General features: G+C 43.1%; 39 protein-coding genes (1 of these 39 running past the window's edge). 19 read left to right on the plus strand and 20 right to left on the minus strand.

Features of this window, described 5'->3' with window-relative positions:
* Nucleotides 1-221 (plus strand): hypothetical protein (locus G496_RS21470; protein WP_034633088.1); only part of this gene is annotated, 221 nt, incomplete at its 5' end.
* A 105-nt stretch (nucleotides 222-326) separates the two neighbouring features.
* Here G496_RS21470 and G496_RS0111390 read toward each other — a convergent pair.
* A complete protein-coding gene (locus G496_RS0111390; protein WP_027179401.1) occupies nucleotides 327-956 on the minus strand; it encodes a nitroreductase family protein in 630 nt (209 codons plus the stop codon).
* Nucleotides 957-1,289: 333 nt separating this feature from the next.
* On the opposite strand from G496_RS0111390, the gene G496_RS19500 reads away from it, so the two are divergent.
* Both G496_RS19500 and G496_RS0111400 read left to right on the plus strand, forming a co-directional pair.
* A complete protein-coding gene (locus tag G496_RS19500; protein WP_084407553.1) occupies nucleotides 1,290-8,426 on the plus strand; it encodes a transporter substrate-binding domain-containing protein in 7,137 nt (2,378 codons plus the stop codon).
* A gap of 6 nt (nucleotides 8,427-8,432) precedes the next feature.
* The gene (locus tag G496_RS0111400; protein ID WP_027179402.1) at nucleotides 8,433-9,350 is read left to right on the plus strand and encodes a GGDEF domain-containing response regulator; all 918 of its coding nucleotides are present in this window, start codon (nucleotides 8,433-8,435) and stop codon (nucleotides 9,348-9,350) included.
* A gap of 75 nt (nucleotides 9,351-9,425) precedes the next feature.
* Here the strand turns inward: G496_RS0111400 and G496_RS19505 are convergent, their stop codons facing one another.
* The gene (locus tag G496_RS19505; protein ID WP_034633090.1) at nucleotides 9,426-10,070 is read right to left on the minus strand and encodes a queuosine precursor transporter; all 645 of its coding nucleotides are present in this window, start codon (nucleotides 10,068-10,070) and stop codon (nucleotides 9,426-9,428) included.
* 206 nt (nucleotides 10,071-10,276) lie between these two features.
* On the opposite strand from G496_RS19505, the gene queF reads away from it, so the two are divergent.
* The 4 genes from queF (at nucleotide 10,277) to G496_RS0111425 (ending at nucleotide 15,721) form a co-directional block, all read left to right on the plus strand.
* Nucleotides 10,277-10,780, plus strand: a complete 504-nt coding sequence (gene queF, locus G496_RS0111410) for a preQ(1) synthase (protein ID WP_027179403.1) — start codon at nucleotides 10,277-10,279, stop codon at nucleotides 10,778-10,780.
* Between the two features lie 175 nt (nucleotides 10,781-10,955).
* Nucleotides 10,956-11,258, plus strand: coding sequence for a late competence development ComFB family protein (locus G496_RS0111415; protein WP_027179404.1), 303 nt, complete (start codon nucleotides 10,956-10,958; stop codon nucleotides 11,256-11,258).
* An 80-nt stretch (nucleotides 11,259-11,338) separates the two neighbouring features.
* Nucleotides 11,339-12,505, plus strand: coding sequence for an efflux RND transporter periplasmic adaptor subunit (locus G496_RS0111420; protein WP_027179405.1), 1,167 nt, complete (start codon nucleotides 11,339-11,341; stop codon nucleotides 12,503-12,505).
* A gap of 72 nt (nucleotides 12,506-12,577) precedes the next feature.
* Nucleotides 12,578-15,721, plus strand: coding sequence for an efflux RND transporter permease subunit (locus tag G496_RS0111425; protein ID WP_027179406.1), 3,144 nt, complete (start codon nucleotides 12,578-12,580; stop codon nucleotides 15,719-15,721).
* A 104-nt stretch (nucleotides 15,722-15,825) separates the two neighbouring features.
* On the opposite strand, the gene G496_RS20595 is transcribed toward G496_RS0111425, so the two are convergent.
* From G496_RS20595 to G496_RS0111450, 5 genes are all read right to left on the minus strand, one after another.
* On the minus strand, nucleotides 15,826-19,311 hold the full coding sequence (locus tag G496_RS20595; RefSeq protein WP_051294995.1) for an EAL domain-containing protein: 3,486 nt from the start codon (nucleotides 19,309-19,311) through the stop codon (nucleotides 15,826-15,828).
* Nucleotides 19,312-19,434: 123 nt separating this feature from the next.
* The gene (locus G496_RS0111435) at nucleotides 19,435-20,640 is read right to left on the minus strand and encodes a PAS domain-containing sensor histidine kinase (protein ID WP_084407554.1); all 1,206 of its coding nucleotides are present in this window, start codon (nucleotides 20,638-20,640) and stop codon (nucleotides 19,435-19,437) included.
* Between the two features lie 128 nt (nucleotides 20,641-20,768).
* A complete protein-coding gene (locus tag G496_RS0111440) occupies nucleotides 20,769-21,557 on the minus strand; it encodes a hypothetical protein (RefSeq protein WP_245577910.1) in 789 nt (262 codons plus the stop codon).
* Between the two features lie 70 nt (nucleotides 21,558-21,627).
* Nucleotides 21,628-22,113, minus strand: coding sequence for a transcription elongation factor GreA (gene greA, locus G496_RS0111445; protein ID WP_027179409.1), 486 nt, complete (start codon nucleotides 22,111-22,113; stop codon nucleotides 21,628-21,630).
* A 518-nt stretch (nucleotides 22,114-22,631) separates the two neighbouring features.
* On the minus strand, nucleotides 22,632-23,273 hold the full coding sequence (locus tag G496_RS0111450) for an RluA family pseudouridine synthase (RefSeq protein ID WP_027179410.1): 642 nt from the start codon (nucleotides 23,271-23,273) through the stop codon (nucleotides 22,632-22,634).
* Nucleotides 23,274-24,365: 1,092 nt separating this feature from the next.
* Here G496_RS0111450 and G496_RS0111460 point away from each other — a divergent pair.
* From G496_RS0111460 to G496_RS19515, 5 genes are all read left to right on the plus strand, one after another.
* Nucleotides 24,366-25,496: a class II glutamine amidotransferase domain-containing protein gene (locus G496_RS0111460; protein ID WP_027179411.1), complete on the plus strand. Its 1,131-nt coding sequence runs from the start codon at nucleotides 24,366-24,368 to the stop codon at nucleotides 25,494-25,496.
* On the plus strand, nucleotides 25,460-27,094 hold the full coding sequence (locus G496_RS0111465; RefSeq protein ID WP_027179412.1) for a glutamate synthase-related protein: 1,635 nt from the start codon (nucleotides 25,460-25,462) through the stop codon (nucleotides 27,092-27,094). The genes G496_RS0111460 and G496_RS0111465 overlap by 37 nt, the downstream gene beginning before the upstream one ends.
* Nucleotides 27,095-27,134: 40 nt before the next feature.
* A complete protein-coding gene (locus tag G496_RS0111470; protein WP_027179413.1) occupies nucleotides 27,135-29,465 on the plus strand; it encodes an FAD-dependent oxidoreductase in 2,331 nt (776 codons plus the stop codon).
* Nucleotides 29,466-29,883: 418 nt separating this feature from the next.
* On the plus strand, nucleotides 29,884-30,231 hold the full coding sequence (locus G496_RS0111475) for a helix-turn-helix domain-containing protein (protein ID WP_027179414.1): 348 nt from the start codon (nucleotides 29,884-29,886) through the stop codon (nucleotides 30,229-30,231).
* A 68-nt stretch (nucleotides 30,232-30,299) separates the two neighbouring features.
* Entirely contained in the window at nucleotides 30,300-31,490 is a 1,191-nt protein-coding gene (locus G496_RS19515) for a type II toxin-antitoxin system HipA family toxin (RefSeq protein WP_169725752.1), read from the plus strand.
* 165 nt (nucleotides 31,491-31,655) lie between these two features.
* On the opposite strand, the gene G496_RS0111485 is transcribed toward G496_RS19515, so the two are convergent.
* Nucleotides 31,656-31,955: a hypothetical protein gene (locus tag G496_RS0111485; protein WP_027179415.1), complete on the minus strand. Its 300-nt coding sequence runs from the start codon at nucleotides 31,953-31,955 to the stop codon at nucleotides 31,656-31,658.
* Between the two features lie 463 nt (nucleotides 31,956-32,418).
* On the opposite strand from G496_RS0111485, the gene G496_RS0111495 reads away from it, so the two are divergent.
* Nucleotides 32,419-32,781: a NirD/YgiW/YdeI family stress tolerance protein gene (locus G496_RS0111495; protein WP_027179416.1), complete on the plus strand. Its 363-nt coding sequence runs from the start codon at nucleotides 32,419-32,421 to the stop codon at nucleotides 32,779-32,781.
* Between the two features lie 970 nt (nucleotides 32,782-33,751).
* On the opposite strand, the gene G496_RS20600 is transcribed toward G496_RS0111495, so the two are convergent.
* On the minus strand, nucleotides 33,752-37,252 hold the full coding sequence (locus tag G496_RS20600) for an ABC transporter substrate binding protein (protein WP_051294997.1): 3,501 nt from the start codon (nucleotides 37,250-37,252) through the stop codon (nucleotides 33,752-33,754).
* Between the two features lie 447 nt (nucleotides 37,253-37,699).
* Between G496_RS20600 and G496_RS0111505 the strand changes: the two genes are divergently transcribed.
* The 6 genes from G496_RS0111505 to G496_RS0111530 all read left to right on the plus strand — a co-directional run bounded on the left by G496_RS0111505 (nucleotide 37,700) and on the right by G496_RS0111530 (nucleotide 44,915).
* A complete protein-coding gene (locus G496_RS0111505; protein WP_027179417.1) occupies nucleotides 37,700-38,926 on the plus strand; it encodes an L-serine ammonia-lyase in 1,227 nt (408 codons plus the stop codon).
* A 321-nt stretch (nucleotides 38,927-39,247) separates the two neighbouring features.
* Nucleotides 39,248-39,781 carry a cytochrome c3 family protein gene (locus G496_RS0111510; RefSeq protein WP_027179418.1) on the plus strand — a complete coding sequence of 178 codons (534 nt, stop codon included), beginning with the start codon at nucleotides 39,248-39,250 and terminating at the stop codon, nucleotides 39,779-39,781.
* Between the two features lie 18 nt (nucleotides 39,782-39,799).
* Nucleotides 39,800-41,176, plus strand: coding sequence for a multiheme c-type cytochrome (locus G496_RS0111515; RefSeq protein ID WP_156900644.1), 1,377 nt, complete (start codon nucleotides 39,800-39,802; stop codon nucleotides 41,174-41,176).
* Nucleotides 41,177-41,373: 197 nt separating this feature from the next.
* Nucleotides 41,374-42,960: a methyl-accepting chemotaxis protein gene (locus G496_RS19525; protein WP_051294998.1), complete on the plus strand. Its 1,587-nt coding sequence runs from the start codon at nucleotides 41,374-41,376 to the stop codon at nucleotides 42,958-42,960.
* A gap of 210 nt (nucleotides 42,961-43,170) precedes the next feature.
* Nucleotides 43,171-43,743 carry a flavodoxin family protein gene (locus G496_RS0111525; protein ID WP_027179420.1) on the plus strand — a complete coding sequence of 191 codons (573 nt, stop codon included), beginning with the start codon at nucleotides 43,171-43,173 and terminating at the stop codon, nucleotides 43,741-43,743.
* Between the two features lie 62 nt (nucleotides 43,744-43,805).
* Nucleotides 43,806-44,915: a linear amide C-N hydrolase gene (locus tag G496_RS0111530; RefSeq protein WP_034633093.1), complete on the plus strand. Its 1,110-nt coding sequence runs from the start codon at nucleotides 43,806-43,808 to the stop codon at nucleotides 44,913-44,915.
* Nucleotides 44,916-45,114: 199 nt separating this feature from the next.
* On the opposite strand, the gene G496_RS0111535 is transcribed toward G496_RS0111530, so the two are convergent.
* The 11 genes from G496_RS0111535 to G496_RS0111585 form a co-directional block, all read right to left on the minus strand.
* Nucleotides 45,115-45,981, minus strand: coding sequence for a universal stress protein (locus G496_RS0111535; protein WP_027179422.1), 867 nt, complete (start codon nucleotides 45,979-45,981; stop codon nucleotides 45,115-45,117).
* Nucleotides 45,982-46,002: 21 nt separating this feature from the next.
* Nucleotides 46,003-46,800 carry a universal stress protein gene (locus tag G496_RS0111540; protein WP_027179423.1) on the minus strand — a complete coding sequence of 266 codons (798 nt, stop codon included), beginning with the start codon at nucleotides 46,798-46,800 and terminating at the stop codon, nucleotides 46,003-46,005.
* A 38-nt stretch (nucleotides 46,801-46,838) separates the two neighbouring features.
* Nucleotides 46,839-47,228: a response regulator gene (locus G496_RS0111545; protein ID WP_027179424.1), complete on the minus strand. Its 390-nt coding sequence runs from the start codon at nucleotides 47,226-47,228 to the stop codon at nucleotides 46,839-46,841.
* A gap of 17 nt (nucleotides 47,229-47,245) precedes the next feature.
* Nucleotides 47,246-49,837: a PEP/pyruvate-binding domain-containing protein gene (locus tag G496_RS0111550; protein WP_027179425.1), complete on the minus strand. Its 2,592-nt coding sequence runs from the start codon at nucleotides 49,835-49,837 to the stop codon at nucleotides 47,246-47,248.
* A 14-nt stretch (nucleotides 49,838-49,851) separates the two neighbouring features.
* A complete protein-coding gene (locus tag G496_RS0111555; RefSeq protein ID WP_027179426.1) occupies nucleotides 49,852-50,586 on the minus strand; it encodes a TIGR02186 family protein in 735 nt (244 codons plus the stop codon).
* A 2-nt stretch (nucleotides 50,587-50,588) separates the two neighbouring features.
* Complete coding sequence (locus G496_RS0111560) at nucleotides 50,589-51,518, minus strand: sulfite exporter TauE/SafE family protein (RefSeq protein ID WP_027179427.1); 930 nt, start codon at nucleotides 51,516-51,518, stop codon at nucleotides 50,589-50,591.
* Between the two features lie 115 nt (nucleotides 51,519-51,633).
* The gene (locus G496_RS0111565) at nucleotides 51,634-52,065 is read right to left on the minus strand and encodes a universal stress protein (RefSeq protein WP_027179428.1); all 432 of its coding nucleotides are present in this window, start codon (nucleotides 52,063-52,065) and stop codon (nucleotides 51,634-51,636) included.
* 485 nt (nucleotides 52,066-52,550) lie between these two features.
* Nucleotides 52,551-53,909, minus strand: coding sequence for a sigma-54-dependent transcriptional regulator (locus tag G496_RS0111570; protein ID WP_027179429.1), 1,359 nt, complete (start codon nucleotides 53,907-53,909; stop codon nucleotides 52,551-52,553).
* Nucleotides 53,909-55,309, minus strand: coding sequence for a sensor histidine kinase (locus tag G496_RS0111575; RefSeq protein ID WP_027179430.1), 1,401 nt, complete (start codon nucleotides 55,307-55,309; stop codon nucleotides 53,909-53,911). The genes G496_RS0111570 and G496_RS0111575 overlap by 1 nt, the downstream gene beginning before the upstream one ends.
* 141 nt (nucleotides 55,310-55,450) lie before the next feature.
* On the minus strand, nucleotides 55,451-56,362 hold the full coding sequence (locus G496_RS19530; protein ID WP_051294999.1) for a DMT family transporter: 912 nt from the start codon (nucleotides 56,360-56,362) through the stop codon (nucleotides 55,451-55,453).
* Between the two features lie 426 nt (nucleotides 56,363-56,788).
* Nucleotides 56,789-57,671 carry the 3' portion of an arabinose transporter gene (locus G496_RS0111585; RefSeq protein WP_034633095.1) on the minus strand. 320 nt of this gene lie beyond the right edge of the window, so the window shows 883 of its 1,203 coding nt (coding positions 321-1,203); its start codon lies off the right edge, out of view; it ends in the stop codon at nucleotides 56,789-56,791.

Below are 57,671 nucleotides of genomic sequence, written 5' to 3' on the forward strand. Positions count from 1 at the left end.
TTCACGGACATCGCTATGCCAGAATGCGCGGCCTCTCGAAGGCTCAAGAACAAAGTCTCCTCTGCGCAGCCTGCCAAAACATGAAGAAAATAGCGCTTATCCTAAGCGCTAGACGCATATTTTCTGATATTTTTAAAACTATTGCCTTCAAAGAGAGTTCCGTTCACTGTTTTGCTTCGAACTTGGGATTTGATCGACCAAATTTAAATTTTTCAAACTAAATCGAACAGAAATAGGGCGTAATAAAACCCCGCTTTTAAAAAAAACGGGGTTAGTCAGCAATCTGAAACCCTTGAAAGGGTTTCACTTTCAAGGGTTGCGGTTATTTAGAATTTTTTAACGATATCTTCGTAGCTTTTCCGCCATGCTTTCGGGAAGATTTCAATACCCTGTTTCAGGTGTCCGACTGCAATCAACATTGTGAGCCAGTACTGATCGGGAATATTGAATTCTTTTGTTACGCCATCAAGGTCAAATCCATCCATTGGATGAGTCTGGAGGCCTCTGTTGGATGCGCTGTACATAAGTGACATTGCAAAGAGTGCCGCATTTTTGCATGCGAAGGCCTGAATCCTGTCTTCGGTAGTCCCGTAAAGTCCTCCAGTTGTTTCAGTAAACCACTGGTATTTATCTTCGGTCATAATTCCGGACTTGACGTTGTTTTTGAACAGTTTTTCAAGTCCTTCGTTGCCAGCCTGCCATCCTTTACGGTCAGCAAGAACCATTAATACAACTGGGGCATCAGTAATTTTGGGCTGATCCCAGGCCAGTTTTCTGAGACGTGCTTTTTCTTCGTGATCTCTCAAAACAACAAGATTCCACGGCTGGAGATTGAAGCTTGAAGGTGCTTTTGCAGCATCTTCTACAATGGCTTTGAGTTCTTCCTCGCTGACTTCTTTTTCAGGATCAAAGAAGTTCACTGCGCGCCTTTTTTCCAACACTTCCGAGAAGTCCATGTTCTATCTCCTTTATTATGTATTTTTAATTGTTAAAAACACTTAGGTCTATTTTTAGAAAAGCTGTAAGCAGGGGGATTTATATTGGATTCATTACTAGAAAATTTATCAATTGATTTTCAAATGTAATATATCTGCTGATTCTTTAAGTATCATATCAAAAAGCTTTCTGTCAGCTTGAAAATAAATCTAATTGCAGAACGACAATAAATTATAATTTTTGCATGCTATAAAAATATGTACCTCTTATAGAAAATAATGAATATTGAGTTTATCAGGGGCCAGTGATATTTATTGAAAATATAGTACAATTCCAGTTGTCGGGGGACGTTAATGGATTTTAGCAGGCGATTTTATTTTAGTATATTTTTATTGATCTCCCTTTTTATCTTCTCGTCTTTATCCATCTGCTACGCCCAAAATTCCACACAAATACCTCAAAAGCTCAAACTGACCCCGGAGAAAAAGCTCAAACTGACCCAGGAGGAATCTGAATTTTTATCTAAAACCAAGGTGCTGAGATACAGCTCCATATTTAATCTGCCCCCGTATAATTTCTCCAGCGGTGATAAATTAAGCGGCTATACAGTTGATGTCCTCCACAGGGTTGCAGATATTCTCGGGCTGGAATTTAAAGCTCATTTCTATCCTGAAGCTCCTTCATACAACAGTGTTCTTGATTCCGGAAAAGCAGATATTGTAGGCGCTTTGGCAAAAACACCGGCAAGAGCCGGCAAAATGCTGTTCGTTGGACCTTTTGTAAAAATGAGTGGAGCCATAGCATCCAGACATGGCATACCGTATATTCGCAATATCGCTGAGATAAAGGGTCGAACCGTTGCAGTTATGGAAGGCGGTTACGTCGATCAGATTCTTGAAAATGAGTATCCGGGAATAAAAATAATAAAGAGTAAAACGCCACTTGATGTTTTGAAAAAGGTTTACAGTGGTGAAGCTGAATTGAGTCTCGGTCCATATTTTACCTACAAGGCGGTTGTAGAGGCCAATTCACTGCCTTCAATCAATGTATACCGTTTTCAGTCATCGCCATATTTTGATCCAAGACCTATATATCTGGCGGTAAAAAAAGGTAATAATGTTTTAAAATCACTGCTGGAAAAATCGCTTGATTTAATTGGTCCGGCTGAAATTGAAGCGATTAAAAGAAAGTGGACGGCTTTCCCGGAACATGATTCTCCGCGTCCCTTGAATTTGACTGCTACTGAGAAAAAATTTTTAAATTCACATAAAGTTGTTCCTGTTTTCTGTGAAGATGATCTGGAAACATTTTGCTCCTATAATGATGGAAAGTATCAGGGCTTTTCTGTGGATATGCTCGAAAGGGCCGCAGCTAATGTCGGGTTGAATCTGGATTTTAAACCAAAATCAAAGTCCTTTTTAAATCATAAAAATCTTAAAAATGGCGTTCTACTCAATGTTTCTGAAAGCAGCTCAGAAGATAAGGGTCTTTTTTTTACAGAGCCTTTTTCCCGTGAGCCATGGGGAATTTTAACAAATGAGAAAACTTCAGAACTCCTTTCCTTAAAAAATCTGTCAGGGAAAAATGTTGCTGTCCGGGCTAAATATACTGGATTGATAAAGGCTCTTGAAGAGCATTATCCGGATATTAAGATTGTCAAAACCAGTGATTCTGAAAATGCGATTAAGAAACTGATTCAAGGTGATGTTGATTCAGTTATAGGTGTTGAAGCAATTCTTAAATATCTTGATGCCTTGAAACCATATCGCAAACTGGTTTCAACCCCGGTGCTGTGGGATAATTATCTGGGAGCATACAAGCCGGTATTCGGTATAAAAAATCAGCTGTTAAAGTCTATTCTGCAGAAAGGCCTCAACCAGATTTCTGAAGCGGATAAAAACAGTCTGCGGCTGAAGTGGGTATCGCTTGAAACTGCTCCTGCGGGGGGACCGAAGCTTACTGCCATAGAAAAAGATTATATAGCTGATAATCCGGTTGTTAGAATTCTCTGTGAAAAAGACCGGGCTCCAATCAATTTTATCGGCAAAAACGGACCAGCCGGATATTCTGTTGATTATTTTAAACTTCTTGCTGAGAGAGCCGGATTTAAGGTTGAGTTTATAAACAGGACCAAGCAGGATTCAAGTCTTGCAAAAATTAGTAAACATGAAGTTGATGTTGTTGTTAACGCTGTCAGCAACACTTCGTGGGATAAATCAGCATTTTTCAGTTCACCGTATCTTGATCTTGAGCTTGGGCTTGCAGGTTTGAAATCTAACGGTGTTTTTGATCTTGAATTTTTTGAAGGTAAAAAAATCGGAGCCTTGCGTGGTGAACCTCTCACAGGATACATATCTTCACTTTATCCTGATATTGAGATTACCGGGTTCAACAATGTCGGAGACATGCTGGCGGCACTGTCTGCCGGGCGGGTGGATGCCGTTGCCGGATACCGTCCAGTTCTTGATTACCACATAAGAAAAGGTGGATATAATAATCTGCAGGTCCGGGTTATCCGGGATAAGAGGCTTCTTAAAAGCGGAGTTGGCCGTGTAAGGATGGCCATTAGAAAAGACCGGCTTATTTTAAAGAACATTTTGCAGAAATCGGCAGATACCGTAACTGTTCAGGATCTGGATATACTCGGTGTAAAATGGCTGAGCGGTAACCCCGGAGGGCGTGTAGTTAATTCCGGGCAGAAAGTTGTTTTGAACAACAGGGAAAAAAAGTTTCTTGCTGATTCCAAACCTCTTCTATTCAGTGAACGGGCCTGGGAGCCTCTTTCTATCATAGATGAAAACGGTTCCTTTAGTGGTATTGCCGCTGATTACCTGAAACTTATTACTGATCGCACCGGGTTGAGATTTAAATTTGTGCCAAGCCTGTCGTGGACTGACGTTCTGAAAAAATATGATCAGGGCCTGATTGATGTTGTTCCCAACATAAGTTCCGCTGACAATGTCGGCAGAGAAATGCTGCTTTCAGAAGTTTTTCTTGATTTTCCGCTGATTATTGTGGGCAGAGAGAACTCAGCTTATGTGAATGATCTTTCGCAGTTGAACGGCAGGAAGGTCGGAGTAGGCCGGGGGTACGCCGCCTATAATTATCTTAAAAAGAATTTCCCCGGTATTGATCTTATCCAGACAGATACTGTTGATGACGGTCTGATTATGCTTTCCAGCGGAGAGGTGGATGCTTTTGTCGGGCATGCAGCAGTTGTCATAAATAAAATCAGAAAACTCGGAGTTTCAGATTTAAAAATTATAGGTTCCACCAACTACAAATTCATGCACCGTATCGGTGTGGACCCCAGATATTCCGAAGCTGTTTCAATAATCAATAAAGCTCTGTCCTCAATCTCCGAGGAAGATCACCGTAGAATTTATCAGAAGTGGCTCAATCCCTCTGAAAACGATGCCCTTGATTACAGCCTGATATGGGAAATCGGCGGAGTGGCCTTAATTCTGCTGGTTTTCTTCATGGGATGGAACCGCAAGCTTTTTTATCTTAATTCAAAATTGAACAGCGAAATCAAGCGCAGAAGAAAAATGGAGCTGGTCCACAGGTCTCTGCATAAAATCGCCATGGCTGTTATGGACGTAAGCGGTATTGATGAGTTTTATAAAGTTCTCCATTTCTGCATCAATGAATTTATGTATGCCGATAATTTTTTTGTCGTGCGCTGCGAGGATTCAAACGATATTCAATTCGCTTACTGTGTTGATGAGCATAAAGATTTTTCAAGCCACGGTGAGTGCTACCTTGAGCTTTCAAGGTATATAATAGCTAGTGGTGAACCGGCTCTTATTGATCGTGAAAAAATGTGTAGTCTTGTCAGAACAGGACAGGTTGATTGCGGAGAGTCTGATTTTGAAGTCTGGATAGGAGTTCCGCTTATCCGTGAGAATAAGGTGCTCGGAGTCATTTCCGTTCAGAGCTATGACCCCCGCAACGAGCTTGATGCACAGGACCTTGAGTTACTGATATTTGTTTCCAGATATATAATGATCGCACTTGAAAGGATGTCTCTGAGAGATCAGAGCATGAAACAGACTGAAGAGCTTGCCGATCGTGAAGCTAGCTTCAGATCACTTTTTGATTCCTCAGGCGATGGTATTGTTCTGATGGATCTTGATTTTGAAATACTTAATGCCAACCAGTCCGCATTGAAACTATACGGTTGCCATGGTCTGGAAGAATTCAAAACTTATTCGGCAATTGATCTTTCCGCTGAAACTCAGGCTTCTGACATTGCAAGCATTGAGCTTGCAAAAAAATATATGCTGGAAGTGTATACAACCGGATACAGTGAATTCGAATGGGTTTCAAAAAAAGTCGATGGAACCATCTGGTTCGCCAGCATAAGCCTTAACCTTGTGAATTTGAAACAGGGACCGGCTGTTCAGGCTTCCATCCGTGATATTACTGAAACAAGACAGATGCGAAAGGACCTTGAGCGCAGCATTTCCATGATGTCGGCAACTATTGAATCCACTGCTGATGGAATACTCGTACTTGACCCCATGGATCGTCCCAGTGTCTGGAACAGAAGATTTATGGAGCTATGGAATATCTCGGCTGATATCCTTGAATCCGGCAGTCTTGAATATCTGGATGTACTTGCCCGTAAAGTTGAGAATCCGGATACTTTTCTGGCCAAGATTGAAGAATTCAGGGAAAGACCTGATGATGACAGCTTTGATGAAGTTGCCCTGATTGACGGCAGAGTGCTTGAACGTCTCTCCCGCCCGCAGAGGATCGGTACCAATGTCGTCGGCAGGGTCTGGAGTTTTAGGGATGTTACTGCTCAGCGAATGAGTGAATCAGCCCTTCTTGAGTCTCACCGCAGGCTGAATGATATTATTGAATTTCTTCCAGATTCTACTCTGGTTATAGATCGTGAAGGCCGGGTAATGGCCTGGAATAAAGCCATGGAGGAGATTACCGGTATTCCCAAAGGGAAGATGCTCGGAAAAGGAAATTTTGAATATTCCCTACCTTTTTACGGAGAGCGCCGCCCAATTCTTATCGACATGGTCCTTCAGGACTCTATGAATGATAATTCCTATCTTTACGATCACATGGCCAGCAGAGGGGACATCCATTATGCCGAGGTCTATACTCCGAATGCTTTCGGTGGAAAGGGGGCCTATTTATGGGGCGTTGCACGTTCTCTATATAATTCCAACGGTGAGATTGTAGGCAGTATTGAGTGTTTGAGAGATATTACCGAAAGACGCAACACTGAGCTTGATCTTGAAAGAGTCAGCAAGGAAGCCGAAGCCGCAGTGCGGGCCAAGAGTGAGTTCCTTGCTAACATGAGTCATGAAATCAGAACTCCTATGAACAGCATCCTCGGTATCGGATTTCTGCTCGGTAGAACCGGGCTTGATAATAAACAGGGTGACTATCTAGAAAAAATGATGTCCTCGGCCAACAGTCTCCTCAATATTATTGACGATATTCTGGATTTTTCAAAAATTGAAGCTGGCAAAATGCAGGTTGAAAAAATAGAATTCAGGCTGGACAGCGTATTAAGAAATGTAGCTGATATTGTGGCTGTAAAAGCTGAAGAAAAAAATCTGGAATTTATTTTATATGCTGAGCCTGATGTTCCACAGCATATTTTAGGAGACCCTTTGAGAATTGGTCAGATTCTAACCAATCTTACCAATAATGCCATAAAGTTCACCGGAGAAGGGGAAATTGAGATAAGAGTCTCCTTGAATCAGCTCTCAGGACATTTTGCGGAATTGAGGTTTATGGTCAGAGATACGGGTATAGGGCTTAGTGCGGAAGAGGTTGGAAAACTTTTTCAATCCTTCACACAGGCGGATACCTCGACCACTCGCAAATATGGTGGAACAGGGCTTGGCCTTGCTATCTGCAAAACTCTTGTGGAGCTTATGGGTGGAGCCATCGGTGTTGAAAGCCTGCCGGGAATGGGCAGCACTTTCTTTTTTGATGTCGGGTTTGAACTCCCTGAAAATCAGCCTGCTCTATTTATTCCCGGAAAATATAAAGGCTCCAGAGTTGCCGTTGTGGATGACAACCACTCCATTCTTGATTGTCTACGGTCTTTTCTTGAGTCTATGGATTTCAGGGTGGAGACAATGTCTTCCGGGGCTGAACTCAAGCGCAGCCTTGATGAATCTATTGAAACTGATGATCTGTTTAAAATGGTCATTCTCGACTGGAAAGTAGGAGAAGAGCTTGGAGTGGAGCATGCCGCTTTAGTCAGGGAGAAGGACCAGTACAAAGATCTCCCTGTCATACTTATGGCTTCGGCCGGAGGTGATTCCGAGCTGAGAGGCGCCTCGGTTGAGGCTGGAATTGATGTTGTTGTCAATAAGCCCTTAACTCATTCTGCATTATGGACAGTTGTTTCCGGTCTGTTTGACAGAAAAAGGGAAGCTGTCGAGAGAACCGATGGAATTTCTCCTGTAGAATCTATGAAAAGTATTCGTGGAGCCAGAATCCTTCTGGTCGAAGACAGCCACGTTAATCAGATTGTCGCCCTTGATCTGCTTGAAAATGCTGGATTGCGGGTAAGCGTTGTAGATAATGGAATCAAGGCCATTGAAGCCGTAAAAAAGACTGATTTTGATCTAGTGCTTATGGATATCCAGATGCCTGAAATGGACGGACTGACCGCTGTTCGGGAAATCAGGAAGGATGCTAAAAATAAGGACCTTCCGATAATAGCGATGACAGCTCACGCTATGAGCGGGGACCGGGAAAAGAGCCTCGCCGCCGGAATGAACGAGCATCTTACCAAACCTATCAATCCCGGCTTGTTGTATGAAGAGCTGCTTAAATTTATTTCTCCGGGAGAAAGGACTGATGCTCCTGTTTTTGAAGAGCGTGAGAAATCCTCTGATAATATCGAGTTTCCCGAAGTTCCGGGGCTTAATGTTGAAAGCGGCTTGAGCAATGTTGCAGGCAGCAGGCGCGGGTATGCCCGTGTCTTAAAAAGTTTTAAAGAGGATTATTCCGGAGCAGCGGAAGCAATGCGCAGCTGTATTGAAAATGGTGATATGAACAAAGCTGCGGCTCTGGCTCATTCAGCTAAAGGCGTTGCCGGAAATATGGGCGCAGAGTTATTCTTAAAGGCTGCTCAGGATCTTGAAAAAGCAATTAAGTCGGGATCGGATAATATCTATGATTCTCTTGCTGAATATGAAAAAGAATTAAATATCCTGATTAAGGGGCTTCAAAATTTCTCTGATACTGTTATAAGGCATGTGGAGTCTGCTGATTATAATCCGGTTACTGTGCGTAGAGTTATCTCAAACCTTCACTCTCTGCTGGAAGAAGGTAACGCTATGTCGGTAGAGGTTATGGAAGAGCTCAGGCAGAGGCTTGCAGGAAAAGGTGTCGAAAGTGAACTGGATGTGCTAAGTTCCTTAATAGATAATTATGATTTCGATGATGCATCAAGATACCTTGATGATCTTGAGAAGACTATTGATTTAGAAAACGGTGGATAAAAGAGTATGACCAGCGAAAACAGGGCAAAAATTCTTGTTGTGGACGATGAAAGGATGAATCTCAATATCCTGTCTGACCTGCTGATAGATGATTATAAGGTCATCCTTGCCAAGAACGGCACTCAGGCTCTTGAAAGAGCATGGTCTGACAACCCTCCTGATATCATCCTTCTGGACGTTATGATGCCTGAAATGGACGGGTACACCGTGCTGCATAAATTGAAGGAGGATGAACGGACCAAAAATACTCCGGTCATCTTTATTACCGCTCTTGATTCAATTGAAGACGAAGCCACCGGGCTTGAAAAAGGTGCAATGGACTATATCAGAAAGCCATTTCACCCTCCGATTGTTAAGGCAAGGATTAGAAATCACCTGACTCTTGTCCGCCAGCGTCATCTGCTGGAGGGGTTGGCAAATTATGATGCCCTTACTGAAATTCCCAATAGACGTAATTACGAACTTTCAGTGGACAGGGAATGGAGAAGGTGTCAGCGGGCATTTCTCCCTATTTCGCTTGCTATGGTCGATGTAGATTGTTTTAAGCAGTATAATGACAACTATGGCCATACTGCCGGTGATGTTGCCTTAAAGAAGGTCGCGGGCATAATAAGCTCTGCGATAAACAGGCCCTGTGACCTTGCGGCCCGCTATGGAGGGGAGGAATTTGTTATTCTTCTGCCTGAAACTGATGCCTATGGAGCAAGATATCTTGTAGAAGATATCAGAAAAAAAGTTGAACAGCTTGAAATCAAACATGAATTTTCACCTATAAATCCTTTTCTGACCATAAGTATTGGCGGCGTAACTTTAATTCCCGGAGTAACTAACAGTGCCGAGGTCCTTATAGAAAGTGCAGATGCCATGATGTATCAGGCCAAGCGCGGTGGCAAAAATGCTGTTATATGGGAAGATATGACTTAGGGGTTAGAAGGATGTTGAAGAGTTTTGTAAAAAGCGTCCCCGGATCATGCCACAGCTGACCGGGGACGCTTTTTCTTATGCTTCTGCCCGAGTCTGTCCGGCAGTGCGGAATCTGATAAATGATACAACCAGATATACAAAAGGGGTATCCAGTAGTGCGATGCCTATTTTGGCAACCCACTGCCCCAGAATTATATCCGTAACCGGCAGAACTCCGTAGAATGCCACGGTTACAAATACGGTTGAGTCTATCAACTGTGAGATGATGGTTGAGGCATTGTTCCTGATCCAGAGATGTTTCTGTCCGGTTATGTTTTTGATGAAGTGGAAAAGCCAGACATCATGGTTCTGGCTGATGATATAAGCTGTCAGTGAGGCCAGAACGATGCGTGGAGTGCTTGAAAATACGCTTTTAAAGGCTTCCTGATTCTGCCAGAAAGGAGCTGGATCCCATATCTGTGCCAGCCATGAAAGCGTAATTGCGGCAATAAGCGCAAAGAATCCGCTTCGGACTACTTCATTGGCCTGCTCTTTTCCCCATATTTCACTGATTACGTCAGAAACAATGAAAGTCAGCGAATATGCCAGAACTCCGGCAGGCGCGGTAAAACCGAAAATGTTGATGATTTTTGAAGATACAAAGGCTGCAACGACAAGTGAACCTATAAAAAGGCTCGTGAGAAGAGTGAACGCTTTGCGTTCAAAAGGTGAAGAGAACATATAATCCCTTGTGTTGAATGTTGATGTCTTGGGACTGCCGCTCCATCCGGCTCAGGCAAAAGGGAGAAAGTCCTGAACCTCGATGGTGGAGCCCCGGGGTTGAATACATACGAAGCTGAGGGTATAGAACCCTGCTTCTTTTGAAAGACCGAATGCCAGTATAATGCAGGTAAGTCAAAATTAATATAACGCAGTCAGGAGTAAAAATGGATACTACCAGAAGTCAGGATAAAACAGGCGGATTGAAATCACTTGGTAAGGCAGGATCAACCGAATATAATTACAGCAGCCCTTCGGCTGATATTTTAGAAACATTTCCCAATAATTTCCCGGGAAGGCCTTATATAATAAGCATTGAATTCCCGGAATATACTTCGCTTTGTCCTGTTACAGGTCAGCCTGATTTTGCTACTATAGTAATCGAGTATATCCCTGACCGGCTTTGTGTAGAGTCTAAAAGTTTTAAACTTTACATGGGAGCTTATCGCAATCATCAGTCTTTTATGGAAACCATCACCAACAATATGCTGGAAGATTTTGTTTCAAAACTTTCCCCGCTCTGGATAAGGGTTAAAGGGCTTTTTGTTCCCAGAGGCGGAACCAAGCTCCATGTATTTGCAGAGGAATATAAAGAGGATTCAGAGCATTACGAAAAAGTTCGCGAAGTTGTACGTGAATGGAAATCAGAATCAGGAAGGCATGAATCCTGATCCTTAATATTTCTTATGTTTTTATGGTTCTTTTAAACATAGTTGTGGCTGATGTTGATTTTTAAGTAGGTTGATTAATTTTGACTTTGCTACCTGCATTAGGCTTTTCTGTGACCTTTAAATAGGATATAAGTGTAAAGAACTTTTATTCGTCAGAATCAACGGAGGTCTTTATATGCTGACCTATGAGCAGATTTTTGAGTCCGGGGATATTGAAAACCTTGCACAGCGTCTGGTTTATGAAGAACTCGTTGCAATTGTAGAGGGTAATAAAATTTCCTTTTGCCTTTGTGATATTTGTGTCCATGACATTGTCTGTCTGACTCTTAACAAAGTTCCGGGATTTTATACTTCCAGTATTCTGGAGCGTCTGGTGCCTAGTGAAGAGTTTCAGTCACAGTATGAACAGTTGCGTCTGCTGATTAGAAAAGTTCTGCCCGAATCTATAGAACTGGTAAAGGAACATTCTCACCACTAAAGTGTTTCTGCTCCGGAATATGCTTTAAGTGTTGTTTTTCGTATTATCCTAATGAATTTCATTGCTAACCGGCGGGAAAAATGTCTTCGAAGATTAAATTTTTTACTTTGCTTGCGTTGTTGGGCCTGACCTTTGCTTTGAGCGGCTGTTTTGATGATGGTAAAAAAGAGAAGGCTGCCGTCAAAGCCGTTCCCTTGAAAGTCATCAAAGTTAAAACCCATGATGTTCCCATTAAAGGTGAATATGTCGGACAGATAGCGGCAACAAAAACTGTTGATATTAAATCACGTGTTCAGGGATATCTTGAAAAGTGGACTTTTAAAGAGGGCCAGCTGGTCAAGAAAGGTGATGTGCTTTTCCTTATTGATCCAAGGCAGTACAAGGAAGCCCTGAAACAGGCTAACGCGGAACTGGCCAGAACCAGAGCTTCACTTAGGAAGGCTACTACTGATTATCGCAGGTTTCAGGCGCTGCTTAAACAGGGTGCTGTCAGCCGTGAAGAATTTGATACCAAAAGTACTGACAAGCAGGTTCTGGAAGCCCAGCTTGATAATGATATGGCCGCAGTTGCCTCGGCAAAACTGAATTTAGGATATACCACCATTTCCGCGCCGATGGACGGCATTATAGGCCGGACTCAGGTTAATATCGGTGACCTTATCAAAGATGAAACCCTGACTAAAATCTCCTCTATTGATCCTGTTTATGTAAATTTCAGTATCCCTGAAAAAGAATACCTTATCGCAATACGTGAAATTGAGAAAAGAAAGAAAGCCGGGGAGAAATCTCCTATAGGTAATTTACAGATGATCCTTGCCGACGGAGGCACATATCCGCACAACGGAACTTTCAGCATGGCTGACCGTGCGGTGGATTCTTCCACAGGAACTCTCGGGATAAGAGCCGTATTTCCAAACCCTGAGCACATCTTAAGGGATGGACAGTACGCTAAAGTTGTTACCAGACTGAAAACTTTTAAAGATGCTCTCACTGTTCCGGCAAGGGCTGTTCTTGATACTCAGGGCAGTAAATCACTGCTGGTTGTCTCTGCAAACAGTACTGTCATCGAAAAATCCGTTAAAATTGCGTATTCCAATGACAAGCTCAGCATTATCGAAAGTGGAATTAATGACGGAGCTTTGATTATTGCCGACGGTGTTAAAAAGATTCGTCCGGGAACCAGGGTGGAGCCTGAAATTGTAGATGATCCGACTCTTCCCGGTAAGACCGCAGATTCAAAACAGTAATGTGAATTTTACCCGGTTCTGAATTTTTCAGAATCGGGTTTTGATTGTTTGGTAACCCTTCAAGGATCACTTATGATTAATTTTTTTATTGATAGACCGATCTTCTCATCCGTTATTTCAATTCTGATTACCATGGTAGGGTTGCTCAGTATTTTTACTCTGCCTATCGCCCAATATCCTGAAATAGCCCCGCCTACAGTTCAGGTTACTGCAAACTATAATGGCGCAAACGCTAAAGTAGTGGAAGAGACCGTGGCCGCTCCTATTGAGGAACAGGTCAACGGTGCTCAGGATATGCTTTATATGAACTCAATCAGTTCAAATGACGGCCGCTATGTTCTTAACATAAGCTTTGAGATCGGCCGTGATCTCGAACTGGCAACCGTTGACGTTCAGAACAGGGTTTCTCTTGCCACGCCCCAGCTCCCGTCAGATGTTACCAAGAGCGGTGTAAGTGTTAAGAAACAGTCGCCCAGTATGCTGGGTGCTATTTCCCTGTCTTCGCCGGATAAAACTTTTGATTCACTTTTTTTGAATAACTACGCCAAGATAAATCTTTATGATGCTTTGGCCCGTATCCCCGGTGTGGGTAGTATCACTATTTTCGGTGATCAGGATTACGGCATGAGGATCTGGCTTGATCCTGATAAAATGGCCCGCCTTGGAATAACTACAGGTGATGTCTCAACGGCTATTCAGGAGCAGAATCTGCAGGCTCCGGCAGGGCAGGTCGGGCAGCCCCCGACAAATAGCGGACAGCAGTTCCAGATGACTGTTCAGGTTAAAGGACGTCTGACTGAACCTGAGGAATTCGGTAAAATTATCATCAGGGCTGATCCGGATGGAAGTACAGTCAGAGTGCGTGATATTGCCCGTGTGGAAATGGGATCTAAGTCATATTATTCATTCGGACGTATCGATGGATCTCCTTCATGTCTGATGCTGCTTTATCAGCTTCCGGGAGCTAATGCTCTTGATGTCATGAAAGCAATTAGGGCTCAAATGAAGGAGCTTTCAGGGTATTTCCCCGCTGGGGTAACTTACTCTATTCCTTACGATACAACATTATTTGTTACCGCATCAATTGATGAAGTGCTTGAAACACTTTATGAAGCGATGGCTCTGGTTTTTATTGTTGTTTTTATATTTCTTCAGAATTTCCGTTCAACCATTGTGCCTATGATAGCTGTTCCCGTATCCTTGGTGGGAACTTTTGCTTTTTTTCAGCTTCTCGGATTTTCAATTAATACCCTGACCCTGTTCGGAATGGTTCTAGCCATTGGTATTGTTGTTGATGACGCAATTGTTGTTGTCGAGGCGGTTCAGAAAATAATTGATGAAGAAGGGCTGGATGCCCGAGCGGCCACAAAGAAGGCGATGAAGGAAGTTTCAGGGCCTATTGTTGCAACTACTGCGGTGCTTATTTCTGTTTTTGTCCCGGTTGCGTTCATGGGCGGAATCAGCGGGCGTCTTTATCAGCAGTTTGCACTGACTCTTGCTGTATCCGTAGGAATATCGTCTATCAATGCACTGACCTTTTCTCCAGCCATGTCAGCTCTTGTCTTAAGACCGCAGCGGGAAGCTCGCGGCCCTCTGGGAGCCTTTTTCAGGGTTTTTAATAAGTATTTTAATAAAATAACTTCAGGATATACTTCCGGAGTCCGCCTGGTCATCAGAAAATCAATTGTGGCTCTCGTTGTTTTCGGAGTCCTTCTTCTGGGAACATGGTCACTTTTCAAATCCGTTCCTACAGGTTTTGTTCCTGATGAGGATCAGGGTTATTTTATGACCAGCATCATGCTGCCGGAAGGCGCCTCACTTGAGAGATCAGACGCAGTGGCCCGCAAGGTTGAGAATATTCTTAAGACTGAGCCCGGAGTAAAAGATTATATGACTCTCGGAGGCTTCAATATTCTCAGTCAGGGATACAGCTCATATACGACAACCATGTTTGTAATGCTTGATCCGTGGGATAAACGTACTGATCCGTCATTGAGTCTGGCGGCAATTATCAGTGACACACAGAAAAAATTCAGAGAGATTCAGGAAGCCAATATAGTTAACTTCAGCCCGCCGCCTATCAGTGGTATCGGCTCTACAGGTGGTATTCAGTTTGAATTGCAGGACCGTTCCGGCGGAACCGTGGATGACCTGCAGCAGGCTGCTTCAGATTATATGAAGAAGGCCGCGGCCCGACCTGAACTCAGTAATGTTTTCACAACCTTCAGTGCAAATGTTCCGCAGCTTTTCTTTGATGTGGATAGAGACAAGGTTCGTAAACTGGGTATTCCGCTAAATGATATTTTCAGTGCGCTACAGACTTTTCTTGGTGGACTTTATATCAATGATTTCAATAAATACGGCAGAACATACCGCGTTATGGCTCAGGCTGATTCAGAGTTCAGAGAAAGCCCGGATAATGTGAGCAGTTTTTATGTAAGAAGCTCGGACAAAAAGATGGTGCCTCTCTCGACTCTTACTTCGTACAGATCAATAAGAGGTCCGGAGTATATAACAAGGTACAACCTTTACCGGACAATTGAGATCAGCGCCTCAACCCCGGCCGGATACAGTTCCGGGCAGTCTATAGCTGCTATGGAAGAAGTGGCTAAAGATAACCTGCCGCGCGGATATGGTTATGAATGGACAAACATCGCTTATCAGGAAAAGAAAGCCGGCAGCCAGACAGTTGCTATTTTTGCTCTTGCTCTGCTTATGGTCTTTCTGGTTCTTGCTGCACAGTATGAAAGCTGGGCAGTACCTCTCGCGGTTGTTTTTGCTGTTCCGCTTGGAGTTTTCGGTGCGATACTAGGACAGTGGATCAGAGGGCTTGATAATAACGTCTATGCCCAGATCGGATTGGTCATGCTGATTGGACTGGCTGCAAAAAACGCTATCCTTATTGTTGAATTTGCACGGGTCAGGCGGGAGCACGGTCTTAGTCTGGTTGATGCCGCTGTTGATGCCGCTAAAACAAGGTTCAGACCGATCCTGATGACTTCCTTTGCTTTCATTCTGGGTGTTATTCCACTGGTTATAGCCTCAGGTGCCGGTTCTGCAAGCCGCCACGCATTAGGAACCTCGGTTTTTGCCGGTATGATTGCCGCAACCATAATGGGTGTTATCTTTGTTCCCCTGTTCTTTGTGCTTGTTTCAAGGCTGTCGGATAAAAAAGCAAAGTCAGGCGGGGAAGAAATTAAAAATATGCATGAATAACAATTGAATCGAAGCAATGTATAATAGAAAACAGCCCGTTCTGAATTTCAGAGCGGGCTGTTTTTTTATTAATTGGATATGGTTTCAGCTAACCTGATTTGTGCTTAAATATTTTTAGTGTGCAGAAGTTTTCTTGCTTCGGTTGCCGGAACCGGGCGGCTGAAAAGGAAGCCCTGAACAAGATTGCAGTTCATAGCGTGGAGCATATTAAGCTGTCCTTCGGTTTCAACTCCTTCAGCAACAACATCAAGGCCGAGAGTATGGGCTAAAGCTATGACCATTTTTACAATTGCTTTGGATTCAGAGTCCTGTTCCATACGCATTACAAATGACTGGTCAACTTTAAGCACGTCTACCGGAAGGGCCTGAAGCTGAGAAAGTGAAGAATACCCGATACCGAAATCATCTACCGCAATCTTTACTCCAAGCCGTCTGATCTTACGCAGTTTCTGGATTGCCATCTGGAGATTTTCCATAATAGCTGTTTCAGTGACTTCAAGTCTTAGATTCTCAGGAGGAATTCCTGTTTCTCTAAGTATAGAGTCGGTCATTTCCAGCAGATCAGGTTGCGAAAACTGGCGCGCCGAGAGGTTGACTGCAAGGGTTACGTTTCGAGCTGAAGGAAAGTTTTTTCTCCATGCGCTGAGAGTGGCACAGGCATCAGCGAAAACCCATTTACCAATGTCTGAGATTAAGCCTGATTCCTCGGCAACGGGAATAAATCTGCCGGGGGATACAAGTCCGTTTTTAGGATGATTCCAGCGTATCAGAGCTTCAAAACCGTTAAGAGACATACTGTTTAAGGCGTATATCGGCTGGTAGAACGTTTCGAATTCGTTATCAGCAAGACCCTTGCGAAGCTCGCTTTCCACCTGAACTTCGGAAATTACACGATCATGGAGTCTTTTGGTAAAGACCATGAACCTGTTTTTACCAAGTTCTTTCGAGCGGTACATGCTGATATCCGCATCACGGAGGATAGAGTCACTTTCCCGGTATTCATCCATCTTAAGGACGATGCCTATACTTGCGCTGATGACAACTTCGTTGCCATGGACCAGCAGGGGATCGGTAATGCTGTCACGGACTTTTTCCGCAACTGAGATAATTTGTTTCGGATCATCGACAGCATCGAGCAGTATTCCGAATTCATCACCGCCAAGCCTTGCGAGACTGTCAATCGGGCGCAGGAGACCTTTCAGCTTGTGACCTATATAGACCAGAAGTTCGTCCCCGGCCATGTGACCGAGGCTGTCATTAATTTTTTTAAAGCGGTCAAGGTCAACCAGCATCACAGCAAAGGAATAAGACGGGTCCGCTTTTTTTCTTGCCAGTGCGCGGGAAAGCCGTTCGATAAAAAGAGCCCTGTTGGGAAGTCCGGTCAGCGAATCATGCAGAGCCTGATGGGTGATCTGCTTTTCATATTCCTTACGTTCAGAAATATCATTGAAAATGAAGAAAGCTCCGGCGATTGAGCCTTTAAAATTGAAGGGATAACCGAGTATTGAGACTGGAATTATTCTGCCATCGGATGTCCTGCGCTGTGATTCTTCATTAATAAACTGTCCGCTTATGACGGCTTTAACGAAGGTTTGAGCTTCTTCTATTTTATCTTCCGGTATAAAACTGCTCCGCAGTGATTCCAGATTATCATTATCACCAAACAGGGTTTTGAATTCTTTATTGACATTGACGATGTTTCCATCCTTATCCAGAAGGCATATAGCCTGCGGAGAGTTTTCAAAAAGCTGGGTGAATCTTGCCTTCTGATTATCTCTGGAAGATTCAGCAAGTTTTTTTTCAGTTATGTCGTCAAAAGTTCCTTCAAGATATTTTCTACTGTTCTGTCCACTGATTCTTTTTATATTGACGGAAATCCAGATTTTATTTCCGTTTTTGCGTTTTATAAGGCATTCGAAATTTTTAAGTTCCCCATGATGTTCAAGATGCCTGCTTATTTTGTCTCTGTCAGCCTTGTAGTGATAGAAATCATTGATATTTAGTTTATTTTCAATCTCCTCAGACGATTCATAACCCATGATTCTGGCAAATGTGGGGTTTACGCTAATCAGGATTCCATTCTCATCAGTCTGGAAAAGACCCTCTACGGAATTTTCAAAAATATTGCGGAATTTTAATTCACTTTTGAGCAGAGCTTCAGCGGCGTTTTTCCTCTCTACGGCAATAGCAATATTTTCTGCGGCAGCTATGAGAAGCTCATGATCGCTGTCTGAAAAATGATCAGGATCGTGATAATCCTGAGTAACAATCGCTCCTATTACATTGGCCCCAGATTTGAGTGGTGCCGCTACCCATATCTGAGGAGCTGTACCTGCAAATCCGCCTTTCATGGCAGCTCTTTTACCTATGTCTTCCTTTTTGAGAATTAAGGGCTGGCCTGTTTTAATTACCTCGTTGACCAGTAACCTGCTGTTCTCATTGCAGCTGTCGTCAGTAAAAGGGTTTGGGTCTATTTCATCAACAAAATAGGGGAAAGACAGCTTTCCGCATTTATTGTCTTTTAGTGCAACATAAAAGTTATTGACTTTTAATACTTCCCTCAAAATTTTATGAATCGATTTGAACAGAATATCCAGACCGTCTGCGTGGAAAACTTCATTGGTAAGTTTGTATAATGCTTTAGTTATCTGCTCCGATCTGACCCTTTGAGAAACATCGCGGATTGATTGTATCGCTCCGATTACTTTGTGGTTCCTGCCGTAAAGAGGTGATACTTTAATCCAGACCCATGCTCCCCGGCCGTTATGCAGATTCGGTACAAAGGTTTCAGAGATGAGTGTGTCTTCATCCTTTTCTACATCAGGATACACATTTTCAATTTTCCCGATAGATTCGCCAATGAAGTTAATAAGAGTCGGGCGGGATGATCCGTAAAATGGAATAGCGTACGCATTATCACCTTTTCTTATAATATCCTTTTTAGGGATACCGGTCATTTTTTCAATAGCTCTGTTCCAGGCTATAACCTTTTTCCTGCTGTCGATGACGAAAGTTGCATCAGGAAGAAATTCAATTATGTCCTGAAGCCTTCTGTGAGTTTCTTTTATGGCGTCTTCCGCATGCTTTTTAAGGGTGATGTTATGCAGGTCAATGAGCATATCATCATGTGGAAGAGGGATTATTCTGGCATCAAAATGGTGGGCATAGTGTGTTTCGGGCCTATCCAGCTGGAAATTTATGATTTCGCGGCTCAGCTGACTTACTTTCGCTCTTTCCTGAAATTTATCATTGTCAAAAAGCTCATTAAGTTCAAAAATATTCTTACTTTTGAAAAAGTTTTCTGAAAGGCCGAAAACATTTTCAATGGCACCGTAGGAGCTTATGATTGTCCCATCATTTTTAATATGAAAGATAACGTCGGGGGTATGAGAGAAGAAGGCCTCCATGGTGCGCTTTTTTTCTATAATGGCGCTTAACTCATCATTATCCGTGGTGCGGAGGAGTTTTATTTCTTCTTCAAATTCTTTATATGTCGCGTCTATTTCAATCAGCAGGGCCTGAATTTTATCAGGGTTCGGTTCAGTATTGCCGAAATATTTTCTTATCTGACTGGCTAATATGCTGTGCATTTTTCCGCCTTGATGGTCGCACTGTTTCTAATTTTAATAAGGTGTGAAAAATTATATATTACACTGGTATTTTCTTCAAGAAAGTTAAAAAAATAGTTGTCTTTGCTTTAAAATAATAGCTTGCTATATAAGATTTCTCGGAATCTCAACAACAAAAGTTGTGCCTTCCTTTTTATCAGATTTCATGCCGACAATACCATTTAAGTACTTTTCAGTAAGAATTTTAACACTATAAGTACCTATACCTCTCCCTGCACCCTTTGTTGAGAAAGATCTTCTGAACAGTTGCAGCTGAACTTCCTTGGGGATGTAACTATCATTCTTTACTGCAATAAGAGCTGTTTTTTCACTTAATTCATAGTCAAGATGGATTATCTGACCGGCAAAAGAAGCCTCAAGAGCGTTTTTTACAAGATTTTCAGTTATTCTAAGTAAAATATTTTTATCTGTTTTTATGATTGCTCTTTCAGAATTATTTAAAATTATGTCCTTCCCGTCACCAATGGAGCTTCCTGAAAACATTGTAGCAACTTCATTTAGCAGGTCCGGAAGATCGAATTCTTCAGTTTTGATTTCAAGGCTGGATTTTTCGGCAGCGATGATCATTCTATGGCCCTGTATTTCTCTGGCCATGAAATGGGCTCTTTCTTTGATAAGTCCGGCAAGTTCTTTAGGGCTCATTTCCATATCGTCAATTATGAGTGAAGTTGCACCCACGATACTGTTCACCGCATTGAGCATGTCGTGGTAAAAAATTTGTTCCATACTTTCTTTTAATTTGCTGTCTGAGATATCGTTTAAATAAACTATGATATACTTTTCATTCTCAATATAGACAGGAGTAGCGTGGACTTTTAGATTTAGAGCTTTGATTCCTTCATCTGATTTGGCAAGAAGGGAACATTCGTTTTTATTCTCTTTTCCTGAAAGAGCACAGGAAATTGCTTTTAACATTCCGCACAGGCTGCATGCATCACTCGTTCCGCATCCATTTGTGCAGCCGGAGTTAATGCATGAGAGAAATTCACCGGGCAGTCGGCCGTAAATATCGTTTTTAGTTTTGTAATCAAAATTTTTGATGAGCTTTTCGTTGCAGAGCACAACTCTACGGTCTTCATTCAGAACGAAAACCATTTCAGGGTAAGATTCTATAATCTCCGGCTTAAAGCTTTCCAGAAGTCTGTCGCGTTGTTTATCAAGGATTTTTGAGTCTATTGAAACTGAGGGCCAAAATGATTCTTCTGAAAAATTTTCCTGAGATAACAGGTTCATTCCAGTGTATTTGGTGATCAAAGGAAATTTGGCAGATAAAAGCTGTGTCTTTTTCACGATTCGTCCTTGAAATTTTGCAATCAAAAAAAGGGCATCGTAAATTTACTTTATTCTCCTGAATAGTTCTATCTGTTTTTAGCAGATTTTTGAGGACGATTTGGGTGAATATTGGTATCTCTAAATTCTTATTGAAGGCCGCAGAGCATAAACCCAAGTATCAATGAACATTTTTCAGTGCATGAAGGGTATATGACCCCATGCTTTCTGGAGCAGGAGCGATTTTCTTTACCTATGTATATTTCTGCTATTCCAGTGGGGTGCAGACCGTTTAGAGCCGCGTAATTTAAAAGCTTGGGGGCACAGCATTCACCTGTTCCGGTTGGAATGCCTTTCCCCGGTAGGGCTGCTTCTGGGAGTGGGAGGGATTTTTTTTTGAAGTTATTAAGTCTGAATAGCCGATGGATTGCGGACATAAGGTCGGCTGAAATTTTTTTTCTTTTTTCTTTCAGCTCTTTCAGAATGGGATCACCCTTATCAAGGAGAGCAATTTTTTTACCAAGGTCTTTAATTTCTTTTTCAATATTTACGGTCAATTCATTAAACTCGGTCTCATTCAGGATAGGCGGAACCCATCCCGGTACAGACCAAATACTGTTGTATTGCCCTGAAAATGCCTGAATAAAACCTTCTCGACCTTCAGAATCAACAACAGTCATTACACCAAACATCTGCCCACGGGCTTTTGAATAAAGGTAATCCAGTGAAAAAAGGGGATTGCCGTTGTCTTCAGCCAGAAGATCTATGCTTCCTTTTTTTTCAATGCAGGCTAGAAGATGCCGGGCTACATTTTGGGCTTTGCCCTGCCTGAATGTATGAGTTTTTCCGCATTCAATGCAGAAACCGGAACATGAAATTTCGTCTGAATCTGAAATATCAATATCCGGAAGAGGAAATATTAATCCGTTTGCATTCATATCAAGCCAAAATAAAGGGAGCGTGTAAAACGCTCCCTTATAATTATCTGATTTGCTAAAGGAATAAAGCTTAAGCTGGAACTATGCCTTTAAATTCAACTTCGACAATTCCATACTCAATTCTGCCTTTAGGAGCATTTACTACTATTTCATCACCTTCTTCTTTACCAAGCAGAGCTTTTCCTACAGGTGATTCAATTGAAATAAGGCCCTTTTTAAAGTCACTTTCATCCGGTCCCATGAGGGTGTAGGTCTTGTTCTCACCGGTTTCAATGTTTTCAAGAGTAACTGTTGCTCCAAAGGTGATTTTGGGGCCTTTAAGGGTGCTGATATCAATTACCTGAAACTGCGGGATACGCGATTCAATATAATTGATTTTGGCTTCAAGCATTCCCTGCCGTTCCCTTGCAGCATGGTAGCCTCCGTTTTCTTTAAGGTCACCTTCTTCACGGGCTTCGGCTATGGCCTTGATTACTTCGGGACGTTCTTTTTTCAGTCTGTCCAGTTCCTTTTTGATATTTTCAAAACCCTGGACTGAAATAGGAATACTGCTCATTTCAAAAAACCTCGATTCTCGCTTCGCGTTTTATATAATTTTAGCGACCGCCTGATCTCTGCGGGACCGCTTCATATACTGTTTTATGTTAAAATTGTGGCCTTATGCCCTTAGAATTCAAATAAAAAAAATGCATCGGCTGAACGTTAGCCTGATCCAGCCGGCGATTTTAAGCTCCCTTAACCGCAGGTTAAGAAGCTTTTTTGTGATGTCATAAAAGAAGAGACGAATAAGACGCGGAAAGTTTTTGGGTAGAACATACTTGAAACTTGGTCAAGCTCTTTCGGGTCCTGTTGCTCTATCTAATTTGCGGGTCTTAATAACGATTTTATATTATAATACCACACTTACTTTATGGCAATAGTTAAAGTTACATTCTATAAGTTGGAAATTGTTATTCTGCAGTACTTTTACAGCAGGTGTTGCTTGCATCATTAATATATACATCAGTTTCAGCAGCAGGACATACGTATCTGGCTGATGCCATTGTGTTTATTTAATCTTCTGAAATGATCTTCCTAAAATAGTGGCGCTACGTCGAATTCCATTCTTTCTTTGGTCTTAGGGTGCTCAAAACAGAGATATCGGGCATGCAGTTTCAGCTGTCCCGGTCCTGTCCCATTGCCGTAGAGCCGATCTCCCACAATTGGAACTCCAAGACCTTCAGGATGGTATGAGTGAAGTCTTAACTGATGTGTTCTTCCTGTCTTGGGAGTAAATTTTACTCTTGTTCTGCCATTCTCAATTGCCAGCTTCTGCCAGTGGGTCTCCCCACGTTTTCCATTTACCGGATCGTATACCTGATAAGGTCTGTTTTCCGGGTCAAGTCTGAAAGCCAGTTCTATTACACCGCTATCGCCTTCAATAATGCCATCCAGAAGAGCTTCGTAGCTTTTTAATACTTTACGGTTGCGGAACTGCTCCATAAGGTCACTCACTGCATGAGCTGTAAAGCCAAGCACTAAAAGGCCCGATGTATCCATATCCAGCCGGTGTACGGTGGGAAATTTTCTGCACTCAGGAAACATGGCCTGTATTCTTGTTACCACGCAATCCTGATTCTCAGGGCCTTTTCCGGGAACCGAGAGCAGACCACTGGGTTTGTTGACTACGACTATCTTGCTGTCGTGATAGATTATATCAAGTTCGTTATTTTTCATCGCTAAATGGTGTTTTGCGGTTGTCTTTGAGTCGTTGAATGCATATTTTCTGTGTCTTGCCGGAAAACATGATTATGTCCAGTTTTATTTTTTATTCTGTGCAGGTTTTCAGATGGCTTTTGTTTTGTTGATCTCAGCCACATTCTTTGGTGCAGGATCAAGGATTATTATAAAGCACGTTCTTGGACGTGGTTTTATTTTTTAGAAATGTTTCATTTTTGTATCTGAATAATCATGTTTCATTTTTGTAATATTTTTTAACTCCCACAGTTCATTTTTTAATATTATCAATAAATTTAAATTGTTACTCAATTATGTCTGTTGATATTGTTATTTTAAAAATACATACAAAAAAGTAAAAAATAATAAAAATATATTATTTGTCAAAAAAAGAATAAAAATCAATAAAAAAAATTATTTCTGCCATTTTTAAAATAAAAACATATTATTTAAAGTTGTTATGCTGAAAATATGTATTGCTTTATGCTTAAATTATAGCTGCGTATAGCGGATAAAATCAATTTACAGAAAGACCTTTGTTTTCAATTTAAAAGATTAATTCATATAAAAATATCAATATTGCATTCAATCGTTTTGAAAAATAATCATTAATAATCAGATACTTATATTAATATCAAGGTGAAGCTCTATGTTGATTGAATAATCAATATTTACTAAAATGTTTATTTTTAGCAACTATTCACAACTGAAACTCATCGAGACAAAAGTACAATTGTCGTGTGTTTGTCAAATTTGTTTTTTTCTGACATGTTTGACATCCGCTTTTCGCTCGGAATTCGAATTTAAAAGCAGTCGCTGGCAGACAGCCTCCTCTGCCGGAAGCGCGATAGCCGCTTGTCATACCCGGACACGAAAGAGTGTCTCCATATAAAGTTTTTAATACAAGCAGATTAACCTGATTGTCATGAGACTTTCCGGAACGGGCAGGCGACCCCGCTAAAGATTTTTCTGAAGGAGGAAAAGCAGGTTGTGATGAGGCTGTAAGGTGGTTTTAGTGATTTTTTGCACCAAATTGTAAAAAAAACAGATCCGCCGGTTGTGAACCTTATAATCATGGAGTGATCAGAGACCATGTGCCGCTTATTTGCACTCACTAGCCGAGATCCGATTTCACCCATGCGCGCCATCGACGCCCTTAATGTTATGAAAGAAGGGCACGACGGCTCCGGTGTGGGGCTGTATCTCAACGGTCTTGGCGGACCTTTTGAGGACATGAAAGAACTTCCGATTCTTTCGGGTATTTTTTCTAAAGACGGGCTGGACAGCCTTGATAAATATATGACTGACCGCGGGTTTAAGGTCAAATACAGTCTGATGTACACTCCCGATCAGGAGCCGCCGGCGGGTACTCCTAAGCGTGGAACTTATGCATCTATAGTATATGATGTACCTGAAGGATGGAACGATCTTTCCGAAGAAGAACGCGGACACAAACTCGTTTCAATGAGACTTGAGCTGCGTGATGCAGGGCAGGAGAGCGGAGACATGATGGTCTTTTCTTTCTGGCCTGATACCATCATGCTCAAAGAAGTCGGTGATCCTCTCGAAATAGGAAGGTATCTTGCCCTTGACCGTGAAGAGCTGAAAGCTCGCAGGATTCTTGCTCAGGGAAGGCAGAATACCAACTACGCAATCAATCTCTATGCCTGCCATCCGTTTTTCCTTGAAGGTGTCTGTACCATGACCAATGGTGAAAACACGGCATTTATTCCCATCAAGGAATACCTCCAGTCACGTGGAGTTCTCGGTTACTCAGGCTACCAGTCAGACTCAGAAGTTTTTGCTCACATTGCACATTTTACTACTAAAAAGCTGGGTCTGGATATCAGGGCCTTCAAGCACATCATCACTCCTTTGAATGATGATGAAATGAAAAGCCACCCTGACCGCGAATTTCTTGAAACGCTCAAGCGTTCCTGTCGCAAGCTAATCATCGATGGTCCGAACTGTGTTATAGGATGCATGCCGGGCGGTCAGATGTTTATGGTTCAGGACCGTAAGAAGCTTCGCCCCGGCGTGGTTGGCGGAAAAGACGGTATCTACGCTTTTTCGTCTGAAATATGCGGACTCAACGCCGCCATCCCGGATCGTGATAAATCTAAAGATTTTCAACCCATGCATCTTGATATGGCCATTGTCGGCCCAGACTGCAAGGAGATTATCCAATGCTCGCAGAAAGACCAATTACCCCTTCAACGCTAAGCGTAAAAGACATTCCCTGGCAGATCAGCTGGGACAGGGAAAACTGTACCTTGTGCGGTCGCTGCACATCGGTCTGTCCTGTCAAAGCCATTGATCTTGGTGTTCATCGTAAAAGAGAGATCAAGACTCCGGCCGGGCTGCGCAAGAAGGCAGAAAATGAATATTCAATTTATTATTCAATAGACCAGAAAAGCGAAACCACCAATAAATGTATCGGGTGTTCACTCTGCAATATGGTATGTCCCAATAATGCCATTAAACCGCATAGAGATGACGATTCATCCAGTTTCACTTTTCAGAATAATCAGGGCGGACAGCCCCGCACAAGAGGCGGTCGCCGTAATTCCGGTGAAAGCCTGCTGGATCAGATCAAGTTCATTCGTATCTCGATGCTCACTGACCCCGCTCTGGACGCAGGCCGCCACGAGTTCAATCTCCGTACTCTCCTCGGAAGGGTGCAGTCACCTGAAGAAAGCATCAAAACCTTCAGGGAACATGGTTGGAAGCCTCCTGTAAGAGAAATTTATCCGCTGGTTATCGGTGGTATGTCTTTCGGTGCTCTTTCCCCCAACATGTGGGAAGGATTGCAGATGGCTGTAGCCTACCTCAATGAGGAAATGAACATGCCGGTCTGTATCAGTACCGGTGAAGGTGGATGCCCTCCGCGTCTTCTGCGTTCACGTTTCCTTAAATATGTAATTTTACAGATTGCGAGCGGTTATTTCGGATGGGATGAAATTATTCATGCTATTCCTGAAATGAAAGTAGATCCGTGCGCTATTGAAATCAAATATGGTCAGGGTGCCAAGCCCGGCGACGGCGGACTTTTGATGTGGCACAAGGTTAACGAACTTATCGCGGCTATCCGCGGTGTTCCGCAGGGAGTAAGTCTTCCCAGCCCTCCGACACATCAGACCCAGTATTCAATTGAAGAATCCGTTGCTAAAATGATTCAGTCCATGAGCATGGCCTGGGGCTTCCGTGTTCCGGTTTATCCCAAAATATCAGCATCTTCCACTTCGCTTGCTGTTTTGAACAACCTGACACGTAATCCTTATGCCGCCGGTCTTGCCATTGATGGTGAAGACGGCGGAACCGGTGCAGCGTACAATGTTTCCATGAACCACATGGGACATCCTATCGCAAGCAACCTCCGTGACTGCTACAACACTCTGGTTACCGCTGGTAAGCAGAATGAGCTTCCGCTTATCGCCGGTGGCGGTATCGGTAAATCCGGAAACCTTGCTGCCAACGCTGCCGCTCTGATTATGCTGGGCGCAAGCGCTGTTCAGATAGGAAAGTATGTAATGCAGGCCGGAGCAGGCTGTGTCGGTTCTGAAAAGGATCGCTGCAACGTCTGTAACATCGGCCTTTGCCCCAAGGGTATAACATCTCAGGATCCGAGGCTCTATCGTCGTCTTGATCCCGAAAAAGTCGCCGAACGCGTGGTAGACTTCTACCTGAGTTTCGATATCGAGCTTAAGAAGATAATCGCCCCTCTGGGCCGTTCCACCTCATTGCCCATCGGCATGTCCGACGGACTTGGAATTGGTGACAAGGACGCTGCTGAAAAGCTCGGCATCAGGTATGTGGTTTAATTCCGCAGAAAAGAAGCTCAGGAAATATCGGAGATAAAAAATGGCCAAAGATATTATACGCATCAGCGGCAGCGAAAACGGAAAACGTGTTGAATCGCGCATTGTTGAAAGGCGCATTCAGGAAGCAGTCCGTGACGGTGCCCGCAAGCTTGAAATAGACGCCATGGGTCAGCACGGCCTTGGCGGTAGACTCTGGATTTCAAAAGAAGAACCCATTGAGGTCGATATTGTTGGATCACCCGGACAGCGTCTGGGTTCCAAAGGTTTTCCCGGAACAACCATAACTGTTCACGGACCTGTTTCGGATGATGTTGGCTGGTTGAATGCCGGTGCTGAAATCATCGTAATGGGAGATGCCACCAACGGAGCATGCAATGCCATGGCTCAGGGTAAGGTAATAATCGGCGGTAGTATTGGTGCCCGTGGTATGACCATGACCAAGACAAACCCCCGTTTCCCCGCACCGGAGCTTTGGGTTCTCGGGTCAGTAGGTGACTATTTTGCTGAATTCATGGCCGGCGGTGACGCTATTGTCTGTGGATACGAAGCTAAAAGTCCTGCGAATGTACTCGGTTACCGTCCCTGTGTAGGAATGGTTGGCGGACGAATTTTTGTCCGTGGTCCTATAGGTGGATTTTCTTCAAGTGACGCAAAACTTGAACCTATAACCGATGACGCATGGGCATGGCTGACAGAGAATCTCAAGGAGAATCTTGCCAAGCTGGGTCGCCCGGAGGTTTTTGATGAAATTTCCGATCGCACCGAATGGCAGCTTATAACAGCCAAAAGCCCCTATGAGAAAAAGGGTAAAGCCCGTCGCTCCATGCGTGAGTTCCATACTAAAGTATGGGATGAAGAACTCGGTAAAGGCGGTCTGATAGGCGATCTGTCCTCGGTTGACAGAAGTCCTATTCCGCTCATTACAACTGGAAAGCTCAGAAGGTTTGTTCCCGTATGGGAGAACCGTAAATATATGGCTCCGTGTCAGGCAAGCTGTCCTACCGGAATGCCTGTCCAGAAACGCTGGCAGCTGGTTCGTGACGGACTTGTTGACGAAGCTGTTGACCTCGCACTGGAATTTACTCCGTTCCCGGCAACGGTTTGTGGATATCTTTGTCCTCATCCCTGCATGGACGGTTGTACCCGTGGTGTTAAAAAGATGGCTTCTGTTGATATCACCCAGCTTGGTAGAAAGGGTGTCAGCAGTAAAGCTCCCAAGCTTCCTGAACTTTCAGGCAAGCGTGTAGCCGTCATCGGCGGTGGTCCCGGCGGTATCTCAGCTGCATGGCACATTCGCCGTCTCGGACATGAAGCAGTTGTTTTCGACATGGCCGAAAAACTTGGTGGTAAGATTACTTCTGCCATTCCTGAAAGCCGTATTCCTAAAGAAGTTATTGAAACAGAACTTAAGAGGGTTGCCGATGTCGTCACCCATTCACATCTTAAGCACAAACTTTCTGCAGAAGAATTTCAGGAAATTAAAAAAGAATTTGACTACGTGGTTCTGGCAACAGGAGCCCAGAAGCCGAGAATTATCCCTATTCCCGGTCATGAACGCCTGATTCCGGCACTGACTTTTCTCAAGGAAGCCAAGCAGGATAAAGCCAAGCCCGGTAAAAAAGTTGTTATAATCGGCGCTGGTAATGTCGGTTGTGATGTCGCAACCGTATGCGGTCAGAAAGGTGCGGAAAGCATTACTCTGATTGATATTCAGGAACCGGCTTCATTCGGTAAGGAACGCAAGGAAGCTGAAGCCTACGGAGCACAATTCCGCTGGCCTTGCTTCACCAAGGAGATCACTGAAGAAGGTGTTGTCCTGCAAAGCGGTGAAGTTATTGAAGCTGATACCGTACTGATTTCCATCGGAGATCAGCCGGATGTAGATTTCCTGCCGGATAATATCGCTCTTGACCGTGGTCACGTTGTTGTTGATGAAAACTATCAGACAACTGATCCTAAAGTGTTCGCAATCGGGGATATTGTTCGTCCCGGACTGTTGACACATGCTATCGGACATGGCCGCGAAACCGCTGAAATTATCGATGAAATTTTCACCGGAAAGCGTCCTGAGAGCGGTCTTAAAGAGACTATTGATTACGATAGAATGACCCTTGAATACTTTGATCCCCGCCTCAATATTTTTGAAGATGTTGAGCAGTGTGGTGCAGAATGTTCGTCATGCGGTTCATGTCGTGATTGCGGACTTTGCGAAACTGTATGCCCCCGCGGGGCCATAACTCGTAAGTCCGGAGATAACCCGAAAGATTTTGAGATGGTCTGCGACGCTGATAAATGTATAGGATGTGGATTCTGTGCAAGTGTCTGCCCGTGCGGAATCTGGAATCTGGTTAAGAACACTCCTCTCGTATAAAAAAGTAGTCAACCTACCTCCATAAGAAAGCTGAAAAAGGCCTGTGGATTTATCCACAGGCCTCTTTCATTTTTAAACGTAAATATGATTCCGGCTGGATCAAATAATGTGCTGTTCCATCAGTTGGATAACATATTATTCAGTGTGTTTCATTAGTGATAGTGTTTCTTACGTGATTTTGAGCTGTTGCCTCATTATGTTGCAAATAAAGTCTGGCAAATTTTCAGCAGTTTAATGAATTGGAAGTCAGCTTAATAAAATAGTATGTTTTTGATCAGCTGGGTTTTGGCCAATCGGAAGCAGCCATTAGCAGTCTTTTTTAGCCTTTTATTTAAATTGTTGCCATACGTTTAAAAAGTAAATATATTTCCTTTAAATCAGTTTTAAAGTAATTTTATTACTCTTTTGAGGTTGTTTTATGGCAAAAAAATCTATTTCAGATATCAGCTTATCCAGTCAGGCTCAGGAAACTCTGCGTATTCTTGGTGAAAATATTAAATTGGCCAGAATCCGCCGTGGAATTACACAGAAAGATTTGGCTGCGCGGGCACAGATGTCTCCACTAAGGCTGCGTAAAGTAGAGACAGGAGAGCCCACTGTGGGGCTTGGCGCTATTGCACAGGTTCTTGATGTCCTGGGGTTGGTGGGCAGCCTTGCTCAGGTGGCAGAACCGGAAAATGATTCACTTGGAAAAAGTCTGGAAAATAAAAATCGTAAGAAAAGAGTCGATCCGCCAAGAAATAAAATTCAAGAGTTGGATTTCTAATAATGAGCACAAATAAAACGTATGTATATATCCAGTTGGGGAATAATTTTGTTCCTGCAGGCCGGCTTGTGATAACAGAAGATGTAAATTCAATTCTGTCCGAATTCGACTATGGACGTCGATATCTTGAACGCAGGGATGCCATTCCTCTTGATCCTGTTCAGTTACCTTTGATCAAAGATCATTTTCAGACTGAGGGGTTATTCAGGGTCTTTCATGATGCAAGCCCTGACGGTTGGGGGTCACATCTATTGGATATAGCGGCAGGGGAATTTGGTAAGACCCCAAGCCTCTTTGATTATCTTACAGTTCTTGATCAAAAAGACCGGATAGGAGCTCTTGCTTTTGGTCCTGATTTATATGGTCCCAAACCTCATTGCCCGGAATGGAGGCCCAAGACTATTGTCGGAGAACATTTGGATTTTGAGGAAATGCTCAGTCTGGTTGATGAAGTACTTGATGATGTTGTGGTCAAACCACAGTTTAGAAGATTTTTTATCAGAGGATCTTCAGTAGGAGGAGCTCAACCAAAGGCCGTTGTTAGCTATCATGGTAATCCTATGATTGCTAAGTTCTCAAAAGAATTGGAACATTGGCCAACCTGCCGAATCGAACTGGCAGCAATGAATCTGGCCCGCATGTGCGGTATTCGCGTTCCTGAATGTGAGGTAATCCAGATTGCTGGCCGGGATGTCTTTTTGATCAAAAGATTTGATCGTGGTGAGAACGGTGAAAGATTCCATTTTTTGTCGGCAATGACATTAACCTCGGCAGATAATATGGAAAAAGGATCATATGCCGATATAGCTCTGGCAATCAGACGCTATGGGGTGCAGCAATTTTTGAAAAAAGACCTTGAAGAGCTTTTTCGGCGTATGGTGTTTAATATCATGATTAACAATCATGACGACCATCTTAAAAATCATGGATTTCTTTACGATGTAGAAACAGGTGGTTGGAGGCTTTCTCCTGCCTATGACATTGTTCCTCAGCCTCAGGAATTCGATACCGGTAAAAGTTATTTAAAATTAAGTATCGGTACCCAGGGACGACTGGCTACTTTGAACAATGCCCTCTCTCAGTCTGAAAATTTCGGATTAAAAAAAGAGCAGGCAAAAGAAATTATTAAATTTATGGGACATATTGTTTTAGATAATTGGGAAAAAGAAAATAGGCGATCTGGTGTTCCGCTGGAAAAGATTATAAGCCTCAGGGAAGCCTATCGGAATGCCTATAATGTAAAAAAAATTGAAATATAGGCGTAGAGATTAAGAATCTAAACTGCACTATTAATCTATAGTCCCAATCTTAATCCAACTTAGCCCGGCTGAGCTATAGCAATGACAATTATCTGATTGTGATATTTTGTATTTTTAGGTTTTCTTGCCTCCTTCCCCGAATAATGAATTTAGAGTGACCTTTTTTTAACTGGCGAATTCCATATCTGAGAAAATTTTTTCTTCATCATAGAGGTTAGGGTAGTCTGATTTTAGTTTTTCAAGTTCTTTGAAGAAATCATCCCAGCCTATAACTTCTGATATCTTCTTATTATCCACAAAAAACTTAAAGACAGTTCCTCTCGGGCATTTTGTAAGGTTAAGCTCAAGGACGCCCTCAGTTTTAGTTTCCGCCCAGAAGGCAGACCATACGGTTTTGTCTCCTTCTGTCTTTTTGTATTTCTCAAAAAAATTTTCAAATATTTTTTGAATTTTTTCTCTTTCCATTGTCAGCTCCTTAATTTCCAGTTTTTAAGAAATATTTTAATTCATTATGTGAATGTAAAAGTAACTCTGCATAATATTAATGGCAAATTTTAATTTATTATTGAAGTGTCAGGGATAGAATTCCTTCTAAAAAGTCTTATCTATTATAGCATAAGGGTGAATTGAAAAAATAAATTATTGTTTAACATATTGATATAACATCTTATTTAAAATAATTGTGACGGTTTGATAAAAAAATCACAAAAATACCATCTTTTTGATTGCACGATCAATCAAAGTGCGCTAGAGGTTGATTCATCGATCAAGGGGAAAACCTATTCAGGGGTGGATGGTTCACTTGGTCGGGATGAAAACTGACCCTGATGTGGAAATTATCGATGGCGAAGTGTTTCATCAAACTTTTAAGAATTGTTTTTTTGATGTGTAGAAAAAAATTAAATTAAAATATTGCGAGGAAAATACTATGAAGCGTTTAACCCTTATTTTCGCACTGGTTCTGGCCATTGGAAGTTTTGCAGCAACATCTAACGCAGTTGAAGTTGGTTCCAATGTTATCAACACTGTTTCTGAGGCAAAAGTTTCAGGACCTGATGACTTTGCTGCCCTGACAGGATCTTTTGTTAAAAAAATTAATGACGGCGAATACCTCTTCAGTGACAAGACCGGCGAAATTATCGTTAGGGTTGCTCCTGATATGGAATCCAAAGTAGAAGCTTGCCTTGGCAATGTAGCTCATATTGAAGGTCATGTGGCTCAGAACATTGTTGCAGTTGAAGTTGATGTTAACAAGGTCATCATTTCAAACAAGCTTGCCTGTAACAAATAGCAAACCAGACAACCTCAGGATGTCCCTCAAAATCTCTCACGCTTCCTGAGGGGGTTGTAAATATATATAAGAACGGACGGTCGTCAGCCGTCCGTTCTTTTTTTGTGCCTATGACCTTTTGCCGCTGTTCAGCAGGCTGTTTTAATCATGAGTATGCTTGTTCATTTTTTATTGAATAAAACTGTTGTTACTAAAGGGTTTACACCTTTTATTAGGATTCATTTTTGTCGTTTTGCTTTTTAAATAAACCATATCTTACTGTAATTACATTGTATATACATTCAGTGTAAGAATGACATGAAGAAAGGTCTAAAATTAGATTGAGAAAAAAATCACCAACTTTTTTTGTAGTAAAATTAATAAGTTATAAGTATTTTGTTAAAAAAATCACAATTACTGGCATTTTTTGATTGCATAATCAAACAGACTTGGATATCTATTGCCTCAAGAGGTCACGGTGAAGTCCTCTTAAGGTTTGCCAGGGTGTGATAGCCCTTTTATTTCAGTCAAACTGCAAGCCCGGTTTTGACCGGCATAATAAGAGATAGAGACATGAGTGTAATTTTTCTTCTGATGATCGTTGGTCTTGCTGCAGCTGTTAATGCCTAAATTCTGAAGCCTCGGTTTTTTTCTGCACTTCGGTTATTGTCAGACCGTTGTCCCTCACTGGCAGAATCAAACTAAGAGAGTTGAAGATATTGCCTGAATCCGTGTTACATCCGACCCAATTAGCCTGAGACACTGATAACCTGGTCGGATAAGGCAAAAAAGACTGCAGCACTGTTTATCGGAGTTTCTCCGGGTGAAGTGAAGCCCGCCCGGAGAGACTCACCGAACTCAAAAAGGGGAATGACTTTAAAGTCATTCCCCTTATTTTTTGTCGTATATTGAATTAAGCTTATCAGCCAAGCTCAATAAGCTCTAAACTGCCGGTGATAATTTCGTGGTTATGGAAAACGGCTTTCAGTGCTTATTCTTCATTAAGTTTTTTCTTATAGAAACTGTCCAGAATGGATCTCAACTCTGACATGTTGACCGGTTTTGAAATATAATTGTCAAAGCCTTTTGAGATCAACATTTCACTGTCTCCCTTCATCGCATAAGCGGTTACTGCTATAATGGGTATTGTTTTGTTTTGGCTGCCCGCAGCTCCATCACGGATGGCTTCGGTTGTTTCCACTCCGTTTAGAACCGGCATTTGAATATCCATCAGGACAATATCTATTTTTCCCTTTTTAAGAATTTCTATCGCCGCATAACCATCAGATGCACTTACTGTCTCATAATTACTTTTATCCAGCATTATGGTCAGAGTCTTCATATTGACTTCTTCATCCTCAACAATCAGTACTCGCAAATTTTTATTTACGCTGTTTTCTTCTTCATAGTTTATTTCGGGAAGGTCAAATTTCTGTGGTTGGGCTCCGGAGGAAATTTTGAAAAGCATGCTGAACATAATTTCAGTGCCTTTACCGTGTTCACTGTCTACGCAAAGTCTTCCATTCATTAGCAGAATAATTTTTTTAACAATAGCAAGCCCCAGACCGGCTCCTTCATAACTGCGGGTCAGGCTTTCCTCGACCTGTCTGAAGGGTGAAAAGACATCATTTATCTTGTCATCCGGTATTCCTATTCCTGTGTCTGCTACTGAAAACAAAATATTACAATAGCCCTCAAAGCTTGTTTTTATTTTGCTTACAGTTAATTTAATTTCACCTTCTTTAGTGAATTTTATGGAATTTCCGAGCAGGTTATTGAGAATTTGATGCAGCCTGTTTTGATCACCTATTATTGCTTTTGGTATGTTGTCTTCTATGTTGAACGATATTTCCAGTCCGGCCTGACGTGCCGGGGGAGTGAAAAGGTTACGCAGGGAATCTATAATTTCATAGAGATTGAATTCTTTTCTGACTACTTCAAGGCGGTTTGCTTCTATTCTGGAGATATCAAGTATATCACTCAGCAAAGCTGTCAATCTCCGTGAAGATTCAATAGCTGTCTGAATATATTCATGTTGCTCACTATCCAGAGTTGTCATCAGCATTAGTTGGAGCATTCCGGTTATGCCATTTAACGGGGTGCGGATTTCATGGCTCATGTTTGCCAGAAAATCACTTTTAGCCTTGCTGGCGTCCTCAGCTCTTTCTTTAGCCAAAACCAGTTCCTGCTGTGTTTCCATCCTTTTGGTAACATCATCAAATATAGTAATTATTTCTCCTGAAGGGAGACTGTAGATTCTGTTTTCCCGCCATCCCGAGCGCAGATCGTCACTGTAATAAAATGGTGGCAGATATTCATATCCCCCAAATTTATGGACTTTCATAAGTGTTTCCAGAAGTCCTGACTCTTTCATACTGGGGAACAATTTAAGTAATCTTTCACCGATGACTTCATCTCGGGATAAGTTTGTTATTTTTTCCGCCATTGGGTTTAAGTCTTTGAATATAAAATCTTTTTGATTATCAACAGCTTCATAGATGGCAATGCCGCTGCCCATATATTCAAACATTGCCCGGAATCTGTCTTCACTTTGAGCAAGATCATTCTGGGCCGTGACTCTTTCCGTTATATTTTCAATCTGAGACAGTATGGAAATAAGGTTTCCATGTTCATCTTTAAATGATGAATTATGCCAGTTACAAAAAACTATCTCACCGCTTTTAGTATAGTTTCTGTTGGTTACAGTCTTGTAATTAACTTTATTACCTATCAGCTCATCAATTTGACTTCTTACTTCCACCAGATCTTCTTCGTATATGAATTGCCAGTCATCCCAGCTTTTTCCTAGAGTTTCTTTAGCCGACCATCCGAATATTTTTTCAGCTGATTCAGACCAGTGGAGAACTCTACCTTCATTGTCCCATTCGATAAGGGCCAGAGGGGAATTGGTTATGTGGGAATTAAGCCGGATTAATGTTGTTTCAAGATTTTTTTCGCTTTCATGGAGCTTTAAATTGGACTTGTGAAGTTCTGTGGAATCTAGAAAAATGCCCACAATAAACCTGTTTTTCAACACAGGGTCGGAACAGATTTCCAGCGAGATATCTCCCCAGATTATTCCCATGTCTTTTTTACGGAAGCATGTATTCCGAAAAACGGATTCACCTTTTCCGTGGATAAGATCTTTTAATTGGAATGCTGTTCCTGATTCAGATTCAGGAATGATCAGTTCATTAATCTGCATTCCAATAAGTTCATCTGCAGTATATTTAAGTGATGAGCAAAAGGCATTATTGGCTTTGACTATGCGCCCGCCGGTGGTTGTCATGAATATACCGGCAGTTGCATTATTGAAAATAGCCTGAAGCTTAGCTTCACTTGAAGTTATCTTTTCTCTGGCGATACGGAGTTTGATGGAATAAGTGATTAATCCTGCAACAATAAGTACAAGAAATGTAAGTGTTATTACAGCAATGGTCAGGTAATGTTTTATCTGATTGGAAAGATAATGTTCCGAGTTGATGATGATTTTGTCTTCAGGGAGCAGGGAATGATTTATCTGGTATTTATGCACCAGACTGTCATCAAATATGTATTTGTTTGCTTTGTTGCCTTCAATAATACTTATCTGCCCCGGACTCGTGCCATTCAAAATTTTTAAAGCCATTTTTGCAGCCAGCCGTCCCTGCTCGAACTGGGAAATAACCTTACCTCCTATAATTCCCTGACCCAGACCATGTTCCCAAAGATGGAAAATCGGCAGATTGGTGCTGTTGCTAATAAATTTCAGGCTTTCGTAAAAATCTTTTTGTTTCAGATCCCTGTCCCTGTAAGCGGAAAGGAGGATAATACTGTCGCTTGGTGAAAGAGTCTTTAATTTACGGCCCAATTCGTCCCAGCTCAATTTTGTAAGAGATAAAACTTCCATTGAAGTTTTGTTTTGCGATTCAATACTGCTTTTAAGGCTTGCAATATCAGATTTACCCGTTGGGGTAGAGTCGTTTATAACAAATATTTTTTTAGTCTGGGGACGCAGCCTGGCAATGACCTTAATGGTCTCTTTAAATGACGGAGATTCAAGAACCCCTGTGATGCTGTCATCATTTTTCAGGGTTTCAGCTTTGGTTGCATCATTTACTCCGCAGAAGACCACAGGCGTTTCGGGAAAAAGCTTTTTCCGGTGCTTTAAGATGAAGTTTAAAGCATTATCATCAGCTGTAAGAACAATGTCATATCGTGGAAGTTTCTTTAGTTTGAAATTTAAATAGTCATAGAATTTCTTATAAGAAGCAGTCGTGAAAAAGCGTTTGCTGTCCATGAATTCAACATCAAGAACAACTCCTTCAGGGTCCAGCACGGACTTGATTCCGTTTACCTGTTTTAAGAAAGTGGGAAAAGCGGGATGATAGGAGCTTATAAGCAGCGCTCTTTTATTAAATGAAGCCTGAGCTGGAGTCTGCTGCAGGATTATCACGCAAGCGACCGGCAGAAGTGTAATAAGAAGTGCAAATATCTTATTATTAATTTTCATCTTTAAGATGCTCCGTCACAGAAGGAAAAAGTTGAGTTTGAATTTTTATAAGCTTTATAAGCTTAGCATAACTGTTTTAAAAATTAAAATATATGCTGTCTTAATTTATAAAATTCATTCTTTCTTTTGCGAAACGGTTGTTATTTCTCAAAATGGAAAAAATTAATTAATTTTTTTCTTAAAAAATAAATACAGGGCTATGTGTCGACAAAATTTTTAAAATATATCATATTTGTCCCGTTTATTCGTAAGTATATAGTCATTACTGTAGATCAATAATTATAAATATTTGCGATTTTGCCGGAGTCTTCCTGTCTTTGTTCATAAAAGCTTCTTTCGGGACATCTGCATTAATGCAGAATTCTTCCCAAGAGCGGTTTTTATTAAGGTGTGTGTTATTTTTTGTCTGGTGTCAGCTGAGAGTGTGCCGTTAAAACAGAGGGTGAAATGGAAAGCATAAAAGAATTATACAGGATTGGGATCGGGCCTTCTTCTTCCCACACTATGGGCCCTAAAAAGGCAGCAGAAATTTTTAAAAAACGTTGCCCCGATGCATGTTCCTACCGAGTGACATTATTCGGATCTCTGGCTGCAACCGGAAAAGGACACATGACCGACTGGGCTGTAGTACAGGTTTTAGGAGACAATAAAACTGAAATTATCTGGAAGCCGGAAGTGGAGTTACCCTTGCATCCGAATGGACTTGAGTTTGAAGCTCTTGCCGGCGACGGAAAAGTTATAAATTCATGGCAGGCATACTCTATCGGCGGTGGAGCTGTAAGAGGGGCAGAAAGTACTGATCAGCAGCCGGTGCAGGTGTATGATCTTCCTGATCTGGCCTCGATTATGGAAATGTGCGAAAAAAGCGGCCTGACTTACTGGGAGTATGTGGAACGCTGTGAGGGGGCGGATATCTGGGATTTTTTATCTCAGGTCTGGAAGACTATGGTTGCCGCAGTGAAAAAAGGACTTGAGACACAGGGCGTTCTTCCCGGAAGCATAGGTCTTAAAAGGCAGGCCTGGAGTTATTACAAAAAAACAAAGCTGGCAGGCAGATCCATGCAGCAGACCGGGCTGGTTACTTCCTATGCTCTTGCTGTTTCAGAGCAGAATGCTTCAGGAGGAACCATTGTCACTGCCCCGACATGCGGTGCCGCCGGAGTTGTTCCTGCTGTTTTATATTATTTGAAAGAGAGTCAGAAACCCACTGAAACTGAAATTCTGCATTCCCTTGCCACAGCAGGACTGATCGGAACTATCATTAAACAGAATGGTTCTATTTCAGGTGCTGAAGTCGGATGTCAGGGAGAGGTCGGTTCTGCGTGTGCAATGGCCTCAGCCGCTGCAACCCAGATCATGGGCGGGTCTGTCAGGCAGATTGAATATGCTGCGGAGATGGGGCTTGAACATCACCTTGGGCTGACTTGTGATCCTGTTGACGGTCTGGTGCAGATTCCCTGTATTGAAAGAAATGCCTGTGCTGCTTCAAGGGCCATAAGCCGGGCGCAGATGGCATATCTTTCCGATGGAGTTCATAGAATTCCTTTTGACGAAGTGGTGCAGGTTATGAAGCAGACCGGCCATGATCTTCCTAACTTATATAGAGAAACAGCCTCTGGCGGTCTTGCCAAAGTTTATAGTGACAGGGCTAAAAAAGCTGTTCTTGGCTGTTGATACTAAGCAGAGTGTTTAAAAAAATCCGGGTCTGTTCGTTGAACATTCCCGGATTTTTTTATTGGTAATATAGAAGTTTTTGCAAACCGGCCCGCCAAATTTTTACCCCGCCGATTGTTCTTCATCTTATCTATTTAAAAATTACTATCTCAGCATCTTATACCATGGTCAGTTAAGATATAAATGGTTTTGACCTTTTTTTAAAAAAAATGTTATTCTTTTACTCTATGTAAAGTGTCATTGCCGGGTTTTCTTAAGCCATGGAGGAATTTTTAAATCCGGTCGGAGTTATTTTTTAATAACCGCAACCATGGAGGAGGTATGAAAAAAGGGCTGAAACCGGCCTTGTGGATTGCATTGGGAATTGCGTTGGGTTTCCCGATTTTCAGCATGACATATTATACCATGGTCAGAACCTCAACTCCGGAGTTCTGTGCTTCATGCCATGAGATTCAGGCTGCTTATGACGGATGGAGAACTTCAACCCATGTCAACAATCCTCAAGGTTTTGTGGCTGACTGTATGGACTGTCATCTGCCCGCACCTCAGGATACAGTTGATTTCTTTTACACTAAAACATTGCACGGGATGAAGGACGTTGCCGCCCATTTGGCAGGTAAGCCTTATATTCGGGAGGAACAGGCCGAAAAAGCCAGATTATCCATCAAAAATGATCAGTGCCTGAAGTGCCATCGTAACATTGAATACATGCCCTATAAGCGGGGTGCGATGCTGGCTCACAGGCAAGTGCTTCACCCTCGAAAAGGGTATGAGAAAAGGTGCGTGGAGTGTCATTCCAATCTGGTTCACGTTGATCGTGAATATTATGATTATAAAGACAATGGCGGAATCTAGATTCCAGGGAGAAAAAATATGATGGGGATTAGAGTTTTTACAGTGGTGCTGGGGCTTATGCTGGCGTCAGGAGTTGCCTTTGCTCAGAATATGCCCAAGCAGAAAGAGTTCCGTATAGAAAGAGGTATGTCCGATCAGGCTAAAGCCTGCATTGAGTGTCATAAAGAGCTGACTCCGGGACTTTTTGCAGACTGGACTGCCAGCAGACATGCTTCTTCAAATATTACCTGCATTGATTGTCATCAGGCCGAAGAACATGACAAGGACGTAAGCAAAAATCATTTTAAACAGTATAATCGTTCGGATAACAAATGGGGTGATTCAAAATACAGAGTTCCCATTGCCGCAGTTGTCACTCCTAAAGATTGTTCCCGCTGTCACCCTGATGAAGTTAAGCAATATGCAAAAAGCAAGCATGCCAAAACCAACATAATTGTCTGGAAAATAGATCCGTGGATGAACAAGGGCATGAACAATAAAATTGAAAGGGCCGCCGGTTGCTACACTTGTCACGGAACTGTTTTGAAAAATGATAAAGACGGTAATCTGGATCCGATGACCTGGCCTAATGTCGGCGTGGGGCGTGTGAATATGGATGGAAGTTTCGGCTCCTGCACCAGCTGCCATACCAGACACAGATTTTCTGTAATGGAAGCTCGGAAGCCGGAAGCATGCGGACAGTGTCATCTGGGACCTGATCATCCGCAGATAGAAATTTATATGGAATCCAAGCATGGAGATATCTACACCGCGTTCGGCGATGAGTATAACTGGAAAGCTGCTCCGGGTACCTGGACTCCGGGGGTGGACTACAGGGGACCAACCTGTGCCAGCTGCCATATGTCCGGCTCAGGTAAAGTCATGACGACGCATGATGTGACTGAAAGACTTTCGTGGGAGCTTCAGGCGCCGTTAACTGTAAGACCTGAAAACTTTAAACCTCTCCCTGCTCAAAATAATTGGGAGACAGAACGTGGAAAAATGAAGCAGGTCTGCATGCAGTGCCATGGAGAAGTCTGGGTTAATGCCCATTATGCCAAGCTTGATGCCGCTGTAGAAAATTATAATGAAGTTTATTTCAAACCAGCCAAGGCCAAGCTCGATGAACTTTATTCCAAGGGACTGCTAAGCAAAGAGAAATTCTTTGATGAAGCCATAGAGTGGGAATTTTATGAACTCTGGCATCATGAAGGAAGAAGAGCCAGAATGGGAACAGCTATGATGGCACCTGATTATGCATGGTGGCATGGATTCTATGAGTGCAAACATCGTTTCTCAGGATTTATGCAGGAAGCTGATCATCTCATAGAAACAGGAACAAAAGCTCATATATGGAAGAATTTCCCCGGAGCAACAGGTGACACTACCCGCCCGAAAGAAATTCCAGCTCAATAATAAATATTAAATATCAGCTTGATATATCCCCGTTTCTTTGGAAGCGGGGATTTTCTTTTTCCAGAGATTGTTGAATTAGTTTCAATAAACTGAGTTGAGCTGATTGCGACAACTGTATTATCGTGTATATAATATAAGTGAAATATATTTTAGCGATGGTTTAAAATCGGTGGTCTGATCTTCAGTGAGGGATTTGTATGTTCAATAAAGTTAGTGTGGCGGCAAAGACAATTGTTACGGCTCTTGCCGGGCCAATTATTATTGCACTGATTATGGGGTTTCAGCAGATTTATGTAATAAATCAGAAATCGGAAGACGGGATTCTTAAACAGAGCCGGGCCATTGTCTTTATGGCAGAGGCCGCGAGAAATGATATGAGTAGCAAGCTCTCCTCCGGCATCGTTAAACCTTTCAATGAAATACCGGATGATAAAGTTCTTGAAGCCGTACCGGTGATCACTGCGATCCGGATGGCTTCCGCCAATGCCGATAAGGCCGGCTACATATTCAGAGTTCCCAAAATTAAACCCAGAAATCCTGAAAATACTCCCACCGAGCTTGAGAGGAGCGTCCTTGAACGGATGAAATCCGAGAATACTGATGAAGTTACAATTCATGAAGAGGACAGCATACGCTACTTCAAGGCGATAAGACTCACAAAAGAATGTCTTTATTGTCATGGGGACCCTGCCGGAAGCAAAGATGTTACCGGTGGAATAAAGGAAGGCTGGAAAGTAGGTGAAATTCATGGAGCATTTGAAATAGTCAGCTCTCTCGCACAGGCTCATAAGGAAACAAAAAAAGCGGGAATATCTGTAACGGTATGGACCCTTATCATTCTTGCAGTTGTTGCTCTGTTCGTAACATGGTTTATGCGCAGTTCTGTTTTAAGGCCATTGTCGGAAATTACATCTATTACCGGATTTATGTCTGAGGGTAATTTCAGGGATAAAGTAAATAACCCCGGTAAGGATGAAATAGGGCTGGTCGGCCGTGCTCTAAATACTATGATCGAGAGTTTAAGCTCGGTTATCAGGGTTGTTGCGGAGACCGCTGCTTCGGTCCATTTAAGCAGCAGAGAAATTTCCGAGGCTGCTGATAATGTTGCCTCAGGAGCGGCAGCACAGGCTTCAAGCATTGAGGAAGTTTCTTCCAATATGGATAAAATGGCCGAGAGCATAAAAGATAATGCCAAAAATTGTAAAAAAACCAGAGAAATAGCCACAAATGCCGCCAAAAATGCTGAGGAGGGCGGTAGATCAATACAGGAAGGCTTTAATGCTCTGAACGAAATAGCAGGAAAAATACAGATAATTGAGGAGATAGCCCGGCAGACAAATCTTCTGGCCCTTAATGCCGCGATTGAAGCTGCAAGGGCTGGTGAGCATGGCAAGGGATTCGCCGTGGTTGCTTCTGAAGTTCGTAAACTTGCGGAAAGAAGTGGAAAGGCCGCACTTGAAATTATGGAAATATCAAATGTAAGTGTTTCCACTGCAAGTAAAGCGAGCAAACAGCTTGCGGATCTGGTGCCTGAAATAAGAAAAACCGCAGATCTTGTGGATGAAATTGCGGCGCAGAGTGAAGATCAGGACTCCAATGCTTCAAGAATTAATGAAGCCCTGCAGAGCCTTGGTTCAATAATTCATCAGAATGCTGCCGCTGCTCAGGAAATTGCGGCAACAACGCTGACAATGGCAGAAAAATCAAGGGAACTTAATGACGCTGTGGACTTCTTTGAAATTGAAGAGGAAGTTAAAGGAATATCGACACTGCATAAGTTTTAACGGATTTGATTTCTAACCTCCTGCACCGGTTGTGTTTTATGAATACGGGGTATCTAATCAGATATCCCGTATTTTTATTTACAAAGAAATAACATTACTGTCTGATTTTTGTCTTTGAAAAGAAGTCTGTTGCATTATCATTTAGGCCTGATTAAGATTTTCAAGGCTTTTTTTTGAATAACCGTAAAAATAAACAGGAGTATTTACGATATGAAATTATTAAGTTTATTGGGAAGCCCCAAACCTAAAGGCAATACTGCATCTGTTCTTGATATTATAGAAGGTGAATTTAAAGCTCAGGGACACGAAGTTGAGAGAATAAATGTTGCAGAAAAAGATGTTCACGGCTGTATCGCCTGTCTGAACTGTAAGAATACATCCGATGAAGCCGGATGTATTTTTAAAGATGATATGGTTGGTATAATAGATAGAATGATTGAATCTGATATCATTCTTTTTGCTTCCCCCATTTATTTCTGGAGTGTGACAGCCCAGATGAAAGCTGTGATCGACAGATCTTTTTCACTCTACACAAATTATCATAAGCCTGACCACGCTTCACTGTTGAAAGGTAAGTCCATTGCTCTCCTTACTACCGGGGGTGGGGTTTATGATGGAAATGCAGAGCTTATCGGAACTGCTTTCAAGAATTTTTCAAAAGCACTTATTATGAAAAATGCCGGTGAACTTTTTGTGGGAAGTTTCTCTTCACCTGATAAGATGGCAGATGAAATCAGGTCCCGTGGCACTGATTTCGCCATGCAGCTTCTTAATAACATTTAAGTTTATCAGCTCAGGCAGTTTTTTACCGGCTGGTTAACTTTAAGAAACATGTAGGAGTTTTCATGTTGAAATGCCTTGTTGTTCTTATTGCTTCATTTCTTTTGATATTTCCTGCCATGGCGCAGGCTTGTACCGGAATAACTCTTAAAGGGGCAGATGGAACGATTGTGCATAGCCGCACTCTGGAGTGGGGAGAATTCAATCTTTTTCCACGCCTTGATATTGTTCCTGAAGGCTACGTTTTTGAATCTGAAAAAATGCCTGACGGTAAAGCCGGTATGAAATGGAAAACCAGATACGGTTTTGTTGGAATATCCATGCTTCATAAAAATGCCTATGTTGACGGCCTGAATGAGAAAGGGCTGGCAGCGGGTATGTTTTATCTGCCGGGATTTTCAAAATATCCTGCATATCAGCCGGATAAGGCCTCAAGCTCAATGGCTCCCACCGATCTGTTAAGCTATGTGTTAAGTTGTTGTTCGTCAGTTGCCGATGCACGCGAAGCTTTGACGAAAATTCATGTCGCTCCGGTGATAGAACCTTCACTTGGTTTTACCGCTCCGATGCACCTTATGATAACTGACAGAACCGGAACTTCAATTGTTGTTGAGTTCATTGATAATAAGATGGTTGTTTTTGATGCCCCGCTCGGTGTCATAACAAATTCTCCCAATTATGACTGGCACATGACCAATCTGCGTAATTACATTAATATGTCCGCAGTCAGCCTGCCCACCAAAAAACTGAGTGGCGATGATTTTGCTCCGTTGGGTTATGGAACAGGAATGCTTGGACTTCCCGGAGATTTTACTCCGCCTTCAAGATTTGTAAGAGCTGTTGCTTTTTCACAGGCAGCCAGAAAAACTACAGGCGGATATGATACTGTCAGGGAAAGCTTCCGTATCCTCGATAATTTTGATGTCCCGATTGATGCTACAGAAGTAGCTGAAAATGCCAAAAGGGGCGGCAAAAAAATGTTCAGCTCCACCCAGATTACCACTGCTGCTGATACTAAAAATGAAGTTTTTTATTATCATACCCAGTTTAACCGCAGGGTGCGCAAGGTTGAGTTGAAGAAAATTCCGTTCGGAAAGATGGGAACCAAAATGGTGACCAGACCTGCTGATGAAAGCAGGAATGACGATATCAAGGATGTTACCCCGAAACTTTAATCAAAGCTTGTTTACAGCTGTCGGATTAAAGTCTGAAAATATAAAAGAGCCTGTGATTGTTTTAGTCACAGGCTCTTTTTTTGGAGGGTTTAAAAGCCATAATCTTTTAGTGTGAACTGTTACGATTGTGGCGATTAAAATTTGATTTTAATATATAGAAATATCCATTTAATTGAAGCTGCTTCATTAAAAAAGATAATCAGCGGACAATCATAATGGAAGATGATGCATGGTTGACCAGTGAAGCTACCTTGGAGCTGTGCAGAAGTTTTTGAAGCGGTGACCTCTGATGCAGCCATAAAGCCATTAGTTCATTTTTAGCTCCGGATTCAATAAAAGATTCCAGAGAATCTTCATCCACAACACGGACCAGCGCACGTATTCCATGGCCGAGATAATAATCCAGAACTTCAGTCATTTTAGCTTCAAGATCTTCACGGAGTTCGCCTTTTTTCAAAACCCCGACGATTTCCAGTTCCGCTCCGTAAAGGCTGACCCACTGATTGATAAGTTCCAGTGATTCCTGAGAAATATTTGAGTGGTCCAGACAGCAGACAATTTTAGCCGGAACAAAATTTTCGCGGATGACAAATACCGAGCAGTCGACACTGTCGGCTATTTTTCCGGGAACGTCCGAACCGCGGCCCCAGCCACCTTCGTGATGACCACAGCCTATAATAACCAGATCGCTCTCTTCCTCACGGGATTCGTTGCGGACTTCTTTTACCGGGTCTCCGCTGCGCAGGTGCAGGAAGAGATGCTTGCGCCCGGATGCATCTTTTTCGAGAACTTTGTTTCCTTTTGCTCTGAAATTTTTATCCGAGCTGGTTCCATAAAGCCCGTCATCTGATTTCATCGCCTGTAGAAAGTCAGTGCGGTAGCGGTCCAGCATGGTTAATTTCGGGTGAGCCTGATTTTGTTCAAGCTCGTCCTCGTTAAAATAGGAACGGTTTTTTTCAACGCCCAGCATAACGACTTCGGACCAGGTGTTTTCAGCAAGTCTGGCTGATTGCTGAACAGCGTAACGACTGTAAGCATTTTCATCAACGGCAACTAGCAGTTTCATCTGAAATCTCCCTTGATATTTTTACCAGCAGAACAGAATCGGATTTGAAGCAAGTCCAAGCACTTCAGTCAGTGGTGATTTTCGATTTGACTTACGGTTTATATTGACCACAAGCATTCCATAATCGTGCAGAGATTTGGCTGCTGATTCCGGGCTGCCGAGCAATGAAAATGTTTTGAGCGGTTTGAACCCGCGTTTCGTCATTATCTCTTTTGCTTCAGACAGGAGCTCCTCCGGATGGGGGCTTTGATTCAGGTCATCCATTGCGTAAGCGCAGATATCAAGATCTATTTTTTTATCAGCGAAAAGATGGCAGAAAGTGTCTGCAAGGTGGTTCATATCAGTCTTTTCATCCAGAGTGATGGCAATATGGTTGGAATAGATCATATTGCGCACAATAAGGGCCGGGCAGGGCATCTGGCGATAAAGCTTGGAGCGCAGTCTTTTACGAAATTCATTAGTATTGAAATTTGCGACTTCGCCTTCAACAAACAGATCATGCCCTCCAAGGCGCAATTCCGAGAGGATTTCTTCTTCCCTGGAACCTACCCGCACAATTGGATTGGGCATGACAAAGCATTCAAGCCTTTCATTTTGAAGGATTCGCTGAACTTCTTCCAGTCCGGCCTGTTTTAGACCTGACTCCCATGATTTGCGAATCCAGCCTGTTTCCGAAGAATGCGGCTTGTGGTCAGGTTCTTCAACATGGATAGGCTGCAACCCGATGCCGAGCATCTCGGCTTTCTGGCAAAGGTATCGCAGGGCGACATTGGACGCCAATGTCATTTCAACGGGGACAAGGGCTTTCAACATGTCCATAGACACACCTCGTTATAATGATTTGAAATTTGGTTGGGCTAAGCGTCTTTAAGAATGTGTGCTTCTGCCTTTTTAATGACTTCCTGGATTTCACCAAGTTTGAAAGGTTTGGCCAGAAAGTCGAAGACTCCCTTGCGCATGGATTCTTTGGCCGTATCCATGGTTGCAAATCCTGTAATCACAATTACTTCAGTTGACGGAGACAGTTTTTTTACTTCCGCAAGAAACTGCATTCCATCTATTCCTTCCATTTTGAGGTCGGTAACTACGATATCGAAGCGGCGTTCGTTTACTCTTTCAACCGCTTTTGCACTTTCATAAAAACTTTCAACCTCGTAGCCCATCTTTTCAAGAGCCGGTTTAAGCCTCTTGCTTACAATGGGTTCGTCATCAAGGATAAGTATGCTTGTTTTTGATGAGGTAGCCATAAAATGATTCCTCCTAGCTAATCGGTCATAGCCTCATTGACGATGCGATCAAAATTTTCGCAGTGTTCGTAAATGCTGGCATCGTTGACCATGGAAACATCAAGTTGTCTTGTATAAGCCACAATTATGCCCAAAACGAACATTACTCTCCGTAAATCCTGAGCAACCCATCCCTTGGTTCGGGCGATTACCAGATCTTCCTGAACAGTTACGGAGAAGTTATGATTCTTCAACACTTCCGAAAGGAAACGTGCTCTGCGGGAGCGTCTGACTGCTCCGGTAACTCCGCCGGCAAAACGGAACTGCACGCTGTTTCGGGTATTATCCTCACTTTTAAAAGCGTCAATCATTGTGAAATGATATCCAAGCCTCAGACTTAAATGCAGAAAACAGTCCGAGATAACGGCCAGATTCTGCCCGACACGGTTTGATCCGGCTACATCAGCGGAAAAGGTGCGGGTCATGCTGGACATAAAACTTGAAAAATCAACGGCCACTGGGGAGGACTGCCAGACACCTTCAAGGGTTACACCCTCTATGAATGCCTGAAGAGTTTCGGATTTTACCTGTTCGGGAAGGATGGTTCGGCGTAATTTTACACCTTTTAACCCGCCGGCGCATTCGGGAGAAAGACCACCGCCTATATCCAGGACCACCAGGTCAATGGGGACCGGAAGCTGTAGTCTGCCGCCGGGACAACCTTCTTCGGAACCGGAGATGTTGGGGATGTCTATCAGAATCTCCACGGATTTTTCGTGTATGAAACGAGCTATGTCGTGGAGTGTCTGGCAGCCCAGGGGCGTGAAATTTGAGGCTTCAGGGTCCAGAAGATTCAAAGGCTCAATGAGCTTGAGTAACCTTCTGAGAAGCCGGTATTCGTAGGTTTCTTCCATGTGCTCGGACATAAAATCATGCAGGCTTAGTTCTTTGACCATGCCCTGATAAACAGTTTTCTGCTCTGCATCCAGAGTAACCACATCACCTTCTTCAAGAACCATGGTTGCACGGCTTGCATTAAGAAGTGTCGGCACCCTGTATTCTCTGGCAATTGTTGCCATGTGTCCGAGCGGGGAACCGATATCGGTGATAACTCCTGAAATTCTATGTAAAATAGAGGCGTACTGCGGTGAAGACAGGTGAGCTACCAGAATTGCCCCGTCGGGACAGCTCTCTAGATCACGGCTTTCCCAGCCGACAAAGACCGGGCCTGAACCAACGCCCTGCTGGGCAACGTCACCTTCACCACTTAAAAGAACAGGATATTTCTTCAAAGCGTCACTTAAATCGATTTTTTCGCTTTCGCGCGTATCTTCAATTCTAAGCGGGCGTGACTGGAGTATTACGAGGTTGTCGTCCCTGTCATACGCATATTCAATATCCTGTGGTTTTTTGAAATAACGCTCAAGACGCATGGCCATCTCAGCCATTTGAAATATTTCTTCGTCCGAAAGGCTCGCTGTCAGACGCGATTCTTCCGGAACTTCTTCCATCGCAACATCGCCTTCATTAAGACCATTCATTGCTCTGGCTTTTTCAACGATGTTTCTGGATAAAATTTTGTGTTCCGAGCCTCTGGAAACCGTAAATCTGTCTACAGTTACTTCACCTGAAACAACGGGTGCGCCAAGCCCCCATGTTCCGGCTATGTCAATACAGTTCGATGCCGGATTCATTGGAGAAAGACTGTACATGACTCCACTTGTACGGGCTTTTACCATAGCCTGCACGGAAACAGCCATGTAGACTTCTTCCTGCTTGAAATCATATTCCCTGCGGTATTCCATCGCAGCCGGGCAGTAGGTGCTTGCGATAACCTTTTTATAGGTTTCGTGGAGATCTTCCGGTTTTACATTGAGGTAGCTTTCATATTGTCCGGCAAAAGAAAGGTTGCCGTCTTCACCCCAGGCACTGCTTCTTACTGCCAGTAGAAGTTCCTTGTCGCCGACTTTGCGGCGCAGGGTGTCCAGCTCTCGGTTAATGGCCCTGCGTATTCTGCCCGGGATGTTACCGCTCATTATATATGAGCTTATTTCGTTGAAAGCGTTTTTAGCCGGTTTGGTTCCGGCTCGCCATTCGTCTTCGTTTTTCTTTATTATTTCACGGAGGTTGTTGTCTTCCATGAAAAGCCGGTATGCCGTTGTGGTGATGGCGAATCCGAAGGGAACAGTTGCCGCATTGGCGTTGGCCATTAGGGCAAGTCTGGTGTTCTTGGCGCCAACCGCATCCATATCTCTTATAGTGATGGCTTCAAACGGCATGGCCATTACATCAGGCAGAACGGGCTGTCTGTTTATTTCACTATCCAGCTTGGAACGTATATCCCTGAAAGAAGAGTACAGTTCCGGATAACGGTCCGGGGCCATTGCATCGAAGGCATCGAGCAGTTCCCGGACCGTATCTACTATATTCTGTTTTGAGCTGCGCAGGTATTGAACATCAAATATATATCCTCCGCCAAGCTTGTTGTGCATTGAAGCTATGGTGGTCAGAGTTTTGTTATTTAATTCCAGCACCCGTTGAAACCGGCCGAATAGGACACCCAGAGAACATGAATTCCTGCGGCGTCCGGGCAACAGCCTGTTTTTTATCTGCTCAAATATTTTCATCATAGGTGAGTCCCTGATTAATGGGCTCCTCCACGTTCTTTGAAGATCATGCTCATGATGAGGCCTGCCAGAATAGCAATAATTACAGCAGCAATACCATACATCAAGGAATGGTCGAATGCGAATGCCGAGAGCATGGCCGGGAGTCCGGTAAGCTTTGTGTGCAGCTCTTCGACTGCTTTGCCTGCAACCTGGCCGTCTTTAACAGCAAGAACTTCTACTTCATATACACCTTTGTGCATTGCTGAAGGAATTGAAATTGATGCGGTGAAAGGGGTCATTCCATCGACTGATTTTTCGTAGGAGACAACACCTTTTTCCACTTCGTAGAAACCGTCGCGCTCCATGAGTTTTATGAATTCATCAAAAACAACGTCTTCGGTGTCGCCTTTAATGGACAGGAAACCAAGATCGGAATGTTCCCAGTTTATATCTGCTTTGGCGTCTGTGCCCATCAGAAAAACATCAGGAACCTGTTTCAGCTCTACGGTTTTAAGGTTCATCCATAAAACGCCGAGAGCCTTTCCCTTCTGTTTGAAGAATTCGTCACGGGGTTCACCCATAAGACGGATAACAGCTGAGGTTCCTTCTGGGACTTTACCGGTTACGGTAAGCTCTGCCCCGTTGAAGTTGGTGCCGATAGGAATCAGGTTGGGACGGATTGTGAGTGAAGTTGTCTCGTGGGCAAAAGCCGGACAGGACAGTAGAATTATTGCCAGCAGGGCTGCGCATGTTGAAATAATCTTTTTCATTATTAATGACCTCCTGCATAAGCAAGCAGCACATCAGGTGTAAGCAGCAGGTTCAGCAGCATTTTTACCATAACAGCCAGAACGAGTGTTGCCAGCAGAATTTTGAGCTGTTCACCTTTGAGCTTGCGGCTGATTCTTGTTCCGAACTGGGCTCCGAGTGTTGAACCGAGAAGGAGGAGAACTGCAAGCACAAAGTCAACTGTATGGTTGGTGTATGACTGCAGAATGGTAACGTTGATGCAGGTGAAAAGAATCTGGAAGAGGCTTGTTCCTACAACTACATGCATAGGCATGCGCAGCAGGTAGACCATGATGGGGACCATGATGAATCCGCCGCCAACACCCATGATTGCAGCAAGAACACCTACCAGAACACCAAGGATAAGCGGCATGATCATGGAGATGCGTACGCCTGATTTGGCGAAATCGGTCTGGAAGGGAAGTTTTTCCATCATCATCGTATAGCGTGATTTTTTCTTCGGTTTGACCTGAACTTCTTCTTTAGGATCTTTTTTGCGGAGGCTCTGCACGCTTTCTATAAACATATAAGCGCCGACACCGCCAAGCATCAGAACATACGTTATATTGATGAGGAAGTCCGCGTTGCCCATGGCCTTAAGTATCTTAATGACCTGAACACCGCCGAAACCGCCGAGAACTCCTCCGATAAGCAGCAGGAATCCCATTTTGAAATCAACGTTTCCAAGTCTGTAGTGAGCAAGACATCCTGAAGTTGAAGCTCCTACGATCTGGTTTGAATCCGAAGCCGCAGCAACCGTCGGCGGAATTCCGAACATTATAAGCAGCGGGGTCATCAGGAATCCGCCACCGACACCGAATATGCCGGACAGCAGGCCCACGAACCCTCCCAGAGCGAACACCAGGAGCACGTTGACGCTGTTCCCTGCAATGGGGAGATACATATGAAACATTAAAACTTCTCCACGGTTAAAAATTCGTTATCAGGACCTGTTAAACAGGTTGTTTGTCAGGTCAGACCAAAGCCGATTATTTTGCGCCACCCCTTGTGAAGCCAAAAGGCGGGCGTTATTTCCTCTTTCCATAGGCGGAAACTTTCTGAACAACTTCAACTTCGCAATGAGTCTTTGAAGCCACCGCATCAAGAGTCCGCATCAATTTTGTATAAAGTTCAGGGTTATTACCCTGAGGTCTGCCGATGAACAGCTTGGAAATGTTGTTCTCTCTTATGAATTTCGGAATTTCATCCTCCATTCTTCCTTTCAGAACATAGTAATCAATATGAGTACTGCCGAAGTGTTCCTCCGCCAGTATTGATTCCAGCTTTTTTTCCGGCGAGCCGATCCACTGTCCCTGATCTTTTTCGGGTGTTGAATACTCATCATCCCTGACCATGAGGATTGAAACTTCAACCGGAATTCGGCTTGAAAGCCCCATAGCGTAATAAGCCAGCCAGAAGCTCGATTCTGATTCATCAACAACAATTGATACTTTCTTCATTTTATTTTCCTGTCAGAAAGCTGAAAAGCAAACTCAATGCCAACTTGTTAAAAAATTCACTTTGATTAATATATTGAAATAATTGAAATAATTAATTTAGAGCTAATTCAGGCAAAATTTTATAAAAATTTATGTTTCATTTTGAAAAATTATACATTGTGAAGAAATGAACTTTAGTTTTAGGGGTTACAGGAAAATTATATGATATAACTATATGATAATATTGGTTAAAAATCTGTAAAACAGCTAAGAGTAGTCGTCTGGCTAATCCTATCTTTGTTTCAAAATGGAATAAAAAATAGTTTTGTCACAGAATAATTTCATAAAAATCATGAAATTTTGTTTCAAAATGAACAACGGCGTTCGAATGCTGATCCGAACGCCGTTTAAGGAAGTGTATTTATGTTGAATTTAATTGGGGATGAACGATGTTTTTTTAAAGATTATTATTCAGGCAGGCAACAAAAATAGATATTGTCTCAGAATTATTCCTCGTCTGAATCAAGGCCGAATTTTTTAAGTCTGCGCCAGAGGGTGGTCCTTGGAATTCCCAATATACTTGCACTTATGCCTTTGTTGTATCCTGTTGCTTCCAGTACATGGATAATGTGGCGTTTTTCAACTTCTTCAAGCGGTAGAAGGCCCGGAGTTCCGAGGCTGCTGAATGAAAGGTTCAGAAGATCCTGCGGAAGCTCGCGAATATCTATGACATCTCCCTCGGCAAGAGCTACGGCCCTTTGGATAATATTTTCAAGTTCACGTACGTTGCCCGGATAGTTATACTGGGTCAGAACTTCCATGGCCTGTTGTGAAATGGATTTTACCCGCTTGCCGAATCTTGCATTGAATGTATCCAGAAAGTGGTTTGCCAGCAGGGGAATATCTTCTTTCCGTTCGGCAAGAGTCGGAAGATATATGCGGACTACGTTCAAGCGATAAAAAAGGTCCTCGCGGAAAGTTCCCTCAGTCATAGCCTCTTCAAGGTCACGGTTTGTTGCCGCTATTATCCTGATATCAAGGTCAATGGGTTGGGTTCCCCCGACTCTGAGGATACGCCTTTCCTGAATAACGTGCAGAAGTTTTACCTGCATGTTGAGCGGCATTTCACCTATCTCATCAAGAAATACGGTTCCACCGTTGGCTGATTCGAGCAGCCCTATTTTGGTAGCCGTGGCACCGGTGAAGGCTCCTTTCTCATGCCCGAAAAGTTCACTCGAAATCAGTTCCTCACTGAATCCGCCACAGTTGAATGAGACAAAGGTTTTATTTTTTCTGGGACTTAAGTCGTGAATTGCTTTTGCTGCCCGTTCTTTACCTGTTCCGGTATCAGCCTGAAGGAGAACATTGCAGTTTACTCCGGAAATTTTGCGGATCATGGAGAAAACATCGAGCATGACCTGACTCGTTCCAAGGAAATCTTTTAATAGAGGTTCTTCACGCAGGGTTTCCTTCAGTTTTCTGTTTTCTTCCCTCAGTTCTATCTTTTCCAGAGCTTCACGCGCTGCCGTTTTGATTTCCTGAAGTCTGAACGGCTTCACAATATAACCTGCCGCACCTTTGGTGGTGGCTTCAACTGCGGATGGAATGGTTCCATTACCGGTTATTATCAGCGCTTCGACATTGTCAAAACTTGTTTTGATCGCATCAAGCAGTTCAATTCCGCTGATATCCGGCAGTTTCAGGTCAATAAAAACAAGCTGAAAAGGAGCTTCAACCATTCTGGCCATAAAAGTATGGCCAAGTTCGAATGTTTCCACTTGAAAGCCCAGTTTCTGCAATGATCTTCCGACCATTTTTGCAGCCTGAGTTTCATCGTCAATGACAGCAGCTCTGTATTTTCCCATCAGGATTCTCCGCTTCCGTTTATCCTAGGCAGATGTATTGTAAATGTTGTCCCTTTTCCGGGTTCGCTTTCGGCGTAGATGGTTCCACCATGTTTTTTTATAATCCCGTGTATAATGGAAAGACCCAGACCAGTGCCCTGACCTACCGGTTTTGTGGTGAAGAAGGGATCAAATATACGGTTGAGGGTCTCTTTGTCCATCCCGCACCCATTGTCCGCAACATCAATCCTTACCGTCTCATTTTCTTCTTTTCCGGTTATCTTAAGAGTTCCTCCGTCATTCATGGCCTGAGCAGCATTCATAAACAGGTTGATAAAAACCTGTTCAAGGTAGTGCAGGTCTCCGGGGACCTCCGGCAGATTGGCAGGGAGTCTGTTTTCAACATTTATGCTGTGCAGCGAAAGCTGGTTGCCGACCAGTTTAAGTGTCTGGTTGATAACGGTGGACATTTTCAGCGGTGAAAGGGTGCGTTGCTCTGATCTTGAAAAGTCCAGAAGATTGCGGACCACATCGCTTGCTCTGGCTATCTCACTGATGATGTCTTCCAGCAGTTCCCGCATTTCTTCGCGGGGCATTTCTTCCAGTTCTTCCAGAAGAGTGTCCGCTGTTAGTGATACATTGTTTAAAGGGTTGTTCAGCTCATGGGCTATGCCGGATGTCAGCGTACCAATTGATACCAGTTTACGAGATTCAATAAGTTGTTTCTGGCGGGTATCAAGCTCATCAGCCATATTCATGAAAGCTGAACGCATAAGCACTGAAATAGGATCGTCACTGCTGATATGTTCAATTGCATCATAATCACCTTTGGCCACACCTTCTGCGGCCCGCTGAACATATTTCAGCCTTTCAAGAACTTTTCTGGCCTGAAGTACATAAATGACAGTAATCAGGATGAGTACCGTCAGCATGACAGCTATCGGAAGGTAACGGATGCGGTTCAGAGCACTATGTATTCGCTCTTTTTTGGTCCTCAGCAATTCCTGAGCATCTTCTACAAGTTTTCCGCCATAACTTCTGGTCTCCGCGGAGACGGAATTATCGCCGTTGGCAAGGGCCTGAAGCAGGTTTCTGTATTTAGAAATACTGTTGATAATATCACTGTAATCATCGCTGCTGACGATATCGAGGATTTTGGGGTGCAGCACCTCAAGAGTTTTTTCCGCACGGTTCAGGTAGACGTTGGCTTCTTTCAGGCTGTTCGGTTCAGGATAGAACATAAAGTTTTTTTCGTATCGGCGGGTTTCAAGTATATCTGAGAGTACATCATGAAATTCGTCCATGATGGTAAGACGTTCACGAAAAGCGTCTATGTTCCACCAGTACATTCCCATGGTCAGCAGCATAAAAAGAACATAGGCCATGAACATTAAAAGAACTTTTATTTTAAGAGCTTGCATGTGTTTCCCCGGATGTGGCAGCGTTGTGGAAATATCAGATAAACAGTTATGGAACCGCTAAAGCCCATAAACAGGATCTATTTTCGCCCCAAAACGGGATAAAAATCAACTTGGTAGTGGCAGTGCGGTATAAAGCAGTATTTATCTGTCGTGAGAGACTTTTGCCCGGGAGAGTTTAGGTCTTGTCAGGAACAGGTATGACCCTATGGAAATAAAAATTACGAGTCTGCCGCACAGGGTAGTGACAGGAGGATGTTCGTTGAAAAAGCATAAAGCCCAGATAGGAGCAAGCACGGTGCTTATCAGCGTCAGGGTAGCCATTTCTGATGAGGGTATATAGCGTGAGGACAGCGCGTTCATAACTCTTCCTATGGGAGCGGAAGCTATGCCCATGGCTCCCATGATCAGCCAAGAATCAAGAGGTATATGCGTGGGATCAGATTGAAAAAACATTACTATTGCCAGAAAAAAACCACCGGTGCCAACAACGGCCAGTCTGCTCATGTCACTGTATTTTCTCCATACCGCCCCGTTCATGCTGACGCATGAGACTGCACAGAGGGCATAGCCGTCACCCATAATATTACCATTTGTCAGTGATCCGCTGACAACTATATAAATTCCGGTTATCAGCCCGAAAATGGACATCCATAAGGCTTTTGATGTTTTTTCGTGCATAAAGAGCCATGCGGCAAGAGCTGTGAGAATTGGTCGCGCACTAAGGATGAATACTGTGTTTGCAACAGAGGTGTTTCTTATGCTCATGATGAATGTTGATGAGCTTCCGACTATAAGAAGAGATGATAAAATGAGTGGCCATCCAGCCTCTTTGAGGGTTCTAATAAAACCTCTCTTGTCGGTTAACTGTATGAGTATTGCCATCGAAATCGCTGAGAAAAGACCGAAAAGAAAAACCGTGTCAGCTCCGCTTATTCCTGCTGTTCTAATGAAAACAGAGTCAAAACTTATCAGGAAGCCTCCGCACAGGGCCGCGGCACGACCTTTACCGGAATTCGTTTTCGGAATAATTTCATTTATGGACAGCATGCTCATTGTATAAACTCCTGATTCAGTAACAAGCTGAATTTGCAGACTTAAAAAGCAGCATTTCGTAATATGCATTAAATGGAAATGTTGCAAAAGGGCGGAGTCGGAACACAACTTTTTCGATTATCTTGATCGAACGGCGTGATAGTGGCTTCGCGAAAAGAAGCAGAGTTTACTATTATCCGGTTTAGACCTGTGGAAAACGGTTGCCATATTATCGGGTGCAACAGAACAGAATTTTGAAGTGTCAGGTTAGGCTGAATTAAAAAGTAAAATTAAAATACCGGATATCTTACTGCTTCATGCATATTCTCTAAAAAGTATGAAACGCCTAAAAGGACGTCAATATTTTTTTATAATGTATCCATTTTTTAAGTGGTAGGACAGGTTTGAAATAGCTTGGCTTGCAGCATTTTAAACCTGATTATTCATTTAAATTACAGTCTTTTTTCTAAGCAGGATCACCGCAATAGGGAAAGCGCAGAAGACAGTTGCTCCGCTGACAATAAAGACCGACATAAGTCCTGTGGCATCGGCAACTGCGCCAAGAGCAGGGCCGGTAATACCTAAAGCCAGATCAAGGAAAGCAGTATAGGTTCCCATGGCCAGTCCGGGGTTTTCAGCCGGGGCAAGGCGCACGGCTTCAAGACCGAATCCCGGATAGACAAGGGCGTATCCCAGTCCTGTTACTGCCGCCCCTATGAAGGCCAGCAGCGGGTTTGGAGTCATCCCGATCATGAATCCTCCGGCGGCTTCTATAAGTACACATATCAGAGCTACCTTGGCCCCTCCTATTTTGTCCGGGAGATGACCGAAGAAGAGTCTGCCCAGAATAAAAGCACCGCTGAGTGAGGTGAAGACAAGCCATGCTGAATCCCAGCCCTTATCCGCAAAGAGCAATGCTCCGAAAGTTGTGATGGAACCAAAACCAGCTGCGGTGAAGGCCAGACCTACTCCGGGAAGCCAGACAGAGCTTATTACCTGAGCCATGTCTTTGAATGCATTTGAAGCTTTCTTTTTTGATGCCGGTCCCTGCATGGGGAGTACCGCCAGCAAGGTTAGCAGTGGTAATGCTACTGTCACGGCTGCGGTGCTGTCGAAGCCGTATTTGCCATATAAAAAAGTGCCCAGCGGAGCTCCCGCCGCATAAGCTCCCCACAGGGCTGTTCCAAGCCATGCAATAACTTTTCCGGCGTGGCTTACTCCGAACATGGATAATCCCCAGACAAGGGTTCCGGTGATGACAAAACTTTCTGAGACGCCCAGCACCGTTCTGGCAAGTACCAGCAGGGTCACCGCAATATTAGGACTTGAA

The organism is Maridesulfovibrio bastinii DSM 16055, from assembly GCF_000429985.1.
Classification (GTDB): domain Bacteria; phylum Desulfobacterota; class Desulfovibrionia; order Desulfovibrionales; family Desulfovibrionaceae; genus Maridesulfovibrio; species Maridesulfovibrio bastinii.

Bases quoted from the DNA above. Each gene is read 5' to 3' on its own strand.
- G496_RS0111390 (WP_027179401.1), bottom strand. From the start codon at position 956: ATGGACTTCTCGGAAGTGTTGGAAAAAAGGCGCGCAGTGAACTTCTTT.
- G496_RS19500 (WP_084407553.1), top strand. From the start codon at position 1,290: ATGGATTTTAGCAGGCGATTTTATTTTAGTATATTTTTATTGATCTCC.
- G496_RS0111400 (WP_027179402.1), top strand. From the start codon at position 8,433: ATGACCAGCGAAAACAGGGCAAAAATTCTTGTTGTGGACGATGAAAGG.
- G496_RS19505 (WP_034633090.1), bottom strand. From the start codon at position 10,070: ATGTTCTCTTCACCTTTTGAACGCAAAGCGTTCACTCTTCTCACGAGC.
- queF (WP_027179403.1), top strand. From the start codon at position 10,277: ATGGATACTACCAGAAGTCAGGATAAAACAGGCGGATTGAAATCACTT.
- G496_RS0111415 (WP_027179404.1), top strand. From the start codon at position 10,956: ATGCTGACCTATGAGCAGATTTTTGAGTCCGGGGATATTGAAAACCTT.
- G496_RS0111420 (WP_027179405.1), top strand. From the start codon at position 11,339: ATGTCTTCGAAGATTAAATTTTTTACTTTGCTTGCGTTGTTGGGCCTG.
- G496_RS0111425 (WP_027179406.1), top strand. From the start codon at position 12,578: ATGATTAATTTTTTTATTGATAGACCGATCTTCTCATCCGTTATTTCA.
- G496_RS20595 (WP_051294995.1), bottom strand. From the start codon at position 19,311: ATGCACAGCATATTAGCCAGTCAGATAAGAAAATATTTCGGCAATACT.
- G496_RS0111440 (WP_245577910.1), bottom strand. From the start codon at position 21,557: ATGAATGCAAACGGATTAATATTTCCTCTTCCGGATATTGATATTTCA.
- greA (WP_027179409.1), bottom strand. From the start codon at position 22,113: ATGAGCAGTATTCCTATTTCAGTCCAGGGTTTTGAAAATATCAAAAAG.
- G496_RS0111450 (WP_027179410.1), bottom strand. From the start codon at position 23,273: ATGAAAAATAACGAACTTGATATAATCTATCACGACAGCAAGATAGTC.
- G496_RS0111460 (WP_027179411.1), top strand. From the start codon at position 24,366: ATGTGCCGCTTATTTGCACTCACTAGCCGAGATCCGATTTCACCCATG.
- G496_RS0111465 (WP_027179412.1), top strand. From the start codon at position 25,460: ATGCTCGCAGAAAGACCAATTACCCCTTCAACGCTAAGCGTAAAAGAC.
- G496_RS0111470 (WP_027179413.1), top strand. From the start codon at position 27,135: ATGGCCAAAGATATTATACGCATCAGCGGCAGCGAAAACGGAAAACGT.
- G496_RS0111475 (WP_027179414.1), top strand. From the start codon at position 29,884: ATGGCAAAAAAATCTATTTCAGATATCAGCTTATCCAGTCAGGCTCAG.
- G496_RS0111485 (WP_027179415.1), bottom strand. From the start codon at position 31,955: ATGGAAAGAGAAAAAATTCAAAAAATATTTGAAAATTTTTTTGAGAAA.
- G496_RS0111495 (WP_027179416.1), top strand. From the start codon at position 32,419: ATGAAGCGTTTAACCCTTATTTTCGCACTGGTTCTGGCCATTGGAAGT.
- G496_RS20600 (WP_051294997.1), bottom strand. From the start codon at position 37,252: ATGAAAATTAATAATAAGATATTTGCACTTCTTATTACACTTCTGCCG.
- G496_RS0111505 (WP_027179417.1), top strand. From the start codon at position 37,700: ATGGAAAGCATAAAAGAATTATACAGGATTGGGATCGGGCCTTCTTCT.
- G496_RS0111510 (WP_027179418.1), top strand. From the start codon at position 39,248: ATGAAAAAAGGGCTGAAACCGGCCTTGTGGATTGCATTGGGAATTGCG.
- G496_RS0111515 (WP_156900644.1), top strand. From the start codon at position 39,800: ATGATGGGGATTAGAGTTTTTACAGTGGTGCTGGGGCTTATGCTGGCG.
- G496_RS19525 (WP_051294998.1), top strand. From the start codon at position 41,374: ATGTTCAATAAAGTTAGTGTGGCGGCAAAGACAATTGTTACGGCTCTT.
- G496_RS0111525 (WP_027179420.1), top strand. From the start codon at position 43,171: ATGAAATTATTAAGTTTATTGGGAAGCCCCAAACCTAAAGGCAATACT.
- G496_RS0111530 (WP_034633093.1), top strand. From the start codon at position 43,806: ATGTTGAAATGCCTTGTTGTTCTTATTGCTTCATTTCTTTTGATATTT.
- G496_RS0111535 (WP_027179422.1), bottom strand. From the start codon at position 45,981: ATGAAACTGCTAGTTGCCGTTGATGAAAATGCTTACAGTCGTTACGCT.
- G496_RS0111540 (WP_027179423.1), bottom strand. From the start codon at position 46,800: ATGGACATGTTGAAAGCCCTTGTCCCCGTTGAAATGACATTGGCGTCC.
- G496_RS0111545 (WP_027179424.1), bottom strand. From the start codon at position 47,228: ATGGCTACCTCATCAAAAACAAGCATACTTATCCTTGATGACGAACCC.
- G496_RS0111550 (WP_027179425.1), bottom strand. From the start codon at position 49,837: ATGATGAAAATATTTGAGCAGATAAAAAACAGGCTGTTGCCCGGACGC.
- G496_RS0111555 (WP_027179426.1), bottom strand. From the start codon at position 50,586: ATGAAAAAGATTATTTCAACATGCGCAGCCCTGCTGGCAATAATTCTA.
- G496_RS0111560 (WP_027179427.1), bottom strand. From the start codon at position 51,518: ATGTTTCATATGTATCTCCCCATTGCAGGGAACAGCGTCAACGTGCTC.
- G496_RS0111565 (WP_027179428.1), bottom strand. From the start codon at position 52,065: ATGAAGAAAGTATCAATTGTTGTTGATGAATCAGAATCGAGCTTCTGG.
- G496_RS0111570 (WP_027179429.1), bottom strand. From the start codon at position 53,909: ATGGGAAAATACAGAGCTGCTGTCATTGACGATGAAACTCAGGCTGCA.
- G496_RS0111575 (WP_027179430.1), bottom strand. From the start codon at position 55,309: ATGCAAGCTCTTAAAATAAAAGTTCTTTTAATGTTCATGGCCTATGTT.
- G496_RS19530 (WP_051294999.1), bottom strand. From the start codon at position 56,362: ATGAGCATGCTGTCCATAAATGAAATTATTCCGAAAACGAATTCCGGT.